Origin of the sequence: Actinospineispora acaciae DSM 45401 (assembly GCF_000620785.1) — a bacterium.
GTDB lineage: Bacteria > Actinomycetota > Actinomycetes > Mycobacteriales > Pseudonocardiaceae > Pseudonocardia > Pseudonocardia acaciae.
The window spans coordinates 112,301-169,971 of the sequence record NZ_JIAI01000009.1; the positions used below are offsets into that span (position 1 = coordinate 112,301).

General features: G+C 73.9%; 51 protein-coding genes (2 of these 51 running past the window's edge). 35 read left to right on the forward strand and 16 right to left on the reverse strand.

Annotated elements, in window-relative coordinates:
- The 3 genes in view from N912_RS0132630 to N912_RS0132640 are tightly spaced (each overlapping or abutting the next) and all read right to left on the reverse strand, a layout consistent with a single transcriptional unit that may run on beyond the window.
- On the reverse strand, nt 1–996 hold the 5' end (the start) of the coding sequence (locus tag N912_RS0132630; RefSeq protein WP_156994197.1) for a transglutaminase TgpA family protein. 1,707 nt of this gene lie to the left of the window's left edge; the window shows 996 of its 2,703 coding nt (coding positions 1–996); it begins with the start codon at nt 994–996; the stop codon falls past the left edge of the window.
- Nucleotides 993–2,240, reverse strand: coding sequence for a DUF58 domain-containing protein (locus N912_RS0132635; RefSeq protein WP_028925705.1), 1,248 nt, complete (start codon nt 2,238–2,240; stop codon nt 993–995). Before N912_RS0132635 ends, N912_RS0132630 begins: the two co-directional genes overlap by 4 nt.
- Nucleotides 2,233–3,219 carry an AAA family ATPase gene (locus N912_RS0132640; RefSeq protein ID WP_425415335.1) on the reverse strand — a complete coding sequence of 329 codons (987 nt, stop codon included), beginning with the start codon at nt 3,217–3,219 and terminating at the stop codon, nt 2,233–2,235. The genes N912_RS0132635 and N912_RS0132640 overlap by 8 nt, the downstream gene beginning before the upstream one ends.
- Nucleotides 3,220–3,617: 398 nt before the next feature.
- Here N912_RS0132640 and mraZ point away from each other — a divergent pair, with 398 nt between their 5' ends.
- From mraZ to N912_RS0132745, 20 genes are all read left to right on the forward strand, one after another.
- A complete protein-coding gene (mraZ, locus tag N912_RS0132645) occupies nt 3,618–4,049 on the forward strand; it encodes a division/cell wall cluster transcriptional repressor MraZ (protein WP_028925707.1) in 432 nt (143 codons plus the stop codon).
- 205 nt (nt 4,050–4,254) lie between these two features.
- A complete protein-coding gene (gene rsmH / locus N912_RS0132650; protein WP_028925708.1) occupies nt 4,255–5,226 on the forward strand; it encodes a 16S rRNA (cytosine(1402)-N(4))-methyltransferase RsmH in 972 nt (323 codons plus the stop codon).
- Nucleotides 5,226–5,999 carry a cell division protein FtsL gene (ftsL, locus tag N912_RS56145; protein WP_051581132.1) on the forward strand — a complete coding sequence of 258 codons (774 nt, stop codon included), beginning with the start codon at nt 5,226–5,228 and terminating at the stop codon, nt 5,997–5,999. The genes rsmH and ftsL overlap by 1 nt, the downstream gene beginning before the upstream one ends.
- The gene (locus N912_RS56150) at nt 5,999–7,846 is read left to right on the forward strand and encodes a peptidoglycan D,D-transpeptidase FtsI family protein (protein ID WP_084211415.1); all 1,848 of its coding nucleotides are present in this window, start codon (nt 5,999–6,001) and stop codon (nt 7,844–7,846) included. Before ftsL ends, N912_RS56150 begins: the two co-directional genes overlap by 1 nt.
- Before the next feature lie 118 nt (nt 7,847–7,964).
- The gene (locus N912_RS0132665) at nt 7,965–9,518 is read left to right on the forward strand and encodes a UDP-N-acetylmuramoyl-L-alanyl-D-glutamate--2,6-diaminopimelate ligase (RefSeq protein WP_483826446.1); all 1,554 of its coding nucleotides are present in this window, start codon (nt 7,965–7,967) and stop codon (nt 9,516–9,518) included.
- Nucleotides 9,515–10,954 carry a UDP-N-acetylmuramoyl-tripeptide--D-alanyl-D-alanine ligase gene (locus N912_RS0132670; RefSeq protein WP_028925710.1) on the forward strand — a complete coding sequence of 480 codons (1,440 nt, stop codon included), beginning with the start codon at nt 9,515–9,517 and terminating at the stop codon, nt 10,952–10,954. The genes N912_RS0132665 and N912_RS0132670 overlap by 4 nt, the downstream gene beginning before the upstream one ends.
- Complete coding sequence (gene mraY, locus N912_RS0132675; protein WP_028925711.1) at nt 10,951–12,033, forward strand: phospho-N-acetylmuramoyl-pentapeptide-transferase; 1,083 nt, start codon at nt 10,951–10,953, stop codon at nt 12,031–12,033. The genes N912_RS0132670 and mraY overlap by 4 nt, the downstream gene beginning before the upstream one ends.
- Nucleotides 12,034–12,037: 4 nt before the next feature.
- Nucleotides 12,038–13,429 (forward strand): UDP-N-acetylmuramoyl-L-alanine--D-glutamate ligase, encoded by a 1,392-nt coding sequence (murD, locus tag N912_RS0132680; RefSeq protein WP_245645580.1) that lies wholly within the window; start codon nt 12,038–12,040, stop codon nt 13,427–13,429.
- Nucleotides 13,426–14,826: a putative lipid II flippase FtsW gene (gene ftsW, locus N912_RS56155; RefSeq protein ID WP_064745465.1), complete on the forward strand. Its 1,401-nt coding sequence runs from the start codon at nt 13,426–13,428 to the stop codon at nt 14,824–14,826. Before murD ends, ftsW begins: the two co-directional genes overlap by 4 nt.
- Nucleotides 14,823–15,917: an undecaprenyldiphospho-muramoylpentapeptide beta-N-acetylglucosaminyltransferase gene (murG, locus tag N912_RS0132690; RefSeq protein WP_051581133.1), complete on the forward strand. Its 1,095-nt coding sequence runs from the start codon at nt 14,823–14,825 to the stop codon at nt 15,915–15,917. Before ftsW ends, murG begins: the two co-directional genes overlap by 4 nt.
- Nucleotides 15,914–17,368, forward strand: coding sequence for a UDP-N-acetylmuramate--L-alanine ligase (murC, locus tag N912_RS56160; RefSeq protein ID WP_037067836.1), 1,455 nt, complete (start codon nt 15,914–15,916; stop codon nt 17,366–17,368). The genes murG and murC overlap by 4 nt, the downstream gene beginning before the upstream one ends.
- Nucleotides 17,369–17,649: 281 nt before the next feature.
- The gene (locus tag N912_RS0132700; RefSeq protein WP_156994198.1) at nt 17,650–18,342 is read left to right on the forward strand and encodes a cell division protein FtsQ/DivIB; all 693 of its coding nucleotides are present in this window, start codon (nt 17,650–17,652) and stop codon (nt 18,340–18,342) included.
- 157 nt (nt 18,343–18,499) lie between these two features.
- Entirely contained in the window at nt 18,500–19,825 is a 1,326-nt protein-coding gene (gene ftsZ, locus N912_RS0132705; RefSeq protein ID WP_028925715.1) for a cell division protein FtsZ, read from the forward strand.
- 147 nt (nt 19,826–19,972) lie between these two features.
- Nucleotides 19,973–20,680: a peptidoglycan editing factor PgeF gene (gene pgeF, locus N912_RS0132710; protein WP_028925716.1), complete on the forward strand. Its 708-nt coding sequence runs from the start codon at nt 19,973–19,975 to the stop codon at nt 20,678–20,680.
- A complete protein-coding gene (locus N912_RS0132715) occupies nt 20,677–21,414 on the forward strand; it encodes a YggS family pyridoxal phosphate-dependent enzyme (protein WP_037067842.1) in 738 nt (245 codons plus the stop codon). Before pgeF ends, N912_RS0132715 begins: the two co-directional genes overlap by 4 nt.
- A 101-nt stretch (nt 21,415–21,515) precedes the next feature.
- On the forward strand, nt 21,516–22,202 hold the full coding sequence (locus tag N912_RS0132720) for a cell division protein SepF (RefSeq protein ID WP_028925718.1): 687 nt from the start codon (nt 21,516–21,518) through the stop codon (nt 22,200–22,202).
- A 239-nt stretch (nt 22,203–22,441) separates the two neighbouring features.
- Nucleotides 22,442–23,329, forward strand: a complete 888-nt coding sequence (gene wag31, locus N912_RS0132730; RefSeq protein WP_028925719.1) for a DivIVA-like cell division protein Wag31 — start codon at nt 22,442–22,444, stop codon at nt 23,327–23,329.
- A 61-nt stretch (nt 23,330–23,390) separates the two neighbouring features.
- Nucleotides 23,391–24,764 (forward strand): hypothetical protein, encoded by a 1,374-nt coding sequence (locus tag N912_RS60940; protein WP_051581135.1) that lies wholly within the window; start codon nt 23,391–23,393, stop codon nt 24,762–24,764.
- Nucleotides 24,765–24,999: 235 nt separating this feature from the next.
- Entirely contained in the window at nt 25,000–28,194 is a 3,195-nt protein-coding gene (gene ileS, locus N912_RS0132740) for an isoleucine--tRNA ligase (RefSeq protein WP_028925720.1), read from the forward strand.
- A gap of 34 nt (nt 28,195–28,228) precedes the next feature.
- Complete coding sequence (locus tag N912_RS0132745) at nt 28,229–28,516, forward strand: DUF167 domain-containing protein (RefSeq protein WP_028925721.1); 288 nt, start codon at nt 28,229–28,231, stop codon at nt 28,514–28,516.
- On the opposite strand, the gene N912_RS0132750 is transcribed toward N912_RS0132745, so the two are convergent.
- A complete protein-coding gene (locus N912_RS0132750) occupies nt 28,503–29,381 on the reverse strand; it encodes an NAD(P)-dependent oxidoreductase (RefSeq protein WP_028925722.1) in 879 nt (292 codons plus the stop codon). The genes N912_RS0132745 and N912_RS0132750 overlap by 14 nt on opposite strands.
- Before the next feature lie 117 nt (nt 29,382–29,498).
- On the opposite strand from N912_RS0132750, the gene N912_RS56170 reads away from it, so the two are divergent.
- The 3 genes from N912_RS56170 (at nt 29,499) to N912_RS0132760 (ending at nt 34,339) form a co-directional block, all read left to right on the forward strand.
- Complete coding sequence (locus N912_RS56170; RefSeq protein ID WP_084211418.1) at nt 29,499–32,732, forward strand: AfsR/SARP family transcriptional regulator; 3,234 nt, start codon at nt 29,499–29,501, stop codon at nt 32,730–32,732.
- Between the two features lie 356 nt (nt 32,733–33,088).
- Entirely contained in the window at nt 33,089–33,652 is a 564-nt protein-coding gene (locus N912_RS63960; RefSeq protein WP_156994199.1) for a hypothetical protein, read from the forward strand.
- Between the two features lie 60 nt (nt 33,653–33,712).
- Nucleotides 33,713–34,339: a TetR/AcrR family transcriptional regulator gene (locus tag N912_RS0132760; protein WP_028925723.1), complete on the forward strand. Its 627-nt coding sequence runs from the start codon at nt 33,713–33,715 to the stop codon at nt 34,337–34,339.
- Here N912_RS0132760 and N912_RS0132765 read toward each other — a convergent pair.
- Together N912_RS0132765 and N912_RS56175 are read right to left on the reverse strand one after the other, a co-directional pair.
- Complete coding sequence (locus N912_RS0132765; protein WP_028925724.1) at nt 34,336–34,635, reverse strand: putative quinol monooxygenase; 300 nt, start codon at nt 34,633–34,635, stop codon at nt 34,336–34,338. The two genes, N912_RS0132760 and N912_RS0132765, sit on opposite strands and share 4 nt — an antisense overlap.
- Before the next feature lie 58 nt (nt 34,636–34,693).
- Nucleotides 34,694–36,319, reverse strand: coding sequence for an MDR family MFS transporter (locus N912_RS56175; protein ID WP_037067844.1), 1,626 nt, complete (start codon nt 36,317–36,319; stop codon nt 34,694–34,696).
- A gap of 139 nt (nt 36,320–36,458) precedes the next feature.
- Here N912_RS56175 and N912_RS0132775 point away from each other — a divergent pair, with 139 nt between their 5' ends.
- From N912_RS0132775 to N912_RS0132790, 4 genes are all read left to right on the forward strand, one after another.
- Nucleotides 36,459–36,905: a MarR family winged helix-turn-helix transcriptional regulator gene (locus N912_RS0132775; RefSeq protein WP_028925725.1), complete on the forward strand. Its 447-nt coding sequence runs from the start codon at nt 36,459–36,461 to the stop codon at nt 36,903–36,905.
- Between the two features lie 54 nt (nt 36,906–36,959).
- Nucleotides 36,960–37,712, forward strand: coding sequence for a class I SAM-dependent methyltransferase (locus N912_RS56180; RefSeq protein WP_037067965.1), 753 nt, complete (start codon nt 36,960–36,962; stop codon nt 37,710–37,712).
- Nucleotides 37,713–37,902: 190 nt separating this feature from the next.
- Complete coding sequence (locus tag N912_RS0132785) at nt 37,903–38,502, forward strand: ArsR/SmtB family transcription factor (RefSeq protein WP_028925726.1); 600 nt, start codon at nt 37,903–37,905, stop codon at nt 38,500–38,502.
- A gap of 2 nt (nt 38,503–38,504) precedes the next feature.
- The gene (locus N912_RS0132790) at nt 38,505–39,257 is read left to right on the forward strand and encodes an SRPBCC family protein (protein ID WP_028925727.1); all 753 of its coding nucleotides are present in this window, start codon (nt 38,505–38,507) and stop codon (nt 39,255–39,257) included.
- Between the two features lie 59 nt (nt 39,258–39,316).
- On the opposite strand, the gene N912_RS0132795 is transcribed toward N912_RS0132790, so the two are convergent.
- The 6 genes from N912_RS0132795 to N912_RS0132820 are packed head-to-tail and all read right to left on the reverse strand — an operon-like array spanning nt 39,317 to nt 45,423.
- On the reverse strand, nt 39,317–40,633 hold the full coding sequence (locus N912_RS0132795) for an MFS transporter (protein WP_037067846.1): 1,317 nt from the start codon (nt 40,631–40,633) through the stop codon (nt 39,317–39,319).
- A 17-nt stretch (nt 40,634–40,650) separates the two neighbouring features.
- Entirely contained in the window at nt 40,651–41,427 is a 777-nt protein-coding gene (locus N912_RS0132800; RefSeq protein WP_211261485.1) for an acetoacetate decarboxylase family protein, read from the reverse strand.
- Entirely contained in the window at nt 41,424–42,428 is a 1,005-nt protein-coding gene (locus N912_RS0132805; RefSeq protein WP_028925730.1) for an alpha-ketoacid dehydrogenase subunit beta, read from the reverse strand. Before N912_RS0132805 ends, N912_RS0132800 begins: the two co-directional genes overlap by 4 nt.
- Nucleotides 42,421–43,377, reverse strand: a complete 957-nt coding sequence (locus N912_RS0132810) for a thiamine pyrophosphate-dependent dehydrogenase E1 component subunit alpha (protein WP_028925731.1) — start codon at nt 43,375–43,377, stop codon at nt 42,421–42,423. Before N912_RS0132810 ends, N912_RS0132805 begins: the two co-directional genes overlap by 8 nt.
- A 34-nt stretch (nt 43,378–43,411) precedes the next feature.
- Nucleotides 43,412–44,197 (reverse strand): IclR family transcriptional regulator, encoded by a 786-nt coding sequence (locus N912_RS56185; RefSeq protein ID WP_037067849.1) that lies wholly within the window; start codon nt 44,195–44,197, stop codon nt 43,412–43,414.
- Nucleotides 44,194–45,423, reverse strand: a complete 1,230-nt coding sequence (locus N912_RS0132820; protein ID WP_028925732.1) for a M20 family metallopeptidase — start codon at nt 45,421–45,423, stop codon at nt 44,194–44,196. The genes N912_RS56185 and N912_RS0132820 overlap by 4 nt, the downstream gene beginning before the upstream one ends.
- A gap of 143 nt (nt 45,424–45,566) precedes the next feature.
- On the opposite strand from N912_RS0132820, the gene N912_RS0132825 reads away from it, so the two are divergent.
- The 8 genes from N912_RS0132825 to N912_RS0132860 all read left to right on the forward strand — a co-directional run bounded on the left by N912_RS0132825 (nt 45,567) and on the right by N912_RS0132860 (nt 53,889).
- Nucleotides 45,567–45,980, forward strand: a complete 414-nt coding sequence (locus tag N912_RS0132825) for a RidA family protein (RefSeq protein ID WP_037067852.1) — start codon at nt 45,567–45,569, stop codon at nt 45,978–45,980.
- Nucleotides 45,977–47,080, forward strand: a complete 1,104-nt coding sequence (locus N912_RS0132830) for an aminotransferase class V-fold PLP-dependent enzyme (protein WP_028925734.1) — start codon at nt 45,977–45,979, stop codon at nt 47,078–47,080. The genes N912_RS0132825 and N912_RS0132830 overlap by 4 nt, the downstream gene beginning before the upstream one ends.
- Nucleotides 47,070–47,648 (forward strand): TetR/AcrR family transcriptional regulator, encoded by a 579-nt coding sequence (locus N912_RS0132835; RefSeq protein WP_051581171.1) that lies wholly within the window; start codon nt 47,070–47,072, stop codon nt 47,646–47,648. Before N912_RS0132830 ends, N912_RS0132835 begins: the two co-directional genes overlap by 11 nt.
- 377 nt (nt 47,649–48,025) lie before the next feature.
- Nucleotides 48,026–49,516, forward strand: coding sequence for a potassium/proton antiporter (locus N912_RS0132840; RefSeq protein WP_028925736.1), 1,491 nt, complete (start codon nt 48,026–48,028; stop codon nt 49,514–49,516).
- An 11-nt stretch (nt 49,517–49,527) separates the two neighbouring features.
- Nucleotides 49,528–50,115 carry a signal peptidase II gene (gene lspA / locus N912_RS0132845; protein WP_028925737.1) on the forward strand — a complete coding sequence of 196 codons (588 nt, stop codon included), beginning with the start codon at nt 49,528–49,530 and terminating at the stop codon, nt 50,113–50,115.
- Between the two features lie 35 nt (nt 50,116–50,150).
- The gene (locus N912_RS0132850) at nt 50,151–51,035 is read left to right on the forward strand and encodes an RluA family pseudouridine synthase (RefSeq protein ID WP_037067967.1); all 885 of its coding nucleotides are present in this window, start codon (nt 50,151–50,153) and stop codon (nt 51,033–51,035) included.
- Nucleotides 51,036–51,079: 44 nt separating this feature from the next.
- On the forward strand, nt 51,080–51,799 hold the full coding sequence (locus tag N912_RS60945) for a hypothetical protein (protein WP_156994200.1): 720 nt from the start codon (nt 51,080–51,082) through the stop codon (nt 51,797–51,799).
- Nucleotides 51,800–51,891: 92 nt separating this feature from the next.
- Nucleotides 51,892–53,889 carry a tetratricopeptide repeat protein gene (locus N912_RS0132860; protein WP_028925739.1) on the forward strand — a complete coding sequence of 666 codons (1,998 nt, stop codon included), beginning with the start codon at nt 51,892–51,894 and terminating at the stop codon, nt 53,887–53,889.
- Here N912_RS0132860 and N912_RS56195 read toward each other — a convergent pair.
- The 4 genes from N912_RS56195 to N912_RS56200 all read right to left on the reverse strand — a co-directional run.
- Nucleotides 53,886–55,568: a hypothetical protein gene (locus N912_RS56195; RefSeq protein ID WP_156994201.1), complete on the reverse strand. Its 1,683-nt coding sequence runs from the start codon at nt 55,566–55,568 to the stop codon at nt 53,886–53,888. The two genes, N912_RS0132860 and N912_RS56195, sit on opposite strands and share 4 nt — an antisense overlap.
- 15 nt (nt 55,569–55,583) lie before the next feature.
- The gene (locus N912_RS0132870; RefSeq protein ID WP_051581139.1) at nt 55,584–56,297 is read right to left on the reverse strand and encodes an alpha/beta hydrolase; all 714 of its coding nucleotides are present in this window, start codon (nt 56,295–56,297) and stop codon (nt 55,584–55,586) included.
- A gap of 75 nt (nt 56,298–56,372) precedes the next feature.
- Nucleotides 56,373–57,053 (reverse strand): response regulator, encoded by a 681-nt coding sequence (locus N912_RS0132875; protein WP_028925741.1) that lies wholly within the window; start codon nt 57,051–57,053, stop codon nt 56,373–56,375.
- Nucleotides 57,050–57,671, reverse strand: the 3' end of a protein-coding gene (locus N912_RS56200; RefSeq protein ID WP_156994202.1) for a sensor histidine kinase. Its footprint extends 671 nt past the window's final position; the window shows 622 of its 1,293 coding nt (coding positions 672–1,293); its start codon lies off the right edge, out of view; its stop codon occupies nt 57,050–57,052. Before N912_RS56200 ends, N912_RS0132875 begins: the two co-directional genes overlap by 4 nt.

A 57,671-nucleotide genomic window follows, 5' to 3' on the forward strand; every position in this document is an offset into this window, starting at 1 on the left:
CAGGTACTCCCGGTCGGGCAGCCCGCGCACCCGGAACAGCTCGCGCGGCTCCTCGCGGTCGAGCTGGCCGCGCACGGCGGTGAACGGGTTGAGCCCGAACTGGCCGTCCGAGCCGTCCGACTTGCCCTCGCCGTTGCCGGGGAACCGGCCCACGGTGCCGATCACGGTGGCCAGCGCGCCCAACCCCAGCGACACCACCAGCGCCACGGCCGTGAGCACCACGGCGAGCGGCACGCCCGCGCCCGCCGCCCGCACCGCGCGGACCCGGCGCATGAGCGGGCCGTCCGGGCGCCCGTGCGGCGGCGGCTGGGTGATCCCGAGCCGGGCCTGCCGGCGCCGGTACTCCGTCATCAGCACCAGCGCGAACCCGGTGGCCCCGGCGGCCAGCGACCAGTCCGGCAGCGCCTCCGGCGTCAGCGCCGTGGACACCGTGAACGAGCCCAGCAGCACCAGCCCGGCCGCCGCCGGGCCGTCGCCGGCCACCGCGAGCGCGTCGGTGGCCACCGCCATGATCCCGAAACAGGCCGCGACCAGCAGCATCATCGCCGAGGATGTGGCCACCGGGGGCACCCCGCCCTCGATCACGCCGATCGCCGAGGAGAGCTTGTCGCCCAGCTCGGGCAGGGTGTACGGGCCGGGCAGCACGCCCAGCACGGGCTCCGAGCTGTACAAGCCGGTGACCAGCAGCACCAGCCCGCCGAGCTGCCCGGCGACCACCGCCACCGTGGGCACCCGGCAGCGCCGCAGCACCAGCCCGAGCACCACCACGACGGTGACCGCGGACAGCACAGCCCACAGCCACCGCACGCCCTCCAGCACGCCGGCCAGCGCCGTCGAGCTGAGCGTCACGGCGATCCCGGCGGCGATCGGGGAGGCCAGCGCCGTGCGGGCGAACCGCCGCCTGACCCGCGCCCGCTCGCGCCAGCGATCCCACCAGGACGATCGCGGCATGCTGGCGAACCGGGGCGTCCGGGGCGGGCGATCGTATCCGTTCACCGGCCGAGCCCCAGCCGCACCGGCAGCCGCTTGCAGAACTCGTTCCAGACCCGGTCCGGGTCCCGCTCCGGGCGCCCGACCAGCGCCGTCCAGCCGGCGTCCGCCAGCACCCTGGCCGGCGCGGCGATGCCGGTCGGCGGCGGGGTCTCGTTCGGGGCGATCCAGGCGCTCACGTCCATCAACACGGCGTGGCCGTGCCCGCCGTTCGCCCCGCGCAGCAGCGGTTGCACGGCATCGGTGTCCACCGCGCCCAGGATCGCGAACAGCTCACCGCCGTTGGGCGGCGGCGGGATCAGCCCCTGCTGGGTGGACGGGCGCAGCGTGGCGAGGGTGTCCAGCAGCTCCTCGGGGTCGCGGCCGGTGGAGAGCATCACCCCGTTCTCCGCGACCAGGTTGACCCGGCGGCCCGCGTAGATCAGGTGCTGGCAGACGCTGGCGGCCAGCTCGATGGCCCACTCCAGGCTGGCCTGCGCGCCGACCCCCCGGTGCGCGTGGGCGCGCCGGTCCAGCAGCACGGTGACGCCGCCGTGCCACGGCCGTTCCTCCAGCCGCACCATCAGCTCGTCGCGGCGCGCGGTGGAGCGCCAGTGCACCATGCGCAGCGCGTCGCCGGGCTGGTACTCGCGCACCATCGCGTCGTGCTCGCCGAGGCCCCGGCGCAGCCCGGTGTTGCCGGCGTCGCCCTCGCCCCTGCCGAACCCGTCGGGCAGCCCGGACAGCGGGGTGACCCGGGGCAGCACCGTCAGCGTGCTGCGCCCGGCCAGCTCGCGCTCGTACTCGGCCAGCCCGAGCGGGTCGCCGACGCGCACGGTGAGCGGGCCGATCAGGTGCACGCCGCGCACCGTGGCCGGGATCGGGTAGCGCAGGTCCATCGCCGGGTCGGACTTCTTGGACGGCCGGCTGATGAACCGGGGCGAGCCGCCCAGCGCGTCGGGCAGCGCGTCGGTGAGCATCATCCCGGTGTCGATCAGCCGGCTGGGCCGGTGCACGATCAGCCGGGCCTCCACCTCCGAGCCGGCCGACACCCGCGCCGGCAGCACCTCGCGCTCGGCCTTGATCACCAGTCGGGTCCGCGCCGCGAGCAGCGCCGCCAGCAGCGGCAGCACCAGCACCAGCAGGCCGATCCGCAGCAGGTCCCGCTCGTCCAGCGCGACCGCGCAGACCGAGGCGGCCACCCCGGCCGCTATCAGGCACCGGCCCAGCGTGGTCAGCCCGGCCGAGGTGGTTCCGGCCGGGTCAGGCACGGGCGGCGCCCGGCCCCTGGGGTACCGGCACCCGGCCGAGCAGCGTGCGGACCAGGTCCTGAGCGGTGCGCCGGGCGGTGAGCGACTCCGCGGTGAGCACCAGGCGGTGCGCCAGCACCGGGGTGGCCACCGCGTGCAGGTCGTCGGGGATCACGTAGTCCCGCCCGGCCAGCGCGGCCTGCGCGCGCGCCGCCCGCACCAGGTGCAGGGTCGCGCGCGGCGAGGCGCCCAGGCGCACCTCGGGCATCCGCCGGGTGGCCGAGGCCAGGTCGACGGCGTAGCGGCGCAGGTCGGGGGCGATGTGGATGGCGCGCACGGCGGCGAGCACGGCCCGCACCTCGTGCGCGTCCGAGACGGGGGAGAGCATCGTCAGCGGGTCCACGGCGGCGTGCTCGTCGACCATGGCCAGCTCGGCGGTCGGATCCGGGTAGCCGATGCTGATCCGCGCGGTGAACCTGTCCCGCTGGGCCTCGGGCAGCGCGTAGGTGCCCTCCATCTCCACCGGGTTCTGGGTGGCCACCACCAGGAACGGGTTGCCGAGCGGGTAGGTCATGCCGTCCACGGTGACCTGGCGCTCCTCCATGCATTCCAGCAGCGCCGACTGGGTCTTGGGGGAGCCCCGGTTGATCTCGTCGCCGATCACCACGTTGGCGAAGATCGGGCCGGGGCGGAACTCGAACTCGGTGCTCTCCCGGTTGTAGATCGAGACGCCGGTGATGTCGCTGGGCATCAGGTCCGGGGTGAACTGGATCCGGCTGACCGCGCAGTCGATGGACCGGGCCAGGGCTTTGGCCAGCGATGTCTTGCCAACGCCCGGCACGTCCTCGACCAGCAGGTGTCCCTCGGAGAGCAGCGTGACCAGCGCGATCCGGATCGCCTCCGCCTTGCCGGCGATCACCCGCTGCACGTTGTCCGTGATGCGAGCGGTGACGGCGGCGAGCTCGGACAACGGCATGGCTGGGCTGCTCGTCGTCGTCATTCGACCTCCTACTTTCTCCGACGGCCCGGAAGCAGTCTGTCAAACGCCCCGAGAGGGGTCACCACGCCGGTGCGCGCGGCACCCGACCCAGCGTCCTCGTCCATCGAACCGGTGTAGCGGGCGGCTCCGTTACACCACCCCCCACACCTCCCCCCACGTTTCCCCACGGAGCTCCCTCCCCGGCCGGGCGCGGCCCGGGGCCGTGGCGTTTGCCCAGGTCGGCTCGGTGGCCGCCGGTGGGGAACCGGCCCGGGCAGCGTTTCCGCCCCCACCGCGCCCCACCCTTCGTGAGCTGGGAAAACGGTGAGAGATCGGCCTTCGATCGGGCGACGGCTCGTTGACTGTGGTGGAAAGTGGGGTAATGTGGTGATCGTTGGAGCCAGGGGGAGGCGAGGCCGATGTTCCTCGGCACTCACACACCCCGGCTCGATGACAAGGGCCGCATCACGTTGCCGGCGAAGTACCGAGACGAGCTCCGAGGGGGGATGATGATCACGAAGGGACAGGACCACTGTCTGTACGTGTTCCCCCGCGAGGTGTTCGAGCAGCTGGCCCGCAAGGTCGCCGAGGCGCCGTTCACCAACGAGGCGGTGCGCGCCTACCAGCGTTACCTGTTCGCCGGCACCGACGAGCAGCACCCGGACTCGCAGGGCCGGGTCCCGATCACCGCCGAGCTGCGCCGCTACGCCGGGCTGTCCAAGGACTGCGTGGTCATCGGTGCCGTCAACCGGCTGGAGATCTGGGACGCCCAGGCCTGGCAGTCCTATCAGGAACGACACGAGGACAACTACGCGCAGGCGCAGGAGGAGGTACTGCCCGGCATGTTCTGAGCCGTCTCAGGCATGTGGACGTAGGCAGGACGCCCGGGCTCGGGTGTCCGGAGGCCTCCACTCCGCTGCTGGTGGCCCTGGCGCACCTTCCCCGGTGCCAGGTCCGCCGGGAGGGGAGCGGAGACCTCGGGGCATCCCGGCCCGGGCGCGCGTCGCACCGGGGGGTCGACGCGCGCGGAGTGTGGACCAGGCGAGAGGGGGGCCGATGTCTGAGTCATTCCCAAAACCGGGCGCTCGGCACGTCCCCGTGATGCTCGACCGGGTTCTCGAGCTGCTCGCCCCCGCGCTGTCCGACGGCCCGAGGGTGCTGGTGGACGGCACCCTCGGGCTGGGCGGTCACTCCGCCGCGCTGTTGGCCGCGCACCCCGGGCTGACCCTGGTCGGGCTGGACCGCGACCCGCGGGCGCTGGAGCTGGCCGGGCGCCGGCTGGCCGCGTACGCCGACCGGCGGCACCTGGTGCACGCGGTGTACCACGAGCTGCCCGAGGTGCTGGAACGGCTGGGCATCGCGCGGGTGCACGGCGTGCTGCTCGACCTCGGGGTGTCGTCGCTGCAGCTGGACGCGGCGGAGCGGGGTTTCTCCTACGCCTCGGACACCGCGCTGGACATGCGGATGGACCCCACCGTCGGCCCGACCGCCGCCGACGTGGTGAACACCTATTCGGTGGACGAGCTGGCCAGGGTGCTGCGGGACTACGGCGAGGAGCGGTTCGCCCGCCGGATCGCGGCCGCGGTGGCCCGGCGGCGGGAGCGGGCGCCGCTGCGCACCAGCGCGGAGCTGGTCGAGCTGTTGTACGAGGCGGTGCCGGCCGCGTCCCGGCGCACCGGCGGGCACCCGGCCAAGCGGACCTTCCAGGCGCTGCGCATCGAGGTGAACGGCGAGCTGGACTCGCTGCGTGAGGCGCTGCCCGCCGCGCTGGACGCCACCGAGGTGGGCGGCCGGGTGGTGGTGCTGTCGTACCACTCGCTGGAGGACCGGCTGGTGAAGCGGGCGTTCGCGGAGCGCGCGAGGTCGCGCACGCCCGCCGGCCTGCCCGTCGAGCTGCCCGGGCACGAACCCAGCTGGCGGCTGCTGACCAGGGGCGCGGAGCAGGCCGGCGAGCAGGAGATCGACGACAACCCGCGCGCGGCATCGGTTCGGCTGCGGGCCGGAGAACGAATCGCGGAGGCTGCCTGATGAGCGCACCCACGGCGGAGCGGACCCGCGCGGGCCGCTCATCGGCCAGGTCGACCGGTCAGCCAGGGCCGCGCCGGTCGGCGGGCTTACCCACCCCTCGGGACGCCGACGGCGCGATCGGCCGGGCGTACGCCAAGCGGGCCGGCCGGGCGCGCCGCCTGGCCACCACCCCCGGCGCCGTCGCGCCGTCCCGGTCGCGGTTCGTGCTGATGGTGATGGGGCTGCTCGGGGTGGGGCTGGTCGCGTCGCTGTGGCTGTCCACCACCGCCGCGGCGGACTCGTACCGGCTGGACGCGGCGCGGCAGGCCACCCAGGGCCTCGCCGAGCGCGGTGAGGCGTTGCGCACCGAGATCGCCGCCATGGAGTCGGCCCCGGCGCTGGCCAAGGCGGCGCAGCAGATGGGCATGGTGCCGAGCACGGACGTGGCCCGGCTGGTGTCCATGCCGGACGGCTCGGTGCAGGTCGTGGGCACCCCGAAGGCGGCCACGGCGGCCGCGCCGCCGCCCATGCTCGCCCCGCCGGCCCCGCCCGCCCCCGCGCTGCCGAACGCGTCCGGCTCCGGCCAGGCCACCGCCCCACAGGCGGTGACCCCCGCCCCTGCTCAGCGGCCGGTTCAGCAGCAACCCGTCCAGCAACAGCCGGTTCAGCAACCGGTCCAACAACAGCCGGCCGAACAGCTTGACCAACGCCTGCCCGAGGAACAGCTCACGGCGCCCGCGCCGACCCGGCAGGGGCCGGCCCCGCGCGCCGCGTCCGGTGGCACCGGGCAGTGATGCGCACGTCCGAAGTGGGCGCGGCCCCCCGTGCCCGCCCGAAGCCCCCGTCCCGTCCCGCCCCACCCCGCCGCCGCCCCCCCAAGCGGGCCAACCCGAGCGCGCGCCTGGTCGCCGGCCGGCTGATCCTGGTGGCGCTGCTGGTGGTGACCGGCCTGAAGCTGCTCACCGTCCAGGTCGTGCAGGCCGGCGAGCTGCGCGCCGAGGGCGACAAGCAGCGCGTCACCAAGGTGCCGCTGCCGGCCGAGCGGGGCAGCATCGTGGACCGCAACGGCACCCCGATGGCGTTCAGTGTCCGCGCCAAGGCGCTGACCGCCAACCCGGCCCAGATCTCGAAGAAGCAGGGCCCGAACGCGGACACCCGCAAGACCCAGATCGCCTTCGGCATCGCCGAGCTGACCGGGGCGGACGCCAGCCGGGTGTACGCCGCGCTGAACACCGAGCGCCCCTACGCGATCCTGGTCCCGCAGGTCGAGCCGTCGGCGGCGCGCGCGGTCGCCGAGCGGTTCCCGGAGATCGCGCAGGAGGACCGGGAGTCCCGCCAGTACCCGGGCGGCCCGCTGGCGGCCAACGTCCTCGGCGTCGCCTCCTGGAGCATGGACCAGCGCAAGCTGCACGGGATCGTCGGCCTGGAGGCGGCCCAGGAGCAACTGCTCGCCGGCACCGACGGTTTCCGCGTTGTGGACACCGCCGAGGGCTCCAACACCGTCATCCCCGGCAGCGAGCGCGCCGAGAAGCCGTCGATCCCCGGCTCGAACCTGCAGCTCACCCTGGACTCCGACGTGCAGTACACGGTGCAGCAGCAGCTCGCCGCCTACGTCAAGGCGCACGGCGCCAAGGACGGCAGCGCGGTGGTGCTGGACGCCAAGACCGGCGAGGTGCGCGCGCTGGCCAACAGCACCACCTTCGACCCGCGCGACCTGGCCGCCGCCACCGCCTCCGAGCTGGGCAACCCCGCGGTGACCACCCCGTTCGAGCCCGGCTCGGTGAACAAGATCGTGACGATGGCGGCGGCGCTGGAGTCCGGCGTGGAGACACCCCAGTCGGTGCTGTCGGTGCCGGACAGCATCAAGGTCGCCGACCGGGTGGTGCACGACGCCTGGAACCACCCGACCCAGCGGTTCACCCTGACCGGGGTGCTGGCCCGCTCGTCGAACGTCGGCACCCTGATGACCGCGCAGAAGGTCGGCGAGGACAGGTTCTCCGACATGCTCGCCAAGCTGGGCCTCGGCCAGCGCACCGGGGTGGGGCTGCCGGGGGAGAGCGGCGGCCGGGTGCCGCCCAGGGACACCTGGTCGGGCTCCACGTTCGGCAACCTGCCGATCGGGCAGGGCCTGTCCATGACGGTGCTGCAGCTCGCCGGCATGTACCAGGCGGTGGCCAACGACGGCCTGCGGGTGCCGCCCAGGATCGTCGAGGCCACCGTCGGCCCGGACGGCGCGCGGGCGCCCGAGCCCCGACCCGAGCCGGTGCGGGTGGTCTCGCCGCAGACCGCGCAGCAGCTGCGCCAGATGCTGGTCGCGGTCACCCAGGACGGCAGGGGCGTGCAGCGCGGCACCGGCCCGGACGCGGCGGTGGACGGCTACCAGGTGGCCGGCAAGACCGGCACCGCCCAGCAGATCAACCCGGCCTGCGCCTGCTACTCCATGTCCGACTACTGGATCACGTTCGCCGGCATGTTCCCCGCCCAGGACCCCCGGTACGTGGTGGCGATCATGCTCGACGCGCCGACCCACGGCCAGAACGCCTCCGCCCTGTTCCACGAGATCGCGTCCACGCTGGCCAGGCGGGACCGGATCCCGGTGAGCACCGAGCCCCGGCCGATGGTGCCGCTGGTCGTGCCCTGAGCACATCCCTCACGAACGGTGAGCAAGAACTACGAAGGGTAGTCGTCGGGGTGCGCGACGGTGATCAGAACGAATGCCCCGCCAGTGCACGATGATGGCGCCGGTAGCCTTCCGCGACGTGTCCCCCAGCCCGATCGCGGCCCCGGCCCTGACGGCCCCGCGACCAGCGCGGACCACGCCCACCGGGCTGGCCGAGCTGGCCGCCCTGGTTGGTGCGCGTGCCACGGGTGACCCGATCGGGGGGTCCGTGACCGGCGTCACCCTCCGTACTCAGGACGTTCGCCCCGGTGACCTGTTCGCCGGCGTGCCGGGCGCGCACGCGCACGGCGCCGACTTCGCCGCCCAGGCCGCCGCCGCCGGGGCCACCGCGCTGCTCACCGACCCGGCCGGCGCCGCGAAGCCATCCGTCAAGGGCGCCGGCCTGCCTGTGCTGGTGGTCGAGGACCCCCGGGCGGAGCTGGGAGCGGTGGCCGCCCGGGTCTACGGCGACCCGACCGCGCGCCTCGCCGTCCTCGGCGTGACCGGCACCAGCGGCAAGACCACCGTCACGTTCATGGTCGAGGCCGGGCTGCGGGCCGCCGGCCTGACCAGCGGCCTGCTCGGCACCGTCCGCACCGCCATCGCCGGCCAGGCCTGGCCCAGCCCGCTGACCACGCCGGAGGCGCCCGACCTGCAGGCGCTGTTCGCGGTGATGTGCGAGCGCGGGGTGAGCCACGCGGCGATGGAGGTGTCCAGCCACGCGCTGGCGCTGCACCGGGTGGACGGCACCCGGTTCGCGGTGGGCGCGTTCACCAACCTGTCCCAGGACCACCTGGACTTCCACCACGACATGACCAGCTACCTGGCGGCCAAGGCGCTGCTGTTCGACGGCCGCTCCGAGGCCGAGGTGATCAACGCCGACGACGAGTGGGGCCGGCGGCTGCTCACGGACGACACGGTGACGGTGTCGGCGGCCGGGCGGGTGGACGCGCGGTGGCGGGCCGAGGCGGTCTCGCCGACCGAGGACGGCGGCCAGCGGTTCGTCGCCGTGGACCCGGCGGGCGCCCGTACCCCGGTGGCGCTGCCGCTGCCCGGGGCGTTCAACGTGGCCAACGCGCTGCTCGCGCTGGCCTGCCTGGACCGGGTCGGGGTGCCGGCCTCGGTCGCCGCCGAGGGGATGGCCGGGGTCAGCGTGCCCGGCCGGCTGGAGCGGGTGGACCTCGGCCAGCCCTACCTCGCGCTGGTCGACTACGCGCACAAGCCCGGCGCGGTGGCCGCGCTGCTCGACACCCTGCGCGCGCGGCTGACCGGCACCGGGAGCGGCGGGCGGCTGATCGTGGTGCTGGGCTGCGGCGGCGACCGGGACGCGGCGAAGCGCCCGCTGATGGGGGCCGAGGCGGCCAGGAGGGCCGAACTGCTGGTGATCACCGACGACAACCCGCGCAACGAGGACCCGGCGCTGATCCGGGCCGCCATGCGCGCCGGAGCCCTGGCCGCCGGGCCGCTGGACGAGGTCATCGAGGTCGGCGACCGCCGCGACGCCATCGCGGCCGCCGTGTCCCGCGCGCGCCCCGGCGACGTGCTGGTGGTGGCCGGCAAGGGCCACGAGACCGGGCAGCTCAGCCGCGGCGTGCGCCGCCCGTTCTCCGACGTCGAGGAGCTGGCGGCGGCCATCCGGGGGGCCGGTCGATGATCACGATGACGCTCGCCGAGGTGGCGGCCGCCGTCGACGGCCGGACGCACCGGGCGGCCGGGACCGAGCCGGTCACCGGCTCGGTGGAGTTCGACTCCCGGAAGGTCACGCCGGGCGGGCTGTTCGTGGCGCTGCCCGGCGAGCGGGTGGACGGGCACGACTACGCGGCCGCCGCGCACGCCGCCGGCGCGGCCGCGGTGCTGGCCGCCCGCGCGGTGGACGCGCCCGCCGTGCTGGTCGGGGCGCCGGGGGAGGACCCGGAGCGGGCCGTGCTCGGGGCGCTGAGCCGGCTGGCCGCTCACGTGGTGCGCCGGCTGCCCGGCCTGGAGGTCGTCGGGCTGACCGGCTCGTCCGGCAAGACCTCCACCAAGGACCTGGTGGCCGCCGTGCTGCGCCGGCTGGGGCCGACGGTGGCCCCGCCCGGGTCGTTCAACAACGAGATCGGCCACCCCTGGACGGTGCTGCGCGCGGACGAGCACGCCCGGCACCTGGTGCTGGAGCTGGCCGCCCGGCGCGTCGGGCACATCGCCGCGCTGTGCACGGTGGCGCCGCCCCGGGTCGGCGCGGTGCTGAACGTGGGCAGCGCGCACCTGGGCGAGTTCGGCTCCCCGGAGGCGGTGGCGACGGCCAAGGGCGAGCTGGTCGAGGCGCTGCCGGCGGCGCCCGACGGCGGGGTGGCCGTGCTGAACGCCGACGACCCCCGGGTCGCCGCGATGGCCGCCCGCACCGAGGCCCGGGTCGTCACCTTCGGCTCGTCCGGCGACCTGCGCGCCGTGAAGGTCACGCTGGACGAGGCCGGTCGCCCGAGGTTCCGGCTGGTCACGCCGGCGGGCGAGGCGGAGCTGGGGCTGCGGCTGGTGGGCGCGCACCACGTCGGCAACGCGCTGGCCGCCGCCGCCGTCGGACTGGAGCTGGGCGCCGGCCTGGACCTGGTGGCCGACGTGCTGGCCACCGCCGAGCCGGCCTCGCGCTGGCGGATGGAGGTCATCGACCGCCCGGACGGCGTGACCGTGATCAACGACGCGTACAACGCGAACCTGGAGTCCATGCGCGCCGGGCTGGAGGCGCTGGCCGCGGTCGCGGGCGGTCGGCGGCGGTGCTGGGCGGTGCTCGGCACCATGGCCGAGCTGGGGGAGATCACCCCGGCGGCGCACGAGGAAATCGGCGGCCTGGCCGCCCGGCTCGGGGTGCGATGCCTGGTCGCGGTGGGTACGGGCGGCGACGCGGAGAGTTATCGGGCCGGCTACCGTGCCGGCGACGGAGAGGAGTCGATAGTCGTGCCGGACGTGGCGGCCGCCATGGAGGTTCTCCAGGAGCGGCTGCGGCCGGGTGACGTGGTGCTCGTCAAGGCGTCCCGCTCGGCGGGGCTGGAGCGCATCGCCGCCGGCCTGCTGGAGCCGCCGGTGGCGGCCGGGCCGACGCGGGAACGCTCGTGAAGGGCATTCTCATCGCGGCCGGCGTGGCGCTCGCGGTCTCCATCCTGGTGACCCCGTACCTGATCCGGTTCTTCGCCCGCCAGGGCTTCGGCCAGGAGATCAGGGCGGAGGGGCCGGCCACCCACCAGTCCAAGCGCGGCACCCCGGTGATGGGCGGGGTGGCCATCCTGGCCTCGATCTGGGTCGGCTACCTGGTCGCCCACCTGGCCACCGGCGAGCAGGGCGGCGGGCCCACCGCGTCGGCCTGGCTGGTGCTGTTCCTGACCACCGCGCTGGGCATCGTCGGCTTCGTGGACGACCTGATCAAGCTGCGCCGGCAGCGCAACCTGGGCCTGAACAAGACGTCCAAGCTGCTCGGCCAGCTGGTCACCGCCGTGATCTTCGCGATCCTGGCGCTGCGGTTCGCCAGCGCGAACGGGCTCACCCCGGCCTCGGTGCGGCCGTCCTTCGTGCGCGACATCCTGGTGCTCTCGTTCGGCACCATCGGCTTCGTGCTGTTCTGCTACCTGCTGGTCAGCGCCTGGTCGAACGCGGTGAACATGACCGACGGGCTGGACGGGCTGGCGGCCGGCACCTCGGCGATGGTGCTGGCAACGTACGTGATCATCGGCTTCTGGCAGTTCCGCAACCTGTGCCTGCCGCCGGAGGCGAACCCGGGCTGCTACTCGGTGCGCGACCCGCTGGACGTGGCGATAGTCGCCGCCGCCGCGATGGGCGGCTGCATCGGGTTCCTGTGGTGGAACGCGGCGCCCGCGCGGATCTTCATGGGCGACACCGGGTCGCTGGCGCTGGGCGGGCTGATCGCCGGGCTGTCCATCGTGACCCGCACCGAGCTGCTGCTGGTGGTGATCGGCGGGGTGTTCGTGGTGGAGCTGCTGTCGGTGTCGCTGCAGATCGTGGTGTTCAGGGCCACCCGGCGGCGACTGTTCCGAATGGCGCCGTTCCACCATCATTTCGAGCTAGCCGGCTGGGCCGAGACGACGGTGATCATTCGCTTCTGGCTGCTCGGCGCGATCTGCTGCGCGATCGGGCTGGGCATCTTCTACAGCGAGTGGCTCTCCGCCGCGGCCGGAGGCTAGCGCGGTGGCCGGCAGAAACGTTCCACTGACGGCCCCGCTGACGGCACTGCGCGGCCGGCCGGTGCTGGTGGCCGGGGCCGCGGTGTCCGGGCTGGCGGCTGCGACCGCGCTGTCCGAGCTGGGGGCGCGGGTCACGGTGACCGACGCGGTGGCCGACCGGCTCGCCGCGCTGCCGCCGGGCGTGGACGGCGCGCTCGGGCTGACCGAACCGCCGCCCGGCACCGAGCTGGTGGTGACCAGCCCCGGCTGGCGCCCGGACGCGCCGCTGCTGGCCGCCGCCGCCCGCGCCGGCATCGAGGTGATCGGCGAGCCGGAGCTGGCCTGGCGCTGGCCTGTGGCGGCCGGCCGGCCCCGGTGGCTGGCGGTGACCGGCACGAACGGCAAGACGACCACGGTGGGCATGCTGGCCGCGATCCTGACCGCCGCCGGCCGCGACGCGGTGGCCTGCGGGAACGTCGGCACCTCGGTGATCGACGTGGTCCGCGCCGGGCACCGCGAGCTGGCCGTGGAGCTGTCCAGCTTCCAGCTGCACTGGTCGCCGTCGCTGCGCCCGGACGCCGGCTGCCTGCTCAACATCGCCGAGGACCACCTGGACTGGCACGGCGACATGGCCACCTACCTCGCGGCCAAGGCCGGGGTGCTGGCCGGCCCGGTCGCGGTCGCGGGGGTGGACGACCCCCTGGTCGCGGACGCGCTCGCCGCCGCGCCCGCCGCCCACCGGATCGGGATCACCCTGAACGCCCCGGCCGACGGGCAGCTCGGCGTGCGCGACGGCGCGCTGGTGGACCGGGCGTTCAGTCCCTCGGTCGAGCTGGTCGGCCTGGACGAGGTCCACCCGTCCGGCCCGTCGGGATGGTTCGACGCGCTGGGCGCCGCCGCGCTCGCCAGGGCGGCCGGCGTGACGCCCGAGCAGGTCCGCGACGGGCTCGCCGGCTACCGGCCCGGCCCGCACCGGGGCTCGGTGGTCGGCGAGCTCGGCGGGGTGCGGTTCGTGGACGACTCCAAGGCCACCAACCCGCACGCCGCCTCCGCCGCGCTGGCCAGCTATTCGAGGGTCGTGTGGCTCGCCGGGGGACTGCTCAAGGGCGCTTCGGTGACGGAGCTGATCCGCGACCACGCGCACAGGTTCGCCGGTGTCGTCCTAATGGGTACCGATCGAGGGATCATTCGTGACGCGCTGTTGCGACACGCACCGGATGTCCCCGTCGCGGAGGCGTCACCGGGAGATCATGGACCCATGACCGACGCGGTACGGCTGGCCGCCGCGATGGCCGAGCCAGGGGATGTGGTGCTGCTCGCTCCGGCGGCGGCGTCCCTTGACCAGTTCGCCAGCTACGGCGCGCGAGGGAAGGCGTTCTCCGACGCGGTGGCCGCGCTTCCGGCGGCCACCCGGTGACCGGGACGACCACCGGCCGTCCGGGAAGGGCGGCCCGGCCCGCCGCGCCCCGTCCCGCCCCCGGGGGGTTTCAGCGGAAGGTCCGCCGCGCCCGCGCCGCGCTGACCGCCTGGCTGGCCCGCCCGCTGACCTCGCTGCACATCGTGCTCGGCATCTTCGGGCTGCTCACCCTGCTCGGGCTGGTCATGGTGCTGTCCGCGTCCAGCGTGCAGTCCTTCGAGGCGGGTGGTTCCTCGTACGCGGTGTTCGTCCACCAGCTGGCGTTCTGTGGGGTCGGCCTGGTGGTGTTCTGGATCGGCATGCGCATCCGACCCCGGACGCTGCGGGCGCTGGCGCCGACGGTCCTGGTCGTCTCCGTGGTGCTGCTCGCGCTGGTGTTGGTCCCCGGGATCGGGCACGTTCGTGGCGGCGCGCGGAGTTGGTTCGTGCTCCCGCTGATCTCGATACAGCCCTCCGAGCTGGCCAAGATCGCGATGGCGCTGTGGGGGGCGCACGTGCTGGCCGCGCGGCAGCGGACCCTGGGCAACTGGCGGCAGGCGCTGTCCCCGGTGCTTCCGGTCGGGCTGGTGCTGCTCACGCTGATCGTGGTGGAGCCGGACCTCGGCACGGCGGTGTCGCTGGGCATCGTGGTGTTCGCGCTGCTCTTCTTCGCCGGCGCGCCGCTTCGGCTGCTCGCCGCGCTGCTGATGGGCGGGCTCGGCGGCACGGTGGCGCTGGCGCTGTCCGCCGGCTACCGGCAGAGCCGTCTCACCGCGTTCCTCTCGCCGGGCTCCAGCGACCCGCTCGGCGCCGTGTTCCAGGCCAGGCAGGCGCTGTTCTCGCTGGCCGACGGGGGCCTGTTCGGGGTGGGACTCGGCCAGGGGCGGGCCAAATGGAGCTACCTCCCGAACGCACACAACGACTTCATCTACGCGATCATCGGCGAGGAGCTGGGCATGGTCGGCGCGATCGCCGTGCTCGTCCTGTTCGGCATGCTGGCCTACGTCGGGATGCGCATCGCGGCGCGCAACACCGACCCGTGGCTGAAGGTGGTCGTCGCCACCCTGACCACCTGGATGGTGGCCCAGGCGGTCATCAACATCGGCTACGTGGTGGGATTGATGCCGGTGACCGGCATTCCGCTGCCGCTCGTGTCCTCGGGAGGTTCCGCCCTTGTGACCGCGTTGTTCGTCGGTGGGCTGCTGGCCAACGCCGCCCGGCACGAGCCGGAGGCCATCGCCGCGCTGCGCACCCACGGCCAGGGCAAGGTGGCCAAGCTGCTCGGGCTCAAGCTGCCCGAGCCGTACCGCGCGCCGGCCGCCCGCCCACGGGTGGGCCCGCCGCCGGCCCAGCGCACCGCCGCCCAGCCTCGATACGGAGGCGGCGGCCCGGTACCGGGGCAGCGGGGGCGGCGATGACGGACCGACCGCTGTCAGTGGTGCTCGCCGGCGGTGGCTCGGCCGGGCACATCGAGCCCGCGCTGGCCTTCGCCGACGCGGTGCGCCGGCTGCGCCCGGACTCCCGGCTGACCGCGCTGGGCACCGAGCGCGGGCTGGACCGCACCCTGATCCCGGCCCGGGGCTACCCGCTGGAGCTGATCCCGCCGGTGCCGCTGCCCCGCAAGCCCACCGTCGACCTGCTGCGGCTGCCGGCCAAGGTGGCGGACTCGGTGCGGAGGACCCGGGAGGTGCTCCGCCGGGTGGAGGCGGACGTGGTGGTCGGCTTCGGCGGGTACGTGGCGCTGCCGGCGTACCTGGCGGCGCGCGGCCGGGTGCCGATCGTGGTGCACGAGGCGAACGCCCGCGCCGGCCTGGCCAACAAGGTGGGCGCCCGGTTCGCCGCCGCCGTGGCCGCCGCCGTCCCCGGGTCCGGCCTGCCCGGCGCGCGGCCGATCGGCATCCCGCTGCGGGAACAGATCACCGGGCTGGACCGGGCGGCGCTGCGGGCGGACGCGCGCGAGCACTACGGACTGCCGGCGGACGGGCCGGTGTTGCTGGTCTTCGGCGGTTCGCAGGGCGCGCGCACGCTCAACAACGCGGTAGGGGAGGCGCTCGGCGGGCTGGCCGAGGCGGGCATCGCCGTGCTGCACGGGTACGGCGCGCGCCAGCGGCCGGCCACCGAGGTCACGGTGCCCGGCGGCGGGCGGTACGTGGGCCTGCCGTACCTGGAGCGGATGGACCTGGCCTACGCGGCGGCCGACGCGGTGCTCTGCCGCTCCGGCGCGATGACCGTCGCCGAGGTCTCCGCCGTGGGCCTGCCCGCCGTCTACGTCCCGCTGCCGATCGGCAACGGCGAGCAGTCGCTGAACGCCGCGCCGGTGGTCGACGCCGGCGGCGGCACCCTGGTGCCGGACGGCGAGCTGACCGGCCAGCGGGTGCTCGACGAGCTCGCCGGGCTGCTCACCGACAAGGACCGGCTGGCCGCGATGGGTGCCGCCGCGCGCGGCTCCGGGCACGCCGGGGCGGACGAGGACCTGGCTCGGCTGGTGTTCGAGGTGGTTCAGCGGTGAGGGGCACGGACTTGGAGCGGGTGCACCTGATCGGTATCGGGGGCGCCGGCATGAGCGGCGTCGCGCGGATCCTGCTGGCCAGGGGCGCGGCGGTGTCCGGGTCGGACGCCAAGGACTCGCGCACGGTGCTCGCGCTGCGGGCCCAGGGCGCGCGCATCGCGGTCGGCGGGCACGACGGGGCGCACCTGGAGCAGCTGGACGGCCCGCCCACGGTGGTGGTGTCCAGCGCGATCCGGAAGGACAACCCCGAGCTGGTCGCCGCCCACGAGCGGGGCCTGACGGTGCTGCACCGCTCCGACGCGCTGGCCGCGCTGATGTCCGGGCGCCGGGTGGCCTGCGTGACCGGCACCGCCGGCAAGACGTCCACCACCTCGATGCTCACCGTGGCGCTGCAGCACTGCGGGCTGGACCCGTCCTTCGCGATCGGCGGCGACCTGACCGCGGCCGGCTCGGGGGCGCACCACGGCACGGGCGACATCTTCGTCGCGGAGGCCGACGAGAGCGACGGCTCGTTCCTGCGGTTCAGCCCCGAGGTCGCGGTCGTCACCAACGTGGAGGTCGACCACCTCGACCACTTCGGCAGCCCGGCGGAGTACGCCGGCGCGTTCACGAAGTTCCTGGCCCGCATCGTCCCCGGCGGCGCGTTGGTGACCTGCGTCGACGACCCGGGCGGCGAGCGGCTGGCCGCCGAGGCCGAGGCCGCCGGCATCCGGGTGCGCCGCTACGGCCGGACGGCGCCCGGGTCGTCCGGCGACGCGCTGCTGCTCGACCACGAGCCGGTCGGCACGGGCGGGCGGGTCCGGCTGCGGCTGGGTTCCGGGGACGAGCACGTGCTGGAGCTTCCGGTGCCCGGCGAGCACATGGCGCTCAACGCGCTGGCGGCGCTGCTGGCCGGGATCGAGCTGGGCGCGCCGGTCGCGGAGTTGCTGGACGGGCTGGCCGGGTTCTCCGGGGTGCGGCGGCGGTTCGAGTTCAAGGGCCGGGCCGGCGGGGTGGTGGTCTACGACGACTACGCGCACCACCCGACCAAGGTCGCCGCCGCGCTGACCGCCGCCCGCCAGGTCGCGGAGGGCCGGCTGATCGTCGCGTTCCAGCCGCACCTGTACTCGCGCACCCGGGCGTTCCACCGCGAGTTCGGCGCCGCCCTCGCGCTGGCCGACGAGGTGGTGGTGCTGGACGTGTTCGGCGCCCGCGAGGACCCCGAGCCGGGGGTGAGCGGGGCGCTGGTCGCCGAGTCCGTGCCACTGCCCGCCGAGCGGGTGCACTACGTGCCACGCTGGTCGGACGTGCCCGAGGTGCTGGCCAAGCTGGCCGAACCCGGCGACATGGTGATCACCATGGGGGCCGGGGACGTGACGGTGCTCGGCCCCGAGGTGCTCACCGAGCTTGGCCGGGGAGAGGAGCCCGGGCCGGCCGAAGACCCCGCCGCACCCGAAACGCCAGCGCCATGAGCCGCGCCGGCCGCCCCGCCCGCCGATCCACCCGGGCAGGTCGACCCACCCGCACCGACCGCTCCGGCGCCACCGGCACGGACCGAACCGGAACCGACCGAACCGGACCCGATCACGCCGACATCATCCGAGCCGCCCGCACCGGAACCAACCCTTACCGCGCCACCCATCCCTCCCTCCCAACCGATCGTTCGTTCACCAATGTGCCAAAAGCCCCGACTCACCCTGCTAAAAACCCCGACTCGCGGGATTCACACGCGCGTGGGCGCGGGCGTGAGCGGGTGCGCGGGCGGTATCTGAGGCGGCGGTTGGCGGCGCTCGGGGGAGCGGTGGTCGTGCTCGTGCTCGGGGTGGTGCTGGGCGGGCGGGCGCTGTTGATGCACTCGGACAGGTTTCAGGTCACGGACATCGAGGTGTTCGGGCCGGCTGGGATCGACCCGGCGCTGGTGCGCGAGGTGTCCGGCATCAAGCCCGGCGTCCCGCTGCTCGCCGTCGACCTGGCCGACGTCCAACGGCGGGTGGCGTCCATCCCCGAGGTCGCCTCCGCGCTGGCCACCCGGAGCTGGCCAGGCACCGTCCGGCTGACGGTGGCCGAACGCACCCCGGTGGCCCTGGCCGAGTCCCCGACCGGACCGCGCTGGGTGGACGGCACCGGGATGGCCTACCAGGCGGCACCGGCCGGAGCGGCGCCGCTGCCCAGGCTGGACGCGACCACGGTGGCCCCCGGCGACCCCGCGACCACCGCCGGCCTGGCCGTCCTCGCCGCCCTGACCCCCCAGTTACGGGAGAAACTGCAGGTCGTCGAGGCATCAGGCCCGGCGGCGGTCACCCTGCGGCTGGCCGACGGCAAGCAGGTGCGGTGGGGCTCGCCGGCCCGCTCGGACCGCAAGGCGGCCGTGCTGGGCGTGCTTCTGACCCAGCGGGGCTCGGTCTACGATGTCTCCGCGCCGGATCTCCCCACGATTCGGCGCTGAACACGGGCGCGGGCAGGGCGGACCGCCGTGCGGCGCGCCTGCTGGACCATGGCCTTTGCCGGACCTACGGTTCTCGTGCGAGGCCGACGGCTGACATAACTCTCAGCCTCTGGTCGAGGTTGATAGTAATGCAAGGCCAGTAAGGAAGGTGCCGCGCATGACGCCCCCGCACAACTATCTTGCGGTGATAAAGGTCGTCGGTATCGGTGGCGGCGGCGTGAACGCGGTCAACCGGATGATCGAGGTCGGTCTGAAGGGCGTCGAGTTCATCGCGGTGAACACCGACGCGCAGGCACTGCTGATGTCGGACGCGGACGTCAAGCTGGACATCGGCCGCGAGCTGACCAGGGGACTCGGCGCCGGGGCGAACCCCGAGGTGGGGCGCAAGGCGGCCGAGGACCACCGGGAAGAGATCGAAGAGGTGCTCAAGGGCGCCGACATGGTCTTCGTGACCGCCGGCGAGGGCGGCGGCACCGGCACCGGCGGCGCGCCCGTGGTGGCGTCCATCGCCCGCAAGCTGGGCGCGCTGACCATCGGCGTGGTGACCCGGCCGTTCACCTTCGAGGGCAAGCGCCGCTCCGGCCAGGCCGAGGACGGCATCACCTCGCTGCGCAACGAGTGCGACACCCTGATCGTGATCCCGAACGACCGGCTGCTGCAGCTCGGCGACGTGGGCGTGTCCCTGATGGACGCCTTCCGCTCCGCCGACGAGGTGCTGCTCTCCGGTGTCCAGGGCATCACCGACCTGATCACCACCCCCGGCCTGATCAACCTGGACTTCGCCGACGTCAAGAGCGTGATGTCCGGCGCCGGCAGCGCGCTGATGGGCATCGGCTCGGCGCGCGGCGAGGGCAGGGCGGTGCAGGCCGCCGGCAAGGCCATCAACTCGCCGCTGCTGGAGGCCTCCATGGATGGCGCGCACGGCGTGCTGCTGTCCGTGGCGGGCGGGTCCGACCTCGGGCTGTTCGAGATCAACGAGGCGGCGTCGCTGGTGCAGGAGGCCGCGCACCCGGACGCGAACATCATCTTCGGCACGGTGATCGACGACTCGCTCGGCGACGAGGTGCGCGTCACTGTTATAGCAGCCGGGTTCGACTCCGGCACCCCCACGCACAAGAAGCTCGACCCCGCCGCCTACCGCCCGCGAACCGAGACCGGCTCGGCACCACCGGGCTCCGGCCACCACGCCGGCACACACAACGGAGCCCCCCGCCGACCCGCCGACCCGCCGAGCACCGGCGGCTACGGCGCAGGCGGAAGCGGCAACGGACCGACCGCGAACGCCTCCGGCCACCAGCCCACCTCGATGAGCCGCTCGCGCCCGACCATCCCGGCGCAGTCCCCGTCGCCCAGGGCCACCACTCCCACGTCCCCGAGGTCCGCACCCCCCGCACCCCCGTCGCCCCCACCCCCCAGCACCGCCCGCACCGTCACCGACTTCGACGACGACGAGGTCGACGTTCCGCCGTTCATGCGCCGCTGACGCCGGCGTCCGCGCCCCACCGTGGATTCCGCGCACCCACTCCGTACCCCGCACACGCGCTGAAGCAGGTGTACGGGACACGGATCGGTTGTGCGGCCAGAGCTGTTGTGCGGGCAGAGCTGGGGCGTGGCGATTAGAGTGGACGTGATGCGGGTGCGGCGTGTGGTGACCACCAGGGAGGGTGGCGCCTCGCGGGCGCCGTTTGAGGCGTTCAACCTCTCCGTGCTCGTTGGGGACGACCCGGCGGCGGTGGCCGCGAACCGCAAGCGGCTGGCCGCGGGGGTGGGGCTGCCGCCGGAGCGGGTGGTCTGGATGCGCCAGGTGCACAGCGCGAACACCGCGACCGTCACCGCGCCGCCCGACGGCGACCTGCGAGGCGTCGACGCGATGGTGACCGACCGCCCCGGCCTGGCGCTGGCCGTGCTGGCCGCCGACTGCGTACCGATCCTGCTGGCCGACCTCGACGCGCGGGTGCTCGGCGCCGCGCACGCCGGCCGGGTCGGCGCGGCGGACGGCGTGCTGCCCTCGGTGCTGGCCGCCATGGTGCGGCTGGGCGCCCGGCCGGACCGGGTGCGGGCGCTGCTCGGACCCGCGGTCTGCGGCGGCTGCTACGAGGTGCCGGCCTCCATGCGCGACGACGTGCAGGCCGCGCTGCCCGGCAGCGGCTGCACCACCAGGAAGGGCAGCCCCGGGCTCGACCTGCGGGCCGGGCTGCGCACGCAGCTGCGCGCGCACGGGGTTGTCCGGGTGGACACCGACCCCCGCTGCACCGCCGAGGACCCGACGCTCTACTCCCACCGCCGGGACGGCAAGACCGGCCGGATGGCCGCCGTGACCTGGTTGGACCCGAGTTGACCGGGCTCGAACGCCGCCGCGAGCGGCTGTCCGAGGCGCTGGCCTCGGTGCGCGAGCGCATCGCGAAGGCGTGCGAAGCCGCCGGCCGCCACCCCGACGAGGTCGAGCTGATGGCCGTCACCAAGACCCGGCCCGCCACCGACCTGGCCCTGCTGCTCGACCTGGGCCACGACATGTTCGGGGAGAACCGCCCGCAGGAGGCCGCCGCCAAGGTCGCCGAGCTCTCCGAGCTGCGTCCGGGCAATGCGGCGCGCTGGCACCTGGTCGGGCGGCTGCAGCGCAACAAGGCGCGCTCGGTGGCCCGCTGGGCGACCCGGGTGGAGTCGGTGGACTCCGTGCGGCTGGTGGACGCCCTGGACGACGCCGTACGGCGCGCCATCGACGCGGGGGAGCGGCCAGGGCCGCTGCCGGTGCTGCTTCAGGTCAGCCTGGACGGTGACCCGGAGAGGGGCGGGGCGCCGCTCGGAGAGCTGCCCGCCCTTGCCGATCGGGTCGCCGAGACCGAGGGACTGGAGCTGCACGGGCTGATGGCCGTCGCCCCTCTGGGTGTCGATCCGGATCAAGCCTTCGCCGATCTCGCCGAGGCGCAATATCGTATGGGTATATATCACCCGCGCGCCAGGGTGACGAGCGCCGGAATGACCGCCGACTTCGAGGCCGCGATCCGGCATGGATCGACGTGTGTGCGTGTCGGAACGGCACTACTGGGTGACCGGCCGTTAACCTCCTCGTGAGCGGATGACGCGGTGTTACCGGCGCCCCCCATTAGGCCGGTGACCAGCAATGATGTTGCCCGCACCCGCTCGTAGGAAGCTGCCGGGAAGGAGGCGAGGCCGTGAGCACGTTGTATCGGCTCAAGGCGTATTTCGGGATGGTCCCGGCCGAAGACATGGACGCCTACCTGGACTACGACGACGACCACAGGTACTACGACGACAGGCGTTCCGGCTACTCCGAGCCGGGCTCCGAGCGCCCCGAGCGCCGGGTCGAGCGGCACCCGGCGGACGCCCCCTACGAGGCCCCCTACACGGCCCGCCAGAGCCCCGAGCGGCGCTACCCCGAGCGCTCCTACGCCCGCCCCCCGGCCGAGCCGGTCACGCCGCCCTCCAGCGGTGTCGGGCGGGCCTCACTGGTGCACGGCTCGCTGGCCGTCGACCCACCGCTCGCCGAGCCGCCGCGCAAGCCAGTTGCCCAGGTGGCGCCGGAGCAGCCGGTCGAGCCGGCGGCTGCCAGGCCGCTGCCGCTGTCCCGGATCACCACCGTGCAACCGCGCAGCTACGACGAGGCCCGGACCATAGGGGAGCGGTACCGGGAGGGCATCCCGGTGATCATGAACCTGACCGAGCTGGACGACGCCGCCGCCAAGCGGCTGGTGGACTTCGCGGCCGGGTTGGTGTTCGCCCTGCGCGGCTCCTTCGACAAGGTCACCAGTCGAGTCTTCCTGATCTCTCCACCCGGTGTCGAGGTCTCGGCCGAAGACCGTCGCCGACTGGCCGAGCGTGGCTTCTTCGGCCAGGCTTGAGCCGTGCCACAGCTCGGATCCACGGTCGCCGGACATCGCGCCGGCCGGTTACGGACAGTGAAAAATCTGACTCTGCCCGGCTTCGCGGGACTGGACCTTTCGATTATGGTTTTGGTGCTGGCCGTGCTCATACTGTTGACGTTGCTGTGACACGACCTGATGGACGATCCGCAAGACCCGAGGTTGCTATGAGACGTGTACAGGCCCTCGGTAGCCCAGGAACTGCGTGAGGTGATCCGATGCCGCTGACCCCGGCCGACGTGCACAACGTCGCCTTCAGCAAACCCCCGATCGGCAAGCGGGGCTACAACGAGGACGAGGTGGACGCCTTCCTCGACCTCGTCGAGACCGAGCTCGCCAAGCTGATCGAGGAGAACACCGAGCTGCGCGACCAGGTCAGTGCCCTGGAGCAGCAGCTGGGCAATGCGCAGAGTGACCTTTCCGAGGCTCGTGCCCAGGCCTCTCGTGCTCCCCAGCAGCGCCACCAGTCCGACGAGCCCCGCCAGACGGTGACCATGGCCGCCGTGCCCGCGGCGCCGCAGCAGCAAGCTCCCCCGCCGCCCCCGCCTCCCCAGGTCGCGCCCCAGGCGATGCTGGACCCGGCGGCCCTCGGCGGCGACCACCACGTGCAGGCCGCCAAGGTGCTCGGCCTGGCCCAGGAAATGGCCGACCGGCTCACCGCCGAGGCCAAGACCGAGGCCGACGGCATGCTCGGCGACGCGCGGACCCGGTCCGAGCAGCTGCTCTCCGAGGCCCGTACCAAGGCCGACGGCCTGGTGAACGAGGCTCGGGTGCGCGCCGAGACGATGCTCAACGACGCCCGTACCCGGGCCGAGACGATGGAACGCCAGTCCCGTGACAAGGCTGCTGCGCTGGTCGGGGAAGCCGAGCGCAAGCACTCTGAGATCATGGGCAGCATCCAGCGTGAGAAGTCGGTCCTCGACAAGAAGATCGACGAGTTGCGTACATTCGAACGGGAGTACCGGACGCGGCTCAAGACCTACCTGGAGTCCCAGCTGCGAGACCTCGCAGGTCGGGGCTCGGCGGCACCGCCCGACGGGCGTACCAGCTCGACACAGGGCTACGCGGCCACCGGCTATGGCTCACGGGCGGACGCCGGTAGCTGACCCGCCACCAACGATAGGGTGGTTGGCGCCGCATAACGACGTCGCTACCTCGGAGTGAACAGTGTTACTGCTGGTCCTGATATTCGTGCTCGCGGCTTTCGGGCTGCTGCTGGTCGCCCTGGTGACCGGCACGGCGGCCTGGGCCTGGATCTCGGTCGCGGTCAGCGTCGCCGCCGCTGGGGCGCTGGTCTACGACTGGGCACAGCGCCGTGCCGCGATCAGGAGCGGCGGGGGCGGCGATCGTACCCTCAGCGGGGTCGGTCAGATGTCCGCCGGCGCACAGGAACCGCCGACCGCGGCGATTCCTGTGATGGGCGGCGCCATGATGGACCCGCGCACCGAGGTGTTCCAGCCGGTGCGGCAGGGCCCGCCGGCGAGACCGCCCGTCGCGGATGCGCCGGAGACGGTGGCGTTCAGGCCCGCTTCCCCGCCGCCCGGCTCCCCCGAGCGACCGCTTGGCGCTCAGCCAGATGGGGGCACACCGGGCGAGCAGTGGTCACCCAGGGTGACTCCGGGCGGTAGGGATCGCTCGGATGCCCCGGATTCTCCGGGCGTTGCGCCATCGGGTGACCGCGAAGGGGTTAACGCCGCCGAGCGGACAACCCGATTCGGGGACGGCAAGAGCGGCACGGGTCGAGACACCGAGGGCGACCCGAAGCAGCGGCGCACCCCGCCCGGCCGCGACCAGGCCGAGCAGTGGAAGCCGAGGCAGCCGGCGAACGCCGAGCGGCCCCCGGCCGACGAGGACGAGCGCGCAAAGGCAGGCGCCCCGAAGCCGCCCAAGCGTCCGGCCCCCGACGCCGACAGCGCCCGCACCACCGCCATCCCGGTCTCGGACCGGAAGGCGGAGGCCGAGCGCAAGCGTGCCGAGCAGGAGCAGGCCGATCGCGAGCAGGCCGAGCGCGAGAAAGCCGAGCGCGCGAAGGCGGAACGCGAGAAGGCCCAGCGGGAGAAGGCCGAACGCGAGCGCGCCGAGCAGCAGAAGGCCGAACGCGAGAAGGCCGAACGGGACAAGCGCGAGCGGGCCGAACGCGAGCGCGCCGAGCGGGAGAAGGCCGAACGGGAAGAGGCCGCGCGCCGCGAGGCCGAGGAGGCCGAGGACGCCGAGCCGGCCCAGGAGCCGGAACCGGTGGCCGAGGCCGAGGAGGAGGCCGCGCCGGAGCAGGCCGCGCCGCCGCCCCGGAGCGCACCCCCGGACCCGGACGAGGAACAGCCCGACTCCTCGGCGGAGGCCATCGTGGCCGAGCTGGACGACGAGGTGCTGGTCATCGACGAGCACCCGCGCTACCACCTCGCCGGCTGCCGGGTGCTCAGCGGCAACGAGACGATCCCGCTGCCGGCCAAGGAGGCCGTGGAGTACGGCTTCACGCCGTGCGGCACCTGCTCCCCGGTCAGCACCCTGGCCGAACGGAACCGGGCTGCGTCGTCGTCCTAGCCGGCGGTAACCTTGTAGAAGAACGGCGTTGATCCGGCCATCACCGGGGAGCTTCCGGAAGAACGGGCCCGTACCTGGGCCTCAGTAGAACCGGACGGGTTCGGCCCGTCACAGCCGAACGGATGAGTGGTCGCCGGCCAGCCGGCGGCAAGCGGGGTGGTACCGCGGTCCGGGCGCGCGCTCGGGTTCGTCCCCGTGCGGAAGAGGCATTTGCGCACGAGGAGCACCGCGAGTCATGGCATACCCCAAGGTCGACGTCACCACGTCCGGCACACCGGAGCCGGTCCCGTCGCAGCCATCGTTCCCCGAGCTGGAACGGGCGGTGCTGCGCGGCTGGGAGGCGGACAAGACGTTCGCCGCGTCCGTCGACGCCCGCCCGGCCGGGGAGAACGGCGCCAACGAGTTCGTCTTCTACGACGGCCCGCCGTTCGCGAACGGCCTGCCGCACTACGGCCACCTGCTGACCGGCTACGTCAAGGACGTCGTCCCGCGCTACCAGACCATGCGCGGCCGCCACGTCGAGCGCCGGTTCGGCTGGGACACCCACGGCCTTCCCGCCGAGATCGAGACCGAGAACCAGCTCGGCATCAAGCACAAGTCCGAGATCGAAGAGATGGGCATGGCCGCGTTCAACGAGGCCTGCCGCGCCTCGGTGCTGCGCTACACCAACGAATGGCGGGAGTACGTCACCCGCCAGGCCCGCTGGGTGGACTTCGACAACGACTACAAGACGCTCGACCTGTCCTACATGGAGAGCGTCATGTGGGCGTTCAAGTCGCTGTGGGACAAGGGCCTTGTCTACTCCGGCTTCCGGGTGCTCTGGTACTGCTGGCGCTGCGAGACGCCGCTGGCGGCCACCGAGACCAAGATGGACGACGCCTACCTGGAGCGGCAGGACCCGGCGGTCACCGTCGGGCTGCCGCTGGTGGTGCCCGGCGGCGAGCTGGACGGCGCCTTCCTGCTGGTCTGGACCACCACGCCGTGGACGCTGCCCTCCAACCTGGCCGCCGCCGTGCACCCCGAGGTGCAGTACGCGCTGGTCAGGGCGGAGGACGGGCAGCGCTACCTGCTCGCCGAGGCGCGCGTGGCGCACTACGCCCGCGAGCTGGGCGAGGAACCGGAGGTCCTGCGCCGCTACACCGGGTCCGAGCTGCTCGGCCTGCGCTACCGGCCGCCGTTCGACTTCTTCCTCGGCCGGGAGAACGCCCACCAGGTGCTGGCCGCCGACTACGTGAGCACCGAGGACGGCACCGGCGCCGTGCACATCGCGCCCGCCTTCGGTGAGGAGGACAAGGTCGTCACCGACGCGGCCGGCATCGAGCCGGTGGTCCCGGTCGACTCGCGCGGGGAGTTCACCGCCGAGGTGCCGCCGTACGCCGGGATGCAGGTGTTCGACGCGAACGCCGAGATCATCAGGGACCTGCGCTACGGCTCGCCGCACACGCTCGGCGTGCTGCTGCGGCACGAGACCTACGACCACCCGTACCCGCACTGCTGGCGCTGCGGCAACCCGCTCATCCAGCGCGCGGTGGACTCCTGGTTCGTCAAGGTCACCGAGTTCCGGGACCGGATGGTCGAGCTGAACAAGCAGATCACCTGGGTGCCCGAGCACATCCGCGACGGCCAGTTCGGCAAGTGGCTGGAGGGCGCGCGGGACTGGAACATCTCCCGCAACCGGTACTGGGGCAGCCCGATCCCGGTCTGGATGTCCGACGACCCGAACTACCCGCGCACCGACGTCTACGGCTCGCTGGACGAGCTGGAGCGCGACTTCGGGGTTCGCCCGACCGACCTGCACCGCCCCGGCATCGACCAGCTGACCAGGCCGAACCCGGACGACCCCACCGGGCGCTCCACCATGCGCCGGGTGCCCGAGGTGCTGGACTGCTGGTTCGAGTCCGGCTCGATGCCGTTCGCCCAGGTGCACTACCCGTTCGAGAACGCGGACTGGTTCGAGCACCACTACCCGGGCGACTTCATCGTCGAGTACAACGGCCAGACTCGAGGCTGGTTCTACACCCTGCACGTGCTGGCCACCGCGCTGTTCGACCGGCCGGCGTTCGAGTCGTGCATCGCGCACGGCATCGTGCTCGGCGACGACGGGCAGAAGATGTCCAAGTCGCTGCGCAACTACCCGGACGTCAACGAGGTGTTCAACAGGGACGGCAGCGACGCGATGCGCTGGTTCCTGATGGCCTCGCCGGTGCTGCGCGGCGGCAACCTGGTCGTCACCGAGCAGGGCATCCGCGAGGGTGTCCGGCAGGCCGTGCTGCCGCTGTGGAACACCTGGTACTTCCTCGCGCTCTACGCCAACGCGGCGGGCGTCACCGGGCGCACCAGGACCGACTCCCAACACGTGCTGGACAGGTATGTGCTGGCCAAGACCGCCGAGCTGGTCGACGCGGTGACCGAGGCGCTGGACCGCTACGCCATCGCGGACGCCTGCCAGGCCGTGCGCGAGCACGCCGAGGTGCTCACCAACTGGTACGTGCGCCGCTCCCGGGAACGGTTCTGGGACGGCGACCGGGACGCCGTCGACACCCTGCACACCGTGCTCGAGGTGACCTGCCGGGTGGCCGCCCCGCTGCTGCCGCTGACCACCGAGGCGATCTGGCGGGGCCTCACGGGCGAGCGGTCCGTGCACCTGACCGACTGGCCGTCGCGGGACGAGCTGCCCCACGACGCTTCGCTGGTCGCGGGCATGGACCGGGTGCGCCAGGTGGCGTCCGCCGCGCTGTCGCTGCGCAAGGCGCGCAAGCTGCGGGTGCGGCTGCCGCTGACCAGGCTCACCGTGGCCGCCGCCGACGCCGCCGTGCTGGAGCCGTTCACCGACATCCTGGCCGACGAGGTGAACGTCAAGTCCGTCGAGCTGACCACCGATGTGGCGCACTACGGCCGGTTCGAGCTGACCGTGAACGCCCGCGCCTGCGGCCCCCGCCTCGGCGGCGACACCCAGAAGGTGATCAGGGCGGTCAAGGCGGGGGAGTGGCAGGTCGACGCCGACGGCACGGTGACCGCCGCCGGCATCGTGCTCCTGCCCGGCGAGTACAGCGAACGCCTCGTACCCGCCGACCCCGACGGCACCGCCGCGCTGCCCGGCAACTCCGGCCTGGTCGTCCTCGACACCGTCGTCACCCCCGACCTGGAGGCCGAAGGCCTGGCCAAGGACGTCGTCCGCGTCGTCCAACAAGCCCGCCGCGAGGCAGCCCTCGACGTCTCCGACCGGGTCGCCGTAACCCTGGACGCCCCCGACTCCGTACTAGCCGCCGTCCGCACCCACGAGAACTACCTGGCCCACGAGGTCCTAGCGACCACCGTCACCTACGCCCCCGTCCCCCACCCCACCTTCGTCGGCACCGTCACCGGAGACGCCGAAGTCCGCGTCCTGCTCGTTCGTGACGCCCGCGAGTCGGGGAATTTGTCAGGGTGAGTCGCGGATTCTGTCAGGGTGAGTCGCACCCCGGATGAAGCTGGCCATCCGGGTCCGTCCCGGCGCCCGTGCCGATCGCGTCGGCGGGTGCTGGGACGGACCGCGCGGGCCCGCGCTGCTGGTGGCGGTGCGGGCGCGCGCGGTGGACGGGAAGGCCAACGAGGCGGTGGTGGCCGCGCTGGCCGAGGCGTTCGGCCTGCGCCGGAGCGAGGTCACGATCGCCTCCGGCCACCGCGGCCGGGACAAGACGGTGGAGCTGACCGGCGACGACGACGCGCTCCGCGAGCTGGCCGAGAAGCTGACCGGCCCTACCCCTTCCTGATCACCTCGACCAGCGCCGTCCAGCTGTCCGCCCCGTGGCCGGCGGCGATCGCCCTGTCGTAGTGCGACTTCACCGCCGTCGGCAGCTCGAGGTCGATCCCGGCGGCCCGGCTGGCGTCGAGGATGTGCGCCGCCGTCGCCCCCATCATCGTGCTGGTGGCCTTCTCGCCGGGGTGATCGCCACTGTCGATGCACCGCGCGGCCTCGGGCAGGTAGGCGGAGATGCCGTCGAAGTTGTCCGCCGCCCACGGCACGAACTCGGTCGCCGTCACCCCCTCGGCCGCCAGCAGCGCGCTGGCGTGCAGGTACGCCGACAGCGAGGTGAGGAAGATGTCCAGCTGGGCCTGGTAGTACAGCTGGGCGCGGCCGGGGTCGGCCCCGACGTAGTCCGGCCGGCCGATCGCGGCGAGGGTGTCGCGGTGCGCGTCGAACACCTCGCGCGGCCCGCTGTAGAAGACGTACGCGGCGTCCGTGCCCACCAGCGGCTCCGGGGCCATCACCCCGCCGGCCAGGAACCGCGCCCCCCGCTCGGCCAGCCAGTCGGCGGCCCGGCGCGTCTGCTCCGGGGTGTCCGAGCTGAGGTTGGCGACGACCCGGCCGCGCAGCGCGTCTCCGACGCCGTCGCCGCCCAGGATGTCGTACATCGCCCGGTAGTCGGTCAGGCTGAGGATCACCAGCTCGCTGGCCGCCAACGCCTCGGCCGGATCGGCGGCCAGGGTCGCGCCCTCGGCCTCCGCCGCCCGCGCCCGGCTCGCCGTCCGGTTCCACACGGTCACCGGGTGGCCGCCGGCCAGCAGCACCCGGACCATCGCCCGGCCCATCGGACCCAGGCCGATCACCGTGACCGCCGGCTTGCGCTCGCTCATGTCGTGCTCCCTTTGTGTGACGTGGTCTGGTCCTGTCCACCCTGCGAGCCGGCGCGCACGAACCGCTGTGGATCGACGCACGAGAACCTGTCGGGGTGGCCGGCTAGCGTCCTCGGCGTGCGTTTCGGAGTGCTCGGCCCACTGCAGGTGGCCACCGGGGACGGCGGCCAGGTCCGTGTCCCCGAGGCGAAGGTGCGCGCGCTGCTGGCCATCCTGCTGGCGCACCAGGGGAGCCCGGTGCCGGTGAGCCGGCTGTTCGACCAGATCTGGGGCGGCGCCGACCTGCCGGCGAACCCGGCCAACGCGCTGCAGACCAAGGTCTCGCAGCTGCGCAGGGCGTTCGAGTCGGCCGAGCCGGGCGCCGGGCGGCTGGTGGTGCACCGGGCCTCGGGCTATGCCCTGCGGGTCGAGCCGGACGCGGTGGACCTGGGCAGGTTCCGGGCGTTGGTCGAGCGGGCCCGCCGCGAGGCGGACCCGAAGGCGCGCGCGGCGCTGCTGGCCGACGCGTTGGCGCTGTGGCGCGGCCCTGCCCTCGCCGAGTTCGCCGACCGGCCGTTCGCGCTGGCCCCGGTGCGGCGGTGGGAGGAGGAACGGCTGGTCGCGGTCGAGGAGCGGGCGCAGGCGCGGCTGGTCCTCGAACATCACGGCGAGCTGACCGGCGAGCTGGCCCAGCTGGTGGCCGAGCATCCGCTGCGGGAGCGGCTGCGCGCCGCGTACGTCCGGGCGCTGTACGGCGCGGGCCGGCAGAGCGAGGCGCTGGACAGCCTCGCCGAGCTGCGGGCCAGGCTGGTCGAGGAGCGCGGCCTGGACCTGAGCCCCGAGCTTGCCGACCTGCGCCAGGCGATCCTGGCCCACGACGGGTCGCTGCGGCCGGCCGAGCCGAGGGCGCCGGACAACCTGCCCGCGCGGGTGACCGAGCTGGTCGGCCGGGACGAGGCCATCGGGCGGGTGCATGCCGCGCTCGACGCGCACCGGCTGGTGACGCTGGTCGGCGTCGGTGGCGTCGGCAAGACCGCGCTGGCCTTCGAGTCCGCCAGGAGGCTGGGGGAGGGGTTCCCGGACGGGGTGCGGGTCGTCGAACTAGCCGACATCGCCTCGGCCAGCGGGGCGGCGGCGCTCGGCCGGATGGTCGCGACGGTGCTGGATGTCAGGGACGGCGCGGACCTCGCCCGGTTCCTGCGCGACAAGCGGATGCTGATCCTGCTGGACAACTGCGAGCACGTGATCGATGACGTCGGACGGCTGGCCGGCGAGCTGCTGGGCTCGGCGGCGGGGCTGCGCATCCTGGCGACCAGTCGCGAGCCGCTGGGCATCGCGGGGGAGGCGCTGCTGGACGTGCCGCCGCTGGAGGTGCCGGCCGCCGTGCGGCTGTTCACGGCGCGCGCGGCCGGATTCGGCGTCGACGTCCAGGACGCGGCGACGGTGGCCGCCATCTGCACCCGGTTGGACGGCATCCCGCTGGCCCTGGAGCTGGCGGCCGCGCGGGTGCGGGCGCTCGGCACGGACGAACTGCTGGCCAGGTTGGACAACAGGTTCGAGCTGCTCGTCGCCGGCCGCAGGGACGCACCGACCAGGCAGCGGACGCTGCGCGCGACCATCGAGTGGAGCTGGCGGCTGCTGGGGCACACCGAGCGCGCGGTGCTCCGCCGGCTGGCCGTGCACCTGGGCGGGTGCACGCTGGACGCCGCCGAGGCGGTCTGCGCGGGCGACGGGGTGGACGCCGCCGAGGTGCTCGGCGCGCTGGCCCGGCTGGTGGACTGCTCGCTGGTGACCGTCGCCGACGACAAGGCCGGCGGCCGGCGCCGCTACCGGCTGCTGGAGTCCGTGGCCGACTACTGCGTGGAACGGATGCGCGCGGCCGGTGAGCTGGACCGGGTGCTCGAACGACACGAACGGCACTACCTCGCGCTGGCCGAGCGGGCGGATCCCGGCCTGCGCGGCGGCGATCAGCGGCACTGGCTGGCGCGGCTGGACGCCGAGCGGGCCAACCTGCGCCGCGCGCTGGACACGGCGATCGCGCGGCGGGCTCCGGACGCGGCGCTTCGCCTGGTCAACGCGCAGGCGTGGTACTGGTTCCTGCGCGGTCGGCTCGGCGAGGCGGAGCGGTCGGCCGGCGCCGCGCTCCGGTCGGGCGGGTCGGAGTCGTTGCGGGCGCGCGCGGAAACGTACCGGGCGGCCGTCGCACTGCTGCGCGGCGCCGACCCCGACGGGGCGGACGCGGCGGCGTGGCGGCGCATCGAGGGCCGGCGCGACCGCGCGATGTCCCGCTGGTTCCTGGTCATGGCCAGGGGCACGCTCGGCGAGGTCGCCGCCGAGCACGCCGAGGTGGACGAGGTGCTCGCCGAGCTGGCGGCGGTCGGCGACGACTGGGGCGGCGCCGTCGCCCTGACCGAACGGGCCAGCCGCGCGCTGGCCAGGGGCGACCTCGCGGCCGCCGGCAGGCTGGCGTCCCGGGGCGTCGAGCGGTTCACGGCCCTGGGCGACGACTGGGGCCGGCTCCAGGCGTCCTTCGTGCTCGGCCACGTCGCCGAGATCGTCGGCGACTACCGGCGGCGCGAGCGGATCCACCGCGACGGCCTGCTGGCGGCGCAGGCCCTCGGGCTCTGGGCGGAGGCGTCCTACCAGCTGTCCTGGCTGGGGCGCACCGCGCTGCTCCGGGGCGAACACGAGCGCGCCCGCGAGCTGCACGAGCGGGCGATGCGCACGGCCGAGGAGCACGGCTTCGTGCCGGGCGTCAGGTACGCCGAGACCGGCCTGGCGCTCGGCGCGCGCCGGCAGGGCCGGTTCGAGGACGCCCAGCGGCACCTGGCCACGGTCCGGGGCTGGTTCGCCCAGCGCGAGCTGGAGCCGGGCAACGCGCTGATCCTCGCCGAGCTGGGGTTCCTGGCCGAGCAGCGCGGTGACCCGGTCGGCGCCCTCGAACTGCACCTGGACGGCCTGCGCATCGCCCGAGGGGTGGACGACCCCCGGGCGGTCGCGCTCGCGCTGGAAGGCATCGCGGGCGCCCACTCGCTGGCCGGGCGGCACGAGGACGCGGCCCGGCTGCTCGGCGCCGGCGCGGCCCTCCGGGAGCGGACCGGGGCACCGCTGCCGGCGGCGGAGCGCGGGGACGTGGACCGGATCGCGGCCCGGGCCCGCGCCGGGGCGGGCGCCGACCGGTTCTCCGCCCGGTTCGACCAGGGCCGCGCGCTCGCTCCGCGCGCCGTGGTCGACGAGCTGGTCGACGCTCATCCGGCCGCCGCGCGCTGCCTCGGCCGGTGCAGGTGCTCGCCGGCGCTCGGGTGCAACCGGAACGCCTCCAGGGCGGCGGGGAGCACGGCGAGCGCGATCAGCGCGAACGCGATCCGGTAGGCGTCCCGCGGGACGAACTCGATGCGGGTTCCGTCGCCGATCGAGGCGGTCTTGCCGAGCCAGTCGTCCTCGACGAAGGGCGCTGTGTCCGGTGGAGCGCGAACCAGGATGTTCGGCCGGAAACGGCGCGCCATCAGGCGCGAGGGCCTCCCTATCCCGATCGACGACGCCGTCGACGCGGCCCACGAGAATCTACCCACCCCGTCGCACAACCATCCGAGAAGATCATGAGTCAGTTGAGGTGCACGGACCAGTTGCTCGTACGGGTTCGGGAGATGAGGAGTTAGGTGATGGTGAGTGTCCTCCGCTGGCCCGCGGGCGCTTCGTGGCGTCCTGCTCCGAGAGCAGGCAAGGGGGTGGCGGCGTTGCTGCTAGCGGGATGTCTGGCGTTGATGGGCTGCTCGACGGGCAGTCCGGCCTCCCCGGGTCCCAACAACTACGGGGACACCGCTACCGCGCGCTCGAGGATCGCACCCGGCAATGCTCGCTTCGATCTACCGGAGTTCGGCTTCACCTTCGACTATCCAGAACAGATGAACCAGCACCTCCACCCTTCGCCGGGAGATCAGTTCTTTGTCAATCTCACTGCCGAAGGGCGTTCGATCGGGGTGACGCGGCAACCCCTTCGGAATCCGGTCACCGTTGCAAACATCGATCAAGCCAAATCGGACCTCGACCGTATCATGTCGTTTTTCCCTGGAAGTCCACAAGCCGGTACCAGGGTCGAGGTCGCGGGGTGGCCAGGTGTGGAATACAACTACGATTACGATGCATCCGTGGACAGTTTCACGCATAACAGACGCGTTGTCTTCTACGCCGAATCCACTCGATACGACATCATCTGTAAGTCTGGCGACGAACATCGCCGCGAACTGGACTCGGCCTGTCAGACCGCACTGACTACTGTCCGTCCCCGTTAGAGTAGACGCAACGTTGCGTCTTGCCTAGCGCGCACTAGACTCCGCGTGAGGAGGGCAGCAGTGCGAAGCGAACGCGGCAGGGCAGAGACCCGCGAGCGAGGCGGCCACCACGGCAACCGTCACGGCCGCAGCGAGCTGGCGCGCCGGGCGGTGCTGCGGGCCGTCGACGACCTGCTGGTCGAGCGCGGCTATGCGGCGCTCACCATGGAGGGGATCGCGGCCGAGGCCGGGGTCGCCAAGCAGACGATCTACCGCTGGTGGCGCTCGAAGAACGACGTGCTGATGGAGGCGTTCCTGGACGACGCCGCCAAGCACCTCGCCCCGCCCGACCACGGCGACGTCGGCCCCGACCTGCGCGAACACCTGCGCCGGGTGGCCCGCTTCCTGGCCGACTCCGACCCCGGGGCCGTGTTCGCCGCGCTGATCGGCCAGGCCCAGCACGACCCCGAGTTCGCCGCCGAGTTCCGGGGCAAGTTCCTCACCCAGCAGCGCGAGCGCGACAGGCTGCCGCTGGCCAGGGCCATCGAGCGCGGCCAGCTACCGGACGGCCTGGACGTCGAGCTCGCGCTGGACCAGCTGCTCGGGCCGGTCCACTACCGGATCCTGGTGGCCGGCGAACCGGTCCCACCGGAGTACACCGACGAGCTGGTTGACCAGTTCCTGCGGCTACACGCGCGCCCGGCCTAGGACCCGAGCCCGCCGGCGACGGTGAACTCGTGGCCGTTGAACTCGCCGGTCAGCAGGGGCATCGCCTCGGCGATCGCGGCCTTCACCGACGGGAGCTGCAGCGAGTCGTCGTGCGCCTGCTTGGAGTCCCACACCTCGGAGACGTAGATCAGATCGGGGTGCTCGTCGTTGGTGCCCACCAGGTACGACCGGCAGCCGATCTCGCTCAGCGGGGACTGGTCGCGCAGCAGCAGCTTGATCACGTCGTCGCGGCGGCCCGGCTGGGCGCGCATGGTCCCGGTGTAGGCGTACGTCACGGCTGGCAGTCTCGCACGACCCGTGAGTGGCTAGGGCCGCCAGAGCGGCCCTAGCCACTCACGGCTTCTGGTCAGCGGTGACGCCGAGGTCCTTGAGGAACCAGGTCATCGCGAACCCAGCGGCCAGGATCAGACCCGCGACCAGGAACATCCAGTGCGCGCCGGTGGCGAACGAGTCCAGCAGCGGTCGGGCCAGCCGGGGGTCGAGCCGGGACAGGAAGGACACGTCGTCCAGGTTGATCCCGGTGCCGTTCCCGGCGTTGACCAGGTCGACGAGCGCGCGGTTGGCCGGGTCGGCGAGCACCGCCGGATCGGCCAGCGCGCGGCGGAACGGGTCGCCCGGCCCGGCGTCGCGCAGCACGGCGCCCATCCGCGCGCTGGTCACCGAGAACAGGATCGAGAGCAGCGCCGCGACCCCGAAGGTGCCGCCGAGCTGGCGGACCATCCCGCCGGCCCCGTTCGCCGCGCCCAGGTCGCCGTGCGGCGCCGCGTTCTGGATGGCCAGCGTGATCACGGTGATCGCCATGCCGATGCCGAGACCCGTCCACAACGCCAGCAGGGCGTTCGCCCACCACGGCGTGACGGCGTCCACGGTGGCCATCAGCAGCAGCGCGCCGGCCATCGAGCCGGACCCGGCGATGGCCAGCGGCTTGAAGTGGCCGGTGGCCTTGATGACCTTGCCGCTGAAGCCCTGGGCCAGGATGGCGCCGATCATCAGCGGGAGGACGAACAGCCCGGCGTCGGTGGCCGAACGGCCCTGCACGAGCTGCAGGTACAGCGGGAACGCGGTGACGGTGCCGAGCATGCCCACGCCGGTGGTGAAGTTCACCGCGACCGGGAGGCCGATGCCACCCCGGCCGAACAGCGCCAGCGGCAGCATCGCCCGCGCCCCTATCCGTCGCTCGATGACCAGGAACGACACCAGGCCGACGGCGGACAGCGCGTACAGGACGATCGCGTTGGCCGAGCCCCAGCCCCACGCCGTGCCCCGCTCGACCACGATCAGCAGCGGCACCAGCCCGAGGGTGAGCGCGGCGGCGCCCCCGAAGTCGAGCCGGTGGTCGACCCGGCGGTGCCTCAGCCGCAGCGACCGGTACACGGTCAGCAGCGCGAGCAGCCCGAGCGGGATGTTGATCAGGAACGCCCAACGCCAGCCGTCAGTCCCGAGCAGCGAACGGGCGCTCGCGAAGTACCCGCCGACCAGCGGGCCGAGCAGGCCGGCCACCACCCACGCCGAGGCGGCGTAGGTGAAGTAGCGGGCCCGCTCGCGCACCGGCACCATGTCCGCGATCACCGCCGTCGGCAGCGACATCAGCCCGGCGCCGCCGAGGCCCTGCACCACCCGCGAGACCGCGAGCGCCTCCATCGAGGTGGACATCCCGCACGCCGCCGAGCCGAGGATGAAGACCGCGATCGCGGCCAGGTAGAGCGGCTTGCGGCCGTAGATGTCGGAGAGCTTGCCGTAGAACGGCATCGCGATGGTGGAGCTGACCAGGTAGCCGGTGATCGCCCAGGCCTGGACGGTCTGGCCGTGCAGTTGGTCGGCGATCGTGCGCATGGCCGTGGACACGATCGTCTGGTCCAGCGCGGCGAGCAGGCTCGCGAGCAGCAGCCCCGAGATGGCGGTGAGGACCTGTCGGTGGCTGAGCGCCCCCGGCATGCCTGTGGTGCCAGTGGTGCCCATGGTTCCCGCGGTGCCCGTTCGCTCGGGCGAGTGTGTCATCGGTACCTCTCCGAAACTTGACAAGTACTTGTCGTTCTCGAACGATACCGACGGGTCGGCAGATTGACAAGTTCTTGTCGGAAGCCGCTAGCATGCCGGAATGGACGACGCGGCGCAGGCGCTCGAAGACCTCACGACGGAGGTCTTCGCCCTCAACACCCGGCTGGAGCGGGCCGGCGACGGCATGACGGCGCCGGTCGGGCTCTCCGCCGCGCGCTGGCGCGTGCTCGGTCGGCTCGAAGACGGCCCCGCGACGGCCACCCAGCTCGCCGCCGAGTACGGGATACGGCGGCAGGCCGCGCAGCAACTGGTCGCCCGGCTGCGCGAGGACGGGCTGGTCGAGACCGTGCCGAACCCGAAGGACCGCCGCGCGCCGCTGGTCCGCATGACCGAGCGCGGCGTGAAGACGCTGAGCCTGATGGAGCCCGTCGGGCGGGCCTGGACGGAACGGATGTCCGAGTCGATCCCGATCGAGGACCTGGCCGCGGCGGTCCGCGTGCTCCGGGTGCTGCGCCGGCGTTTCGACGAGGAGCTGGGGAACCCGTGAGTGGTTAGCGTTGCTATGACAACGCTAACCACTCACGGCCTTTAGCCTGGGGTGGTGACGGCGGCGGGGCGGTGGCGCGAGCTTCAGGAGCAGCGGGGGATTCCGCCGGAGATCGTGGCGCGGGCTCCGGAGAGTCCGTGGAAGCACGATCCGAAGCATTTCGGGGCGCCCGAGCAGGCGCATGACACGCCGTCGCGGGATGCGGCGCTCGCTGTGTTGGACGGTGCGGGCGGCGCGGTGCTCGACGTCGGGTGCGGTGGGGGGAGCGCGTCGCTGGCGGTGGCCGGGAGCGCGGACCTGCTGGTCGGGGTGGACCACAACCCGGGGATGCTGGAGGTGTTCTCGGCGGACTGCACGGCGCGCGGGGTGACGTTTCGGACCGTGCTCGGTGAGTGGCCGGCGGTGGCGGGGGAGGCCGGGAGCGCGGACGCGGTGCTCTGTCACCACGTCGGCTACAACACCGTTGACTTCCCGCCGTTTCTGCTGGCGCTGACGGAGGCGGCCCGGCGCGGGGTGGTGATGGAGTTGACCGCCCGGCACCCGATGGCCTGGCTGGACCCGCTGTGGCTGCGGTTCCACGGCCTGCGCCGGGCGGAGCCCGCGACCGCCGACGACGCCGTGGCGGTGCTGGTGGAGCTGGGGATCACGCCGACGGTGGTCCGCTGGCGACGGCCGGCCAGGCTGCCGGAGGACCCGGAGTGGGTGGCCCGCCGGCTGTGCCTGCCGCCACAGCGCGTCGGCGAGGTGGCCGCCGCGCTCGCCGAGATCCCGCCCCGCGCCCGCGACACCGTCACGCTGAGCTGGTGATCGGCGGACGGCCGCTCTGAACGCGGACCGACGCGCGGCGTGATCCTGTGCGGCCGGTGTCCCCCCCTCGCCGAGTGGGACGCCGGTCCGGTTCTGGTCAAGAAAAGTGCGGATCGACGTCCCGTCATGCGGTTCATCCGACAGTTGAAGCTGTCTTGACAAAAAAATTCGTCGGTGGAACAGTGAGGCCGTGCACGAGGTAGGAGTGATCGGTGAGGCCGCCGCGGCCGAGGCCTCCCTCGACCCGGTGCGGGCGCGGCTGCTGGCCGAGCTGGTCGAGCCCGCGTCGGCGACGATGCTGGCCGCCCGGGTCGGTTTGGCCCGGCAGAAGGTGAACTACCACCTGCGCGCGCTGGAGCGGCACGGGCTGGTCGAGCTGGTGGCCGAGCGCCGCAAGGGCAACGTCACCGAGCGGATGATGCGCGCCACGGCGGCCTCGTTCGTGATCTCACCGGCCGCGCTGGGCGCTGTCCAGCCCGACCCGGCGCGTTCTCCGGACCGGTTGTCCGCGCGCTGGCTGCTGGCGCTCGCGGCGCGGTTGGTGCGCGAGGTGGGCGAGCTGATCACGGCGGCGGCGAAGGCGGGCAAGCGGGCGCCGACGTTCGCGCTCGACGGCGAGGTGCGGTTCGCCTCGGCGGCCGACCGCGCCGCGTTCGTGGAGGAGCTGGCCACCTCGGTCGCCCACCTGGTGTCGAAGTACCACGACGAACGGGCCGAGGGCGGGCGGCGCTACCGCGTGCTCGCGGCCATCCATCCGAACATGAACCCCGACCCGACGAGGGAGTCCTGAGCATGGCCCGAGAGTTCGAGATCCGCAAAGAGGTCGAGATCGACGCCACGCCCGAGCAGATCTGGCAGGCGATCGCCACCGGCCCGGGCATCACGTCCTGGTTCATGCCGCACGAGGTGACACCGGGGGAGGGCGGCAGCATCCGGCTCACCGTGCCGGGCTTCGAGGAGGAGTCGGTCATCACCGCGTGGGAGCCGGCGAAACGGCTGGCCTACCGGGGCAAGACGGCCGACGACGGCACCGTCCACGCGATGGAGTACCTCATCGAGGGGCGCGACGGGGGCAGCACCGTGCTGCGGTTCGTGCACAGCGGGATGCTCGGTGACAAGTGGGGCGACGACTTCGAGGTCGGCCTGGCCCACGGCTGGGACCAGTACCTGCACACCCTGGGCGAGTACATCACGCGCTTCCTGGGCCGCCCGGTCACGTTCATCAACGCCAACGGGCCGGCGGCGTCCGCCGCGCCGGACGGCTGGTCGGAGTTCCTCGCGGGCCTCGGGCTGGACGGGCCGGTCGAGGAGGGCGACCAGGTGCGGCTCACCCCGAGCGGGCTGGACCCGATCGAGGGCGTGGCCGACTACGTGCGGGAGGAGTTCCTCGGAGTGCGCACCGACGACGGGCTCTACCGGTTCCACGGGCTCGGGCGGATGGGCATGCCGATCGCCGTCGGGCACCACATCTACCGCGACGACATCGACCGCGCCGCGACGGAGAAGGCCTGGACGACGTTTATGGAAAGCGTCTACGCGTCGTAGGTTCGACATGCGGGCGGTCCGGCGATGCGCGAGCGGGCGCTGGAGAGGGTGGCCGTCGACTAGCTCATCCCGCCGGAGCGCAGCGACGAACGCAGCGTCTCCGGGGTGGCGAACGCGGCGAGCAGGCTGACCATCGCGCCGCCGCACAGGTACATGGCGGGGGCGTAGGTGGAGTGGGTGGCGGTGGTCAGCGCGGCGGCGACGAACGGGCCGGCCCCGCCGAAGATCATGACGCCGAGGTTGTAGCCCAGCGAGAGCCCGCTGTAGCGCCGCGAGGTGGGGAACAGCTCGGCGAACAGCGCCGGCTGCGGCGCGAGCATGATCGCCTCGCCGACCACCACCAGCACCAGGCCGAGCGCGGCGACCACCAGCCCCCGGCCGTGCAGCAGCGCGAACCCGAGCGGCGCGGTGACCAGCACCCAGGCCGCTCCGGCGATGAGGAACGGCCGGCGCCCCCACCTGTCGCACAGCCGGGCCAGCGGCACCACCATCGCGGCCAGCGCGGCCATCGCGATGAACCCGGCGGTGCGGGCCTGCCCGGCGGGCATCTTCAGCTCGCTGATCAGGAACGTCGGCCCGTACACCAGCAGCACGTAGGTGCACATGGTCGGCGAGCACACCAGCCCGGCGCAGAGCAGGATGGAGCGGTGGTCGCGGCGCAGCGTGGTGCGCAGCGGCCGGCGCTCCACCGTCTGCTCCCGAACGACCTCGGTGAACTCCGGGGACTCCTCCAGCTTCAGCCGCAGGTACAGCCCGACCAGCCCGAGCGGCACGCTGACCAGGAACGGGATCCTCCACCCCCAGGCCTGCAGCTCCGCGTCCGGCAGCAGCGCGCCCAGCAGCAGCGAGGACAGCGCGGCGACCAGCATGCCGAGCACGATGGTGATCGTCTGCCAGCTGCCGTAGAACGCGCGCCGGCCGGGCGGGGCGTGCTCGACGATGTAGGCCGCCGCGCCGGTCCACTCGCCGCCGGCGGACAGGCCCTGCGCGAACCGCAGCAGCAGCACCAGCAGCGGCGCGGCGATGCCGATGGACGCGTAGGTCGGGACGACGGCCACCAGCGCGGTCGCCACCGAGATCATGATGATGATCACCGAGAGGGTCATCCGCCGGCCGTGGCGGTCGCCGAGGTAGCCGAACAGCACCCCGCCGAGCGGGCGGACCACGAAGCTGATGCCGAACAGCGCGAAGGTCAGCAACAGCGCCGCGGCCGGGTCGCCGGCCGGGAAGTAGCGGGTGGCGATGATCGTGGCGAAGTAGCCGTACAACACGAAGTCGTACCACTCGATGAAGTTGCCGATCGCGGCGGCGACCACCGCCGCCCTGGTCCTGGTCCTGGGCGGGGCGTGCGTTTCGGTGTGCGTTTCGGTTGGCATCGCGAACCTCCGTTGGTTCAGGACCAGTCGGGGACCCCGAAGGTGGGGATCTCGTCGACCCGTTCGAGGTAGGTGCCGAAGCCGACCTCCAGGTCGACCCGGCCGTAGCGCGCCTCCACCACCTCGACGCACTCGACGAGGTGCAGCGGGTCGGCGGTGGACGGGGTGAGGACGACGTCGCCGGTGCCGACCCAGCCGCCGGTCGCGCCGGAGGTCCGGAACGGCACCTGGACCAGCTTGTTCACGTCGTAGCCGGTGCCCTCGGCGCTGGGGATCAGCTTGAGCGGGAAGTGGTGTGCGAACCAGTCCGGGATGGGGTCGACTGCGGCCGGTTCGACAGGCGGGCGGTGGGCGCGGACGGTCACGACGTCGATGCCGTTTGCGCTGGTCACACCGCCGGTGACGCCGCTTGGATCCTCGCGCAGCAACACCGAGCGGGCCTGCTTCTTGGGCAGCCCGAAGATCTCCCGGCCGAGGGTGCCGTGGTTGAGGCCCTCGATGAAGAACGTCAGCGGGTACGCGCCGAGCTGGTCGCCGTGCCGGCAGCGGACGCTGATGCCGGCCTGGGGGTACGGCGGGCGGCGTTCGGTGGTGCCGTCGGGCAGGCGGAACTCCGCACCCAGGAACTCGGCAACCCAGATGGCGGCCAGCGCGTCGTCGGCCGGTTGCAGGGGCGCGGGCAGGAGGCTGGCCACTATGTCGGCGCGGGTGCGGTACTGGACGGTCAGCCAGCGGACGGTCACGGACTCGGCGCCCACGCCGAACAGCGGGGCGAACGGGGGCATCCCGATCATGCGATCACCAGGCCGGCACGGCGGACGGTGGCGCGGACCGCGTCGGCGATGAGCTCGGCGGTCGGTACGACGGCGGCGGCCAGCACCGGTGCCGCCGGGATGCGCGCGGGCGGGGCGCCGACCCGGACCGGCGGGCAGCGCAACGGCACCCCGGACTCGGCCACGGCGGCCAGCACCTCGCCGCCCACCCCGCCGGTGGTGTGCGCCTCGTGCGCGACCACCAGCCGCCCGGTCCGGCGCACGCTGGCCAGCACGGCGTCCAGGTCCAGCGGGCGGATCCAGCGGGCGTCGATCACCTCGGCGTCGATACCGTCGCAGGCCAGCGCGTCGGCGGCCTCCAGTACACGGTGTTGCATCGCGCCCCAGGTCAGGACCGTCACGTCCGACCCGGGACGGCGTATCGCCGCGCCGCCCACGGGCGCCACCGGGCCGCCGACGACCACGTCGCTCCGGCCGGCGTGGTACAGCGTGCGGTTCTCGATCACGATCACCGGGTCGTCGCACCAGATCGCGGACAGCAGCAGGTCGTAGGCGTCCTGGTGGGTGGCGGGCATGCCCACCCACAGCCCGGGCACGTGGGCGAACAACGCCTCCAGCGACTGCGAGTGCTGCGCGCAGGCGCCCGGCGCGTTGCCCTGCTGGGTGCGGACGGTGATCGGCGCGGACAGCCGGCCGCGCGAGACGTAGCGGACGTTCGCCGCCTGGTTCACCAGCTGGTCCAGCGCGACCAGGGAGAAGTCCGCCCACATGATCTCGGCGATGGGCCGGCGCCCGAACATGGCCGCGCCGATCGCGCCGCCGAGGATCGCCGACTCCGAGATGGGCGTGTCGAACACCCGCTCGCCGAACGCCTTGCGCAGCCCTTTCGTCACGCCGAACACTCCGCCCGGCTCCCCGACGTCCTCGCCGAACAGCAGCGTCTCGGGTCGTTCGTCCAGCGCCCGGCGCAGCGCCGCGTTGACCGCCTCGGCGTAGGTCAGGCTCGTGGTCGTCTCAGGCATACAGGTGCTCCAGGACTGTCGCGGGGTCGGCGGGCGGGTCGGCCAGGGCGCGCGCGGCGGCGGCCGTGATCTCCGTACGAGCCCGCTCGGCAATGGCCGTCAGGTCGGCGTCCGGCACGCCCAGCCCGTCCAGCGCGCGGGCCAGCCGGCCGATCGGCTCCTCGGCCAGCGCCCGGTCCAGCTCGCCGGCCGGGCGGTAGTGCTGGGCGTCGCCGATGTAGTGGCCGACGATCCGCTGGGTCATCGCCTCCAGCAGCACCGGCCCCTCCCCGGCGCGGGCCCGCCGGGCGGCCTCTCCGACGGCCCGGTACACCGCGTCCGGGTCGTTGCCGTCCACCCGCGCCCCCGGCATGCCGTACCCCGACGCCCGCTTGAACAGCCGGTCCACCCGGACCATGGCCGAGATCGGGGTCAGCTCCGAGTAGTGGTTGTTCTCCACCAGGAAGATCACCGGCAGCCGGCGCACCGAGGCGAAGTTCATCGCCTCGTGCACCGCGCCCTGGTTCATCGCGCCGTCCCCGAACGCGGCCAGCGCCACCCGCCCCGACCCGTCGTAGTTCGCGGCCAGCGCGGCGCCGGTGGCGATCGGCGCGCCGGCACCCACGATGGAGTTCTCGCCGAACATGCCGTGCTCGGGCGCGGTCAGGTACGCCGAGCCGCCCCGCCCGCCGTTGATCCCCGTCCGCCGGCCCAGCAGCTCGGCGAACACCGCGTGCGGCGGCGCGCCGCGGGCCAGCGTCCAGCCGTGCCCCCGATAGGTGGGGAACACCGCGTCCCGGCTCAGGTCCAGGGCGGCGCAGGCGCCGGCGTAGATGGCCTCCTGCCCGTTGCACAGGTGGACCGATCCGACCACGTCGCCCGAAGCGCGCAGCCGGGCGACCTCCTCCTCGAAGTACCTGATCCGATGCATCGACTCCAGGAAGCCGAGCAGCGCGTCCGTCTCGGGCATGGGGGTACTCAGTCCTCTTCTCGTGGGGGAGTGGTCAGGCGGGGACGGTCAGGCGGCCGGTTCGCATCAGGCCGGTGGCCATGTCGGCGGCCTCCCGGACCGCGGTGGTCAGCCAGGCCTGCCGGTCGGCGAACCGGACGGCCGGCACGGACACGGTGAACGCGCCGGCCGGGGCGCCGGCGGCGCCGAAGAACGGTGCCGAGACACAGCACACGCCCGGGCTGAACTCCTCGCGGTCCAGCGCGTAGCTCTGCGTGCGGACACGCACCAGCTCGGCGGTCAGCTCGTCGAAGTCGGTGATCGTGTGGGCGGTGAGCCGTTCGAGCCGCACGCCGGAGAACAGCGCCGCGACCTGCTCCTCGGGCAGGAACGCGAACACCGCCTTGCAGGAGGCGCGGGCGTGCATGTGCGCGGTGTAGCCCACGTCCAGGTTGGCCACGCTCAGCGTCTGCTGCCCGGCCAGGTAGTGCTGCAGGATCAGCGTGCCGTGGTGCCAGCCGGCCAGGTAGGACGTCTCGCGGGTCTTGTTGTGCAGCCGGGTGAGGATCACCGCCAGCTCGGGGGACGGGCCGGAGCGGCGCTGCAGGTGCCGGCTCAGCGACGCCGCCCGGGGGCCGACGTCGTAGCGCCCGCCGGGCAGCCGCACCAGGTGTCCGCTGGCCAGCAGGGTGCGCAGCAGGTGGTAGCAGGTGCCGATCTTGATGTCGAGCTGGCGGCCGAGGACCTTCGCGGTGGCCGTCCCGTCGGCGGCGGCCACCGCCTCCAGCACCTGAAGGCCCCGCTCCAGGGTGTGCAGGACGGTGCCATTGTCGTCGGTCATGGCGTCAACCTGGTCAGCGCCAGCGCGAGGACGGCGGTTGCCTCGATCACGGCGGCTTCCTCGACGGACTCGTCCGGGCTGTGCGCCATGGCCACCTCGCCGGGGCCGAAGACGGCGGTCGGGATGCCCTGGGCGCCGAAGAACGCCGCGTCCGAGCCGGCGGTGAAGCCGGCCAGCAGCTCGCTGCCGGTCCTGTCCCGTTGCGCCGTTCGTAGGGCCGTGATCAGCTCGTGGTCGGTCGGCGTCTCCCAGCCGGGCAGGGCGTGTTCCCAGTGCATGGTCGGCGGGTGTTCGCGCAGCCAGTCGTCGGTGGCCGCGAGATCGTCGAGCGCGCGTTCGACCTGGTGGCGCACGTCGTCGAGGGACTCTCCCGGGGCCACCCCGATCCGGCCGGACATGGTGGCGTGGTCGGGCACCGCCGCCCGCCAGGTGCCGGCACGGGCGGTGCCGATGGCGAACGGTATGGCCGTCGGCAGCTCGGCGAACAGCGGGTGGCGGTAGCCCTCGCCGCGTTCGCGCGCCAGGTCCGCCAGCGCCGCCCGCACCCGGATCAGCCGCTCGAAGGCGTCCACCCCGCGCCACGGCGCCGAGGTGTGCGCGGAGCGCCCGGTGACCTCGACGGTGAAGAACCGCAGCCCGGTGCTGACCGGCACGATCGCGCCGCCGGTCGGCTCCAGCACCACGGCCGCCGCCGGGTCGGGGACCTCCAGCGCGGCGGCCCGGGTGCCGACGCCGGTGGTCTCCTCGGCGACCACGATCTGCACGGCCACGTCGAAGGGCAGCTCGACGCCCAGGTCCTGCAGCGCGGCCAGGGCGTAGAGGCCGGCGGCGATCCCGCCCTTCATGTCCACCGAGCCGCGCCCGTGCACCCGTCCGCCTTCGCGCACGCCCGAGAAGGGAGGCCGGGTCCAGGCGTGCTCGTCGCCGGGCGGGACCACGTCGACGTGGCCGTTGAGCACCACCGTGGGCAGGCCGCGCCGGCGCGGGTACCAGGCGACCAGGTTCTCCCGGTGCGCGGCCCTGGGCTCGTCGCCGGCCAGGCCGGTCGGCCGGATCGGCTGGCGGACCAGCTCCCAGCCGCGCGCGGTGATCCAGTCGGCGTAGCGGCCGGTGGCGCGGTCCTCCCAGCCGCTCTCGCTGGGGTCGCGGACGGTGGCGGCGAGCAGCTCCAGCAGGTCGGCGGCCAGCGCGTCGACGCGGGCGAGCACCGCTGGACCCTCGGGCATGGTCGCCTCCTCGCGTTCGTGGTTGCGACACTGTGCGGCGCGCGCGGCCGCCCGCGACAGCAGAATGAACCGGGCTTTCAACTATCTGAAATCTACGGTCTGGCGCCGGGGAGCGCCGGTCGCCGTCGTCGTAGCGTGCGGTCATGTCGATACGTCGTTGGAATCCGGACGCCGTCGCGCCGCCGATCGGCCAGTACAGCCACCTCGCCGCCGCCCCCGCCGGCCACCGGGTGGTGTTCCTCTCCGGGCAGGTGGGCGCGCTGCCGGACGGCGAGCTGGCCGGGCCGGACGCGGAGTCGCAGACCCGGCAGGTGTTCGCCAACATCGCGGCGCTGCTGGAGTCCCTCGGCGCCGGGCCCGGGCACCTGCTCAAGCTGTTCACCATGGTCTCCGGCACCGAGCACCTGGCCGGCTGCCGGGCCGCGCGGGAGGAGGCGTTCGCGTCCTGGTTCCCCGGGCGCGACTGGCCGGCGCACTCGCTGGCCGTGGTCGCGGCGCTGGCCAGGCCGGACATCGTGGTGGAGATCGAGGCCGTGGCCGCGGTCCCGGACGCATGACGCCCGAGCGGTTCCGCGCGCTGTTCCCGGCGTTGAAGGACACGGCGTGGCTGGACACCCCGGGCGCCCCGCCGGCCGCCGCCCCGGTCGCGGACGCGCTGCGCGCCACAGTGGACGCCTGGACCAGCGGCGAGTTCGACTGGCTGGACTGGGACGGGGCCGCCGCCTCGACGCGCGAGCCGTTTGCCCGGTTGACAGGGGCTGGGCCGGAGACAGGGCCGGAGACGGTGGCCACCATGGGCTCGCTGTCCGAGGCGGCCGCCACCGTCGCCCGGTCGCTGCCCCGGTGCCGGGTGGTGGTCCCCGCCGAGGAGTTCCGCAGCAACCTGTTCCCGTGGCTGGCGCACCACGACGTCACGCAGGTGCCGGCGCGCGCCGGCGTGACCCGGGTGGAGGACCTGGTGGCCGCGGTACGGACGGGCGCGGACCTGCTCGCCGTGAGCGAGGTGACCACCCGCGAAGGCCAGCGCCTCGACCTCGCGGCGCTGCGCGCGGCCACCGACGAGGTGGGCGCCCGGCTGTTCGTCAACCTGACCCAGTCGCTGGGCGCGCTGCGCTTCGACCCTGGCGTGCGGCCCGACTACCTGGCGGTGCACGGCTACAAGTGGCTGCTCTGCCCGCGCGGCGCCGCCTGGCTGGTGGCACGGCCCGACCGGGTGCCCGAGCTGGAACCGCTCGCGCCCAGCTGGAAGTCCACCGCCGCGCCGCACGGCTACTTCGGCGGCCCGATGCGGCTGGACAGCGTTGACACCTCGCCGGCCTGGTTCTCCTGGATCGGGGCGCGTGCCGCGCTGCGCCTGCTCGGCGACCTGGACCCGGTGGCCGTCGAACGGCACTGCCTGGGGCTGGCCGCGCGCTTCACCGAGCGTGCCCGCGATCTCGGGTTCTCCCGGGTCGGGGACGGCCCGCCCGCGCACATCGTCGTCCTCGCCGTCCGGGATGCCGACCGAGTGGCGGCGGCGCTGGCCGAGCGCCGGGTGCGGGCCACCGCGCTGGCGGGCCGGGTGCGGTTCGGTTTCCATTACTTCAACGACGACGCCGACGTGGACCGGGCGATCGACGCTCTCTCCGTACGCTACCGTACGGGTGGTGTCAGGTAGACGGCTCAACCGGGACGACTGGACGGCCGAGGCGTTGCGCGCGCTGCGCGGCGGCGGCCTCGCGGCGGTGGCCATCGAGCCCCTCGCGGCCCGGCTGGGTGCCACCAAGGGCAGCGGCTACTGGCACTTCCGGGGCCGCGACGACCTGATCGCCGCCACCGTCGCGCGCTGGGAGGCCGAGCACACCGAGGCCGTGATCGCGCACGTGGAGAGCGAGGCCGCCGCCATCGACCGCCTCCGCGAGCTGCTGCGCGTGGTGCTCGGCCACGTCGGCCCGTTCACCGTGGAGCTGGCGCTGCTCGCCTCCGCGGACCACCCGCTGGTTGCGCCCACCCTGCGGCGGGTCACCCGGCGCCGGCTGGACTACCTCACCGCCCTGTTCACCGAGCTGGGCTTCGACCCGGCGCGCTCCCGCCGGCGCGCGATGCTGGCGTACACCACCTACCTCGGGCACGCCCAGCTCGCCCGCACCGACCCGGCCGCCGTCCCGGCCGGCGAGGAGGAGCGTCGGGCGTACCTGGAGTCCGTGCTGGCCGCCCTGCTCGCCCCGGACGGTCACCGTACGTAACCAAGTGCCGTAGCGTTGGCCAAGCCGTGACCCCGAGATCGACACCAGCATTGTCCGAAGTGCGATATAACGACAGCGGTGTCGATATCGACGCTCGGTAGCCTCGTGCGGGTACCGAAACCGGTCACCCACCGTACCCAACGGCCGTTGTGGTCACGGACGGTACCCGGGTAGACACGTTCGGGAGCTGATCGGCTAGAAATGGCACGAGCCGACGGCGGCGGCGAGCGCGCTCGGCAACGGGTCGGCGCCGACCTCATCCTCTCGGGTGATCACGGCCGTCTCGTCCGGTCGAGCCTCCGCCGCCGACCCGGTGATCCGCGGCCCTCGGCGGTTGCGGTGAAATATCAGGACCGACGGCGAGCCGAGGGGGTGTCATGGACTACTCCCTCGAAGCGATGCTCGGCGTCGGTGCCGCCGTGGTCCTGGTCAGCGTGGTGGCGGTGCGCGCCTCGGTGCGGATCGGGCTGCCGTCGCTGATCCTCTACCTGGGCATCGGCGTGCTGCTCGGCGAGTCGGTGCTGGGCGTGCAGTTCTCGAACGCGCCGCTGACCGAGTCGCTCGGGCTGGCCGCGCTGGTGCTGATCCTGACCGAGGGCGGGCTGACCACCCGGTGGACCCAGGTGCGCCCGGCGCTGTGGCAGGGGATCGCGCTGTCCACGGTGGCGGTCGCGGTGAGCATCGGGGTGACCGGCAGCGCGCTGCACCTGCTGCTCGGGCTGGAGTGGCGCACCGCGTTCCTGTGGGGGGCGGTGCTGTCCTCGACCGACGCGGCGGCGGTGTTCAGCGTGCTGCGCGGGGTGGGGGTGCGCAGGCGGCTGGCCGGGGCGCTGGAGCTGGAGTCCGGGCTCAACGACGCCCCGGTGGTCATCGCGGTGCTGATGCTGGCCAGCCCCGAGCCGCTGACCTGGCTCAGCCCGGTGCTGGTGGTCTACGAGCTGCTCGTCGGCGCGGCGGTGGGGGCCGCGCTCGGGATCGCCGGCGGGTGGGCGCTGCGCCGCGCCGCGCTGCCGGCGACCGGGCTGTACCCGCTGGCCACGGTGGCGGTCTGCGTGCTCGGCTTCGCCGCCGGGCAGTCGCTGCACGCCTCCGGGCTGCTGGCCACCTACGTCGCCGCGCTGGTGCTGGGCAACTCGAACCTGCCGCACCGGGGCGGCGTGCTGTCCTTCGCCGAGGGCACCGGGTGGCTGGCCCAGATCGGGCTGTTCGTGCTGCTCGGGCTGTACGCCTCGCCCGGCGCGCTGGCCGGCGCGGTGATCCCGGCGCTGGTCGCGGGCGTGGTGCTGGTGGTGCTCGGGCGCCCGCTGTCGGTGCTGGTCGCGATGCTGCCGTTCCGGATGCCGTGGCGCGAGCAGGCGTTCCTGTCCTGGGCCGGGCTGCGCGGGGCGGTGCCGATCGTGCTGGCGCTGATCCCGCTCACCCACGCGCCGGAGAGCCCCACCAACCGGATGCTGGTCGACGTGGTGCTGGTGTTAGTGGTGTTGCTCACGTTGTTGCAGGGCACCACGCTGCCCGTCGTGGCCCGCCTGCTCGGGGTGGCCCGCTCCACCGAGCCCACCGAGATCCAGCTCGACGCCGCCCCGCTGGACCAGCTGTCCGCCGACCTGCTGCAGGTGCGGGTGCCGGTCGGCTCCAAGCTGCACGGCGTCTACCTGCGCGAGCTGCGGCTGCCGCAGGGGGCGATGGTGAGTCTGGTGGTCCGCGACGGCGAGGGGTTCACCCCGACGCTGGAGACCCGGCTGCGGCAGCGTGACCAGCTGCTGGTGGTCACCACCTCGACCGTGCGCGCCCGTGCCGAGCAGCGCATCCGTGCCGTCGACCGCGCCGGTCGGTTGGCCCGGTGGCGCGGTGAGTCCGGACGTTCATAGACAATCGAGGGATGACCGTCCCGTCCGAGCCGGACACCGACAAGGACACCGCCGTGCAGCCGACCCAGCCGACCCAGCCCCCGCGCCCGCGCCGGGTGTGGCTGCTGGCCACCGTCGCGCTGCTGGTGCTCGCGGTGGACCTGGTCACCAAGCTGCTCGCGGTGCGGGACCTGGAGGGCGCCTCGCCGTATCCGCTGCTGGACGGGCTGGTGTACCTGCAGCTGGTGCGCAACCCGGGCGCGGCGTTCGGCATGGCGACCGGGATGACCTGGCTGCTCACCCTGATCGCGGTCGGCGTGGTGGTGGCCATCGTGCGGGTGGCGGCCCGGTTGCGGTCGCGGGGGTGGGCGGTCGCGCTGGGCCTGGTGCTCGGCGGCGCGCTGGGCAACCTGGTGGACCGGATGTTCCGGTTTCCCGGCCCGCTGCACGGCTGGGTGATCGACTTCATCTCGGTGTTCGCCCCGGACGGGCGGGTGTGGCCGGTGTTCAACGCGGCCGACTCGTCGATCTGCACCGGCGGCGCGCTGCTGGTGCTGCTGGCGCTGCTGGGCATGGAGCTGGACGGCACCCGGGTGCGCGGCGGGCGGCGTTCGAAGTGAGCAGGACCCTGCCGGTGCCGGACGGGCTGGACGGCATGCGGGTGGACGCCGGGCTGTCCCGGATGCTCGGGCTGTCCCGCACGGTGGTGGCCGGGCTCGCCGAGGACGGCCAGGTGCTCGCGGACGGGCGGGCGCTGGGCAAGTCCGACCGGCTGGTGGGCGGCAGCTGGCTGGAGGTGACGCTGCCGGCGCCCTCGTCGCCGACGTCCGAGGAGCCGGCCGAGGCGGTGGACGGGCTGAACCGGCTGTACGAGGACGACGACATCGTGGTGGTGGACAAGCCGGTCGGGGTGGCCGTGCACCCCAGCCCCGGCTGGACCGGGCCGACGGTGACCGCCGGGCTGGCCGCGCTCGGGGTACGGCTGTCCACCTCCGGGGCGGCCGAGCGGCAGGGCATCGTGCACCGGCTGGACGCGGGCACCACCGGGGTCATGGTCGTGGCGAAGTCTGAGCACGCCTACACCGCGCTGAAGGCCGCCTTCCGCAACCGTGAGGTGACCAAGCGTTACCACGCGGTCGTGCAGGGCCACCCGGACCCGAGCCGGGGCACCGTGGACGCCCCGATCGACAGGCACCCCAAGCACGACTGGCGGTGGGCGGTGGTGGCCGGCGGCAAGCCCAGCGTGACGCACTACGACACGCTGGAGGCGTTCCCGGCGGCGTCCTTGCTGGATGTCGTGCTGGAGACCGGCCGCACCCACCAGATCCGGGTGCACATGTCCGCGCTGCGCCACCCCTGCGTGGGCGACCTGACCTACGGCGCCGACCCCGCGCTGGCCACCAGGCTGGGCCTGACCCGCCAGTGGCTGCACGCGCGCCAGCTCGCGTTCGCGCACCCCGCCGACGGCCGCACCGTCGAGTTCACCAGCCCGTACCCCGCCGACCTCCGCCACGCCCTCGACGCACTGGCCGACCCGTGAGTGGTAAGCGTTGCCATAGCAACGCTAACCACTCACGGGGTGGTGTGTGGGCGGCGTTGGCGTGTGTGGCGGTGGTGCTGGTCGCGGTGGCGTGGGTGGCCGGGAAGGAGTCGGTCGGCACCGGGGACGGGACGCCGGCGCGGTCGTGGGATGCGGAGCGGTTGGGGCCGGAGCAGGGGCAGCCGGTGGCGGCGTACCTGGCTGGGCTTCCGGCTCGGCTACCTGCTCAACAAGCGGCGGCGGTGCCCGCGTTGGTGCAGCTCGGCGAGCAGCGTGATATAGACGGCGCGGTGCGGCTGGTGGCCGGCAGCGGGGCAGAGCCGGTCACGGCGGTGCTGCGGGTGCCGCTGCCCCGGGTGCAGACGGCGCTGCGGTTCGAGCGGTTGCCGCCGGTGGACGCGGCCGACGCGGTGGCCGGGGAGCGGCGGCGGTTCGAGCTGGCCTGGGGTACGGCGGCGCGCGCCGCGGCGGAGTCGGCCGGCCGGCAGGAGGGCCGTCCGGGCGCCGTCGCCCGCTACGAGGCCGCCGCGCTCGGCGAGCGGCCACCGTGCGCGTGCCTGCTCGCCGTGCTGGTGGTCGGCGACCGGGCGGCGCTGACCGAGCTGGCCGCCCGGCCCGGGGTACGAGCGGTGGACGCCGCCCCGGTCGGCACGCCGGCGACGGGCGTGGCGCTCGCGCCGCTGCTGCCCGAACAGGCCGACGTGGCCGGGCCGGTCCCCGACGACGGCCCGGTGCCCGAGGCCCCCGGCGGAGCCGGCCGATAGTTCGGCGAACGGCCGTGGTGAGCGCGCCGGGCGGAGTACTGTCCCGCGTGCAGCGGTGGCCCGGTGGGGGAGGGACGACGGTGGAGGCTCACATGGCTCCCGAGCGGCCGGCGCCGCGCCAGGGGGTGGCACCGCCGGAGCACTACACCAACAACGGCCCGCAGCTGGACGCGCTGAGCGCGATCTTCGCCGGCGGCCCGGAGCGGGACGGCCCCCGGGTCGCGATCATCCGGGGCGCGCCGGGCAGCGGCCGCAGCACGCTGGCCGACGTCTGGATCCACACCCACCGCGCGGAGTACCCGGACGGGCAGTTCGTGGTCTCCCTGGCCGCCGGCGGGGAGGGCATGGAGGGCGTGCGCGTCGCGCTGGGCGAGCTGCTGGCCGCGGTCGGCACCGGCGCGGACGAGATCCCGTCCGGCCTGGAGGCCAGGGCCAACTGGTGGCGCGACAGGTCCGCCGGGAAGCGGCTCGTGCTGAAGATCGACGACGCGCTGGCGCCCACCCAGGTCCGCGCGTTGCTGCCCGGCGCGGGGCCGTCGGCCGTGCTGGTGATCGAGGCCGGCCAGCTCACCGGCCTGCGGGCCACGGCGGCCGCCCGCACCGTGGACATCGACCCGCTGAGCCCGGAGCACGCCGAGCGGCTGCTGGCGAACATGGTGACCCGCGAGCGGGTCGACGAGGAGCCGGAGGCGGTGGCCGCGCTGGTCGAGCGGTGCGGCGGGACGGCCATCGCACTGTGCGTGGTCGGGGCGATCCTGGCCGACGACGAGGAGCTGACGATCACCCGGCTGGCCGCGGCGCTCGCCGACGACGAACGCGCGCTCGCCGAGCTGTCCCGGCACCGCGACCTGTCCCTCTCCGTGGTGTTCGACGCCGCCTACCAGCGGCTGAGCCCGCTCGCGCGGGCCTGTTACCGGGCGCTCGGCGCGCACCCGGGGACCGGCGACGTCGCGGTGTGCACCCTGGCCGCCGTGCTGGGCGAGATGGTCGAGGACGTCACGCACGCCTGCCGCTCGCTGCGCAGGTCCCGCCTGGCCGTGCAGACCCGCGACGACCGCTACCTGATGTCCGGGCTGATCGGGCAGCACGCGCGGGTGGTCGCCGCGCGGGAGGGCGGCGTCTCGACCCGGGCGTTCGTCGCCTACTACCGGGCGCGGGCCATGGAGGCGGCGATGGCCTGGATGCCGGACCGCCGCTGGCCCACCGAGTTCTGGCCCGAGCTGGCCGCGCCGCCGACGGTGCTCGACCCCGCCACCGCGCGGCGCTGGATGGAGGCCGAGCGGGTCAACCTGGGCGCCGCCGCGGCCGCCGCCTTCGAGCTCGGGGAGCACGTCTGGGTGTGCCAGCTCGCGATCGCGCTGTGGCCGCTGCACGACCAGGGCAAGTTCGCGCACGACATGGAGGCCGTCAACGAGCTGGGCGTCAGGTCCGCCCGGGCGCTCGCCGAGCCCCGGTTCGCCTCGGTGCTCGGCGTCCAGCAGGGGTACGCCTACCGCCAGCTCGACCTGCTCGACCGGGCCGCCGAGCTGTTCACGACGGCTCGTCGGGTGGCCGACGAGTCCGGGTCGCCGACCGTCATCGCCAGCGCCGTCGAGGCGCTCGGCCTGGCCCGGCGCGACCAGGGGCGGCGCGACGAGGCGATCGAGCTGCTGGAGCGCAACCTCGCGCTGGCCGAGCGGATCGGGATCGAGCGGCGCATCGCGCTGGCCCGTTTCCACCTCGGCAGCGTCGTGTCGCCGGAGGACCGGGCGCTGGCCTTGCTGGACCGGGCGCGGGGCACCTTCGCCGCGCTCGGCCCCGGCGACGCCTACACCCTCACCAAGATCGACCGGTGGCGGGGCAGGCGGCTGCTGGACACCGGGCGGCTCGACGAGGCCGCCGCCGCGCTCGACGAGGCCGCCCCGGCCGCGGACCGGGGGCACTGGCACGACCTGCGAGCGGACATCTACGTGGTCAAAGCGGACCTGGCGTTGCGCCGGGGCGAGCGTGAGCCGGCGCGGACGAACCTGCAGAACGCGCTGGACATATACCGTCTGCACAGGTTCACCGCCAAGGCCGACGCGACCGAGCGCCGGATCGCCGAGCTCTAGCGGACCCTCGCGCTCGCCGTCACCACCTCACCGCCGCCGAGGCGCACGGTCAGCTTCCCGGGCAGCTCGTGGATGGGTTCGCCCAGGCACAGCCAGGCGTGCACCGCCGAGGCGAACACCGCGCCGTCCTCCGACCGGTGGTCGACCTCGACCAGCCACCCGTCGCTCCCGCCCACCAGCCAGGTGCCGTCCCGCTCCCTGGCGGCGGCCAGTGGGCACCTCGGCAGCTCGCGGAAGATCTCCGCGATCCACCGCTCCGCGTCCTCGGCCCGCCGGTGCACCACGATCTCGGCCAGCGCCAGGTGGCGGACCCCCGGCGCGTCGACGTCCACCACCAGGTGCCCGTCGAACCCGCCCGACCGGCCGAACTGCTCCCTGCGCACGCTCGTGACCAACCGCCCGTCGCGCCGTTCCGTCACCGCCGCGGTGACCAGCAGCGCCCTCGGCGGCGGCAGCCGGCAGCGGCGGATCGGCAGCGCGGCGTCCGAGAACGCCGGCTCGTCCGGCTCGGGCAGGTCGAGCAGCCCGTACAGGGCCGCGCGCAGCCGCCCGGCCGCCTCCCCGGGATGCGAGGTGGTGAGCTTGGTGATCGCCTCGTACCGGGCGGGATCGTGCTCGTCGATCGCCCGCGCGCACTCGGCGAGCAGGTCGGCGTCCGGGTCCAGCCGGGGCGCCGCCTCCAGCAGCCGCCCGATCGGCGAGGCCGGGTCGACGGTGCCCGCCGGGTGGCTGGCCAGCAGGAACGGCGTGCCCAGCGCGGCGCCGTAGAAGGTGACCGACCCGTAGTCGCCCACCACCAGCGAGGACGCCACCAGCGCCTGCCCCCAGAGGTCCGGCTCCGGCAGCAACAGCACCCCCTTGCCGGTGCACTCGTCCAGCCACTGCTCGTACGCCCAGCGGTGGTCGTGCGCGATCGCCGCCGGGTGCAGCGCCACCGCGATCCGGTACCCGTCGATCGGCAGCTGGCCGGCGAGCCTGCCGACCAGCCCGAACACCTCGCCGACCAGCGACCTGTCGCTCCAGGTGGAGGAGACCAGCACCAGCCGCTGGCCGGCCGTGACGCCCATGGCCTGCCGGTAGCCCTCCCGCAGCGGGACGCTGGCCACGAGCCGGTCGAAGCTCGGGTCACCGGCGACCAGCGTGGCGTCCACGGCCCGAGGGCAGTCGCGGCGCAGCCGGTCGCGCTGCTCCTCGTGCGAGAGCACGATCAGGTCCGGGATGACGGTGCCGCCCCACATCAGGTACGGCGCGGACAGGCCGTGCACCGCGCCGCCGGTCGAGGGCCCGGTCCGCCCGTCCGGCTGCATGATCTTGTTGTGGCCCATCCCGTGCGGCACCACCACCAGCGGCGCGCGCACCTTGCGCAGGTTCGGGCCGCAGCTCGCCGCGATGGCCAGGTCGGCGGGCATCGCGAGGGCCTGGCGCCACGGCGTCAACGCCACCCCCCGGCGGCGCAGGTACTCGTCGGTGCCCCGGGTGAACGGGCTGGAGCTCGGGCAGCTGAAGACGACCCTGATCCTCGGGTCGGAGGCGACGATTGGCAGGATGTCCAGCAGCCGGGTGGCCGCCGCGACGTTGTGCACGATCGCCAGCACCGTCCGCTCGGTGCGCATCGTCCGCCAGCGCCGTGCCGACCGGGCGGACCGGGCCCTCGACCGGCGGCGGGCGAGTGCGGGCACCCCGGAATCATGCCGTCACCGGCCGCCGGACACGATCCCGGCCACCGCGCGCAGCGTCGGGCTGCCGGCGGCGAAGTACCCGTCGTGGCCGGTCACGCCCTCGGTGGGCAGCGGGCGGGCGCCGAACGCCGGGTCCGCCGGGTCGGCGCCGTGACCCAGGTCACCCAGGCGCGCGTGCGGCACCCAGCGGACCCAGTCCGTCCTCGCGGTGCCCGCCCACACCCGCGCGGGGGTGCGCAGGGCGGCCACCGAGTCCGCCCGAACCCCCGGGCTGGCCAGCAGCACCAGGTCGTCCACCGCCAGCCCTGGCGCGGCCAGCCCGCACACCGTGGAGCCGTAGCTGTGGCAGACCAGCGCGATGCTCGTGCCCGGTCGTGACCGCGCCCGCAGTTCGTGCACGAATGCGCGCAGCGCGACCGCCCCCGCCCGCGCCCGGCCGCCGGTGACCGCGTCCAGGCCCGGCCCGTCCGGCGGGTGGTAGCCAAGCCAGGCGATCACCGCAGTGTCCGGCGCGAGTTCGTGCAGGGCGCGCGCCATGCCGTACGGGCGCCGCCGCGGGCGGACCGGGTCGTCGAACGTCTCCGGCGTGATCCCCACCCCGGGCACCACCACGGCGATGTGCCGGGCCCGCGCCGGGTCGCCGAGCGCCACCACCAGCCGCCCCGGCGGCCCGTTCGCCACCGGTGCGCAGGAGGCCATGAGCAACAGCAGCAGCGCGACCCTGATCACGGCGGCCGACGCTAAGGAGGCGACCCGCCCGCGATCGTCGCTCTCGGGTAGCCAGTTTCACCGGCTACCCGGGTCTCAGCCGCTGGGGGAGACCAGCCCCGACTCGTACGCGACGATGACCGCCTGCGCCCTGTCCCGCAGCCCCAGCTTGGTCAGCATCCGGCTGACGTGGGTCTTGACGGTCTGCTCGGCCAGCACCAGCTCGGCGGCGATCTCCGCGTTGGACAACCCCCTGGCGACCATCCGCAGCACCTCGGTCTCCCTCGGGGTCAGCGCGCGCAGCGCCTCGGGCCGGGTCCAGTCCGGCCGCTCGGCGGGCTGGGCGCGCACGAAGTCCTCGATCAGCCGGCGGGTGATGGACGGAGCGAGCAGCGCGTCGCCGCCGGCCACCACCCGCACCGCGTCCAGCAGCTCGCTGGCCGGCGCGTGCTTGAGCAGGAAGCCGCTGGCCCCGGCCCGCAGCGCGGCGTAGACGTACTCGTCGAGGTCGAACGTGGTCAGCACCAGGACCCGGGGCGAGCCGGGGCCGTCCAGGACCATGCGGGTGGCGGCCAGGCCGTCCAGCTCGGGCATCCGGATGTCCATCAGCACCACGTCCGGGCCGGCGTCCCTGGCCCGCAGCGAGCGCACCTGGGCCACCGCCTCCCGTCCGTTCGCCGCCGCGCCCACCACCTCGATGTCCGGCTGCGCGCCGAGCAGCGCGGAGAAGCCCTCCCGCACCATCACCTGGTCGTCGGCGAGCAGGACCCGGATCACGGCTTCTCCTTCGGTTCCTCGGGGACCGGCAGCACGGCGCGGACGGTGAACCCGCCCCCGGCGTCCGGGCCGGCGGACAGCTCACCGCCGTGCAGCGCGGCGCGCTCGCGCATGCCGGCCAGCCCGTGCCCGCCGCCGCCCAGCACGGGCCCGGCCGGTTCGCGTCCGCCCGCCGCCGAGCGAACCACCAGCTCCAGCCCGCCCTGGGCGCGACGCAGCCGCAACGTTACCGCCGCGCCCGGCGCGTGCCTGCGGGCATTGGTCAACGCCTCCTGGACGATCCGGTACGCGGACAGCCCGACCGCCTCCGGCAGCTCGCCCAGGTCACCGTCCACGTCCGCGTCCAGCCGCAGCCCCGTCGCCCTGGCCTGATCGACCAGCTCGCGCACCTCGCCCAGCGACGGCTGCGGCGCCAGCTCGGCCCGCCCACCCTCGCCGGGGCGCAGCACGCCGAGCAGCCGCTGCATGTCCGACATCGCGGCCCGCGCGGCCGACCCGATCTCCGCGATCTCCGCCTGGCCCGTCTCGTTCAGCCCGGCCAGCCGGTACGGCGCCGTCTCACAGCGCACCGCGATCATCGACATGTGGTGGGCCACCACGTCGTGCATCTCCCGCGCG

Bases quoted from the DNA above. Each gene is read 5' to 3' on its own strand.
- N912_RS0132810 (WP_028925731.1), bottom strand. From the start codon at position 43,377: ATGCCCGAGACGGACGCGCTGCTCGGCTTCCTGGAGTCGATGCATCGG.
- N912_RS0132850 (WP_037067967.1), top strand. From the start codon at position 50,151: ATGCGGGTGGACGCCGGGCTGTCCCGGATGCTCGGGCTGTCCCGCACG.
- N912_RS0132825 (WP_037067852.1), top strand. From the start codon at position 45,567: ATGTCGATACGTCGTTGGAATCCGGACGCCGTCGCGCCGCCGATCGGC.
- lspA (WP_028925737.1), top strand. From the start codon at position 49,528: ATGACCGTCCCGTCCGAGCCGGACACCGACAAGGACACCGCCGTGCAG.
- ileS (WP_028925720.1), top strand. From the start codon at position 25,000: ATGGCATACCCCAAGGTCGACGTCACCACGTCCGGCACACCGGAGCCG.
- rsmH (WP_028925708.1), top strand. From the start codon at position 4,255: ATGTCTGAGTCATTCCCAAAACCGGGCGCTCGGCACGTCCCCGTGATG.
- N912_RS0132830 (WP_028925734.1), top strand. From the start codon at position 45,977: ATGACGCCCGAGCGGTTCCGCGCGCTGTTCCCGGCGTTGAAGGACACG.
- N912_RS0132745 (WP_028925721.1), top strand. From the start codon at position 28,229: ATGAAGCTGGCCATCCGGGTCCGTCCCGGCGCCCGTGCCGATCGCGTC.
- N912_RS0132820 (WP_028925732.1), bottom strand. From the start codon at position 45,423: ATGCCCGAGGGTCCAGCGGTGCTCGCCCGCGTCGACGCGCTGGCCGCC.
- N912_RS0132795 (WP_037067846.1), bottom strand. From the start codon at position 40,633: ATGCCAACCGAAACGCACACCGAAACGCACGCCCCGCCCAGGACCAGG.
- N912_RS0132860 (WP_028925739.1), top strand. From the start codon at position 51,892: ATGGCTCCCGAGCGGCCGGCGCCGCGCCAGGGGGTGGCACCGCCGGAG.
- N912_RS56185 (WP_037067849.1), bottom strand. From the start codon at position 44,197: ATGACCGACGACAATGGCACCGTCCTGCACACCCTGGAGCGGGGCCTT.
- N912_RS0132790 (WP_028925727.1), top strand. From the start codon at position 38,505: ATGGCCCGAGAGTTCGAGATCCGCAAAGAGGTCGAGATCGACGCCACG.
- N912_RS0132640 (WP_425415335.1), bottom strand. From the start codon at position 3,219: ATGACGACGACGAGCAGCCCAGCCATGCCGTTGTCCGAGCTCGCCGCC.
- N912_RS0132670 (WP_028925710.1), top strand. From the start codon at position 9,515: ATGATCACGATGACGCTCGCCGAGGTGGCGGCCGCCGTCGACGGCCGG.
- N912_RS0132840 (WP_028925736.1), top strand. From the start codon at position 48,026: ATGGACTACTCCCTCGAAGCGATGCTCGGCGTCGGTGCCGCCGTGGTC.
- N912_RS0132800 (WP_211261485.1), bottom strand. From the start codon at position 41,427: ATGATCGGGATGCCCCCGTTCGCCCCGCTGTTCGGCGTGGGCGCCGAG.
- wag31 (WP_028925719.1), top strand. From the start codon at position 22,442: ATGCCGCTGACCCCGGCCGACGTGCACAACGTCGCCTTCAGCAAACCC.
- mraZ (WP_028925707.1), top strand. From the start codon at position 3,618: ATGTTCCTCGGCACTCACACACCCCGGCTCGATGACAAGGGCCGCATC.
- N912_RS56150 (WP_084211415.1), top strand. From the start codon at position 5,999: ATGCGCACGTCCGAAGTGGGCGCGGCCCCCCGTGCCCGCCCGAAGCCC.
- N912_RS0132805 (WP_028925730.1), bottom strand. From the start codon at position 42,428: ATGCCTGAGACGACCACGAGCCTGACCTACGCCGAGGCGGTCAACGCG.
- pgeF (WP_028925716.1), top strand. From the start codon at position 19,973: ATGCGGGTGCGGCGTGTGGTGACCACCAGGGAGGGTGGCGCCTCGCGG.
- murG (WP_051581133.1), top strand. From the start codon at position 14,823: ATGACGGACCGACCGCTGTCAGTGGTGCTCGCCGGCGGTGGCTCGGCC.
- ftsL (WP_051581132.1), top strand. From the start codon at position 5,226: ATGAGCGCACCCACGGCGGAGCGGACCCGCGCGGGCCGCTCATCGGCC.
- N912_RS56175 (WP_037067844.1), bottom strand. From the start codon at position 36,319: ATGGGCACCACTGGCACCACAGGCATGCCGGGGGCGCTCAGCCACCGA.
- ftsZ (WP_028925715.1), top strand. From the start codon at position 18,500: ATGACGCCCCCGCACAACTATCTTGCGGTGATAAAGGTCGTCGGTATC.
- N912_RS0132775 (WP_028925725.1), top strand. From the start codon at position 36,459: ATGGACGACGCGGCGCAGGCGCTCGAAGACCTCACGACGGAGGTCTTC.
- N912_RS0132750 (WP_028925722.1), bottom strand. From the start codon at position 29,381: ATGAGCGAGCGCAAGCCGGCGGTCACGGTGATCGGCCTGGGTCCGATG.